The sequence below is a fragment of the Porphyromonas endodontalis ATCC 35406 genome (genome assembly GCF_000174815.1).
Taxonomy (GTDB): Bacteria; Bacteroidota; Bacteroidia; order Bacteroidales; family Porphyromonadaceae; genus Porphyromonas; species Porphyromonas endodontalis.
In genome coordinates, this window is sequence record NZ_ACNN01000005.1 from 1 (window position 1) to 57671 (window position 57671).

Sequence of the window (57671 nt, forward strand, 5' to 3'; positions counted from 1 at the left end):
TACTTTCCTGAGCGAACTCGTTCGGTATTCCCCCCTGCTATTCTTTGGTTTAGCGTGTGGCAATCATTGCTTAGAGCTTGATACCCAATTTTTGGGCAATTGCCTTGGGTAGTGCGTTCTTGTGAACAACGATATTCATCGTGCGACCGGCTGCATAGTTTTCGCTGATGTACCAAATACCCTTGTAGGCACCGGCTTCTCCCCATGAGTTCTTAATCATGAAGAAGGGGCGACCAGCTTGGTTCTTAGCCATACCGTAGATAACCATCCCGTGGTCATCGGTTAGGGTATAGTTATCGAAGCACTTTTGGCGATATTCTTGAGTTGGATTGATCTCGGGGCAGTCGGGAGTGTTGATTTGCTTTAGGATCTCTGCACGGCGAGCAGCGGTGCTTAGACCAATCCAGCGAGCTTGATCCGAACCTGCGGTTTCGATAGCCTCTACGTCGGCAAGTACACCGATTCCGTCGCGATTGAAGCCAACTTCGCTCACGTCGGCACCCCAAGCGATGGGATAACCCGTCTGGATAGCGTTACGCATTACCTGCATAAGTTCGTCGATGGGGAGGTTGTAACTATCGCTCCAGCGCCAGTTGTCTTCAATTTCGAGACCGAACTTTGTGTAGAAGGGGTGGTGCGTATAGCTCGTAAGAGATACGTAGTCATCTGCATTTATACCGAGGCTCTTAGCAAAGGTCATGGGCGTGTAGCTCTTGCCTTTGTAGGTGAAGTTCTGAGGAAGTTCGCCCAAGTAACCATCAATCATGGCATCGAAAGCCTTACGCCATACGGGAGAGAGCTTTTCGTTTGAGTTCTTGACAATGGCATCGAGATAGCCCTTAGCTGCATCTGCCATTTCGTTGTGCGCATTGCGCTTTGTGCCGTAGTTAAGCCCTGTCATTACCTCTTCGGGTACAGCACCATAGTGCTTGAATACGTAGAGTACATCGTAGAATGAACCACCCTGACCGAAGTTGAGTTTGCCGTGGAGACGCACGTACTTATCGGCTTTATCACGGTAGCTGTGGCTTACCACGAACATGTCCGAGAGGTCGTATTCGGGCCTGCCCATACGGAGGAGTTCGGCTTCGAGGAAGCCAATCGTAGAGTAAGACCAGCACGTTCCTGAGTTCCCCTGATCCTTAATAGAGGTGATGGGAAGCTCTTTTACGACCGTGAATTGGTTGGTTTCTACCTTAGCGTCTTGTGCGTTGAGGCATCCCAACGACAAAAGTCCGGCTAAGAGTGCAATCGAAATCTTTCGCATGATTCTTTTTGTTTTGTACTTATATAATTTCTATTGTGAATATCTTTTGGGTCTAGAGAGGGCGCAACTTGAGCGCTTGGATAAACTGATGAAGAGGCGTTTGTGGCTCGGCAGCCAGGGAGCGGAAGAGCTCTAGTGGCGTGATGCTTCGTTGGCTGCGTTCCTCTTCTATAGTCTCGATCTGCCGCACTTGTAGCGTAATGTCGCTATTGTGTAGCGCACTTCGGAGGTAGCTTAGGAGGGAACCCTTTATGCGTTCTACAGCGTTCACTTGCAGCATATTAAACATGATTGCCTCTATCTCTGTGCCGTTGTGGAGCTTGGGTAGTACCTCATTGAAGGCGTTCTTGAGAAAGAGGTTCTTTTGCAAATGTTCCTCTGCATAGGCGTTCCACGCAATCTGCATTTCGGTCTCAGTAAAGGACCGTTTCTCTTGAGTGGGAGCCTTGGGGGCAGCTGCAGAAGTCGCAGTGGGCGAAGGAGCTACCGCGGGACGAGGAGCCGGAGCTACAGGGCGAGGCGCTGCCATGCTAGCCGTTGGGGGTGGCTTGGGTAGGTCAATGGATTGTGGAGCCTCTGTGGAAGCTCCTGTTTGGCGAGGGGTGGGTGGAGCACTAGGGCGTGCCGGAGCCGGAGCCGCGATTGGTTGTGGTCTGGGAGCGGCTACAGGACTTGGCGCAGAGGGCGGTGTCGCTGCCGGTGTTGGGCGTTGATTGGGGGTGTGGCTTGCCGAAACCCTTTCTTGAGCAAGCGAGGTGAGGGAGAGGAGAGTCATTTCTACCAAAAGTCGCTTAGCATTGCTATTGCGATACTCTTTGAGACACTCCATCAGTTTTGCGATCGCTTGGTACAAAAATCCGCGTCCGGAAGCCTGAGCCAATTGATTATATGAGGCCTCTGTCTCTTTGGTTAAGTGCAAAAGAGGCAGCGTCTGTGGGTCGAATGCTAAGAGAAGGTTGCGCAAGAAGTCGGTCAGCCCCAAGACAATCGTCCTAGGGTCGAAGCCTCGCATGATGAGTTCGTCTAGGAGAAGGAGGGTAGAGGCATAGTCGTTGTGTACGAGAAGGTCCACGAAGCGGAAGTAGTAATCGTCGTCTAGGATGTTGAGGCTCTCTAGGGTACGACTATAGGATACTTCGCCATCGGTATAGCTCGCTATTCGGTCGAATACTGAGAGGGCATCGCGCATCCCTCCATCGGCTTTTCGGGCAATGAGCTCTAGAGCCTTCTCCTCTACTTGGATCTCTTCTAGCTGGGCAATATGCCGCAACTGCCCTATGATAACATCGCTAGGGATGGGTTTGAAGTCGAATACTTGGCAGCGAGAGAGGATGGTGGGAAGTATCTTTTGCTTCTCGGTGGTAGCCATGATGAAGACGACATACTCGGGTGGCTCCTCCAGCGTTTTGAGGAAGGCGTTGAACGCCGCCGTCGAGAGCATGTGCACCTCGTCGATGATATAGATTTTGTAACGCCCTACTTGGGGAGGAATGTTTACCTCCTCGATGAGCTGGCGTATGTCGTTGGCAGAGTTGTTGGAGGCCGCGTCCATCTCAAAAACGTTGAAAGAACGCTGCTCGGCAAAGGCTCGGCAACTATCACACTCGCCGCACGCCTCGCCGCTAGCAAGGGGCGACGCGCAATTGATGGCTCTAGCAAAAATACGGGCTGCGGAGGTCTTTCCTACCCCTCTTGGGCCGCAAAAAAGATAGGCGTGCGCCGTCTTCTGCTGTAAAATAGCCCTTCGGAGAGTTTCACTTACAGCCTCTTGACCTAGTAAGCTCTCGAAGGAGTCCGGACGAAATTTCCGGGCTGATACTACAAACTTTTCACTCATAATGATTGCAACGCACTAGGTAGACCTCTAAAGTCTATCTTGCTACAAATGTACGTATTGTTGCGAGAATACCCAACTGACTTATGCCTGGGGAGGGTGGGAAGCGGCAGGGGAAAGCCGAAGTCCCTTGCCGGGCATGGCAGGCCTGTAGCGGTACACCTATTACATATAAGGGGCGTATTGTCTCATACGTTCGTTGGTTTATTGTATGGGGAGAGTTGCTCGTAATCGCTTCTATTCCCGGATTGATCCCCTCGAAGAGCTTGCCCTAGGGATGAAAATTTCTTGGGCGGCGAAATTTTGAGTATAGGGCGGAAAGGAAAAGAATTAGGCTGTATTATATTCCGTTTTTGTGAGTGATTTATTCATTTTCTTATCGTTTTGGTGTCATTTTGCTGCCTGATTGATGTATATTTTGCCTAATTGCACGCGTGGGGAATAAATCGCTTATATTTGCGCCGTGGGTGATTTCGTAGTGGATTTCCCCCGATGTAGCGTGAAGTAATAACCCTTAATTGATAAAGACATATGATTGATTTTAGCAAGTATCCCGCAGAGCCGTTTCGCATCAAGAGCGTAGAACCGGTTGCCATGATCGACCGTGAAGAGAGATTGAGAGTAGTAAAGGAAGCCGGTTACAACACCTTCCTAATCAACTCCAAAGACGTATATATCGACCTTCTTACCGATAGTGGCACGAACGCAATGAGCGATCGCCAGTGGGGTGGTATGATGGTGGGCGATGAGGCGTATGCCGGTAGTCGCAATTTCCATCGCCTGCAAGACACGGTGCGTCGTCTCTTCGGGTTCAAATATATTGTGCCTACCCATCAAGGGCGTGGGGCAGAAAATATCTTGAGTCAGATTGCCATCAAGCCGGGGCAGTACGTACCCGGTAATATGTACTTTACCACCACTCGCTATCACCAAGAGCGCAATGGAGGGATATTTGTGGATATAATCCGCGACGAAGCCCACGATGCCACGCTCGACATCCCCTTCAAAGGGAATATCGACCTCAATAAGTTACAGCGCCTTATTGACGAGAAAGGCGCAGAAAACATTGCCTACGTCTGCCTTGCCGTTACGGTGAACCTAGCCGGTGGGCAGCCTGTCTCCATGGCAAACATGCGGGCTGTACGTGAACTTACCAACAAGTATGGTATTAAGGTCTTCTACGATGCAACTCGCTGTGTAGAGAACGCCTATTTCATCAAAGAACAGGAAGAAGGGTTTGCCGATAAGAGCATTACCGAAATTGTTCTTGAGATGTTTAGCTATGCCGACGGCTGCACGATGAGCGGTAAGAAAGACTGTTTGGTAAACATTGGCGGCTTCCTTTGCATGAACGATGAGCACCTATTCCAAGATGCCAAAGAGATGGTGGTTGTCTATGAAGGTATGCCTTCGTATGGAGGTATGGCAGGCCGCGATATGGAGGCAATGGCCATTGGTTTGGAAGAGTCGATGCAGTACGAGTATATCCGTCACCGAGTATTACAAGTACGCTATTTGGGTGATTTGCTCAAGGAGGCAGGGGTACCCATTATTGAGCCGGTAGGGGGGCATGCCGTCTTCCTCGATGCTCGCCGCTTCTGTCCGCACCTCACACAAGAGCAATTCCCAGCCCAGAGCTTGGCCGCAAACCTCTATGTGGAGAGTGGCGTGCGCAGTATGGAGCGTGGTATTGTATCGGCAGGTCGTGATAATAAGACAGGGGAGAATCATACTCCCAAACTAGAGACGGTACGTCTCACCATCCCTCGCCGTGTCTACACGTATAAGCATATGGACGTTGTGGCAGACGGGGTGATTCGTCTCTTCAAGCACAAAGAAACCATCCGAGGATTGCGCTTTGTGTATGAGCCTAAGCAGCTCCGCTTCTTTACGGCTCGTTTCGAAGAGATCTAATTCTTTGCTTTAAGTTTCTTCTTCAGGATTCGATACGTACCCTCGCCCTTTGTTGTGGAGTAAAATCTCAATAAGGGCGGGGGTGTGTCGTTTATTATTTCGGAAAACCGTAACTTCGCCGAAGAGAAAGGCGAAGTCTTATGTCCTAACTTTCACCTCCGAGAGAGGGGAGTTGGGTTTCCTTTCTCTCTGTACCACTAGAGTGTGTTAGAAGTAATGGTAAAAGCATCTGTAGGAGATCGAGTGCGTTTTTTGAATGCCCAAGGAGGAGGCATCGTGCGCCGTATTGAAGGGAAGGTAGCTTGGGTAGAGGGGGACGATGGCTTTGAGTTGCCCACCCCTTTGCATGAGTGTGTCGTGGTTAATGAGCGTGATACTTTTGTGCCTGCCTATCGTACTCCGCGAGAGATTCAGGAGGAAAAAGAGGCAAAGCGAGAGCGTCGCGCCGGGTCTTCACAGGCATCCCAAAAGGTAGTGCCGACCCCTTCTCATACAGTATCCCAACATAAAAAAGAGGAACTTCCACCTCCTCAGACTTTCCTTCCGGAGCGTCCCGAGGGCGAACAGCTCTCTATTTATATCGCATGGTTGCCGGAGGACTTTGTTACATTCGGCAATTCTCCGCTCGAGTGTTACCTGATCAATGATAGCAATTACCACGGATATTACACGTTGTCTGCCCAGCAGAGCAATGGCTATTACCGCCTTGTCTCTACGGGGATAATAGAGCGCGATACTAAACTGTTGGTCGATACCATCCCCCTTGCAGAGCTGAATGATCGGGAGTGTTTACACCTTTCTTTCCTTCCCTATAAACCCCATAAAGCCTATAAGCATAAGGAGCCGGTCTCAATCGCTTTCAAGCCCGATGGGGTCAAGTTCTTTAAGCGTCATTGTTACGTAGATAACCCGTTTTTTGACGAAGATGCCCTTGTGCTCCCTCTTGTGGAGCAGGACAAATCGCGTCACGCCACAGTAGCTCCTGCAGACCTTGAAGCCTTGGCAGAATCCATTAAGATGCCCAGAGCTCAAAAAGAGCCTGCTCGCCCCCAGCGCGAGGAGAAGCGAAAAGCGCATAAAGAGCCGCTGGTAGTGGATTTGCACGCAGCGGAGTTGCTCACGACGTTGCAGGGTATGTCTCACCATGATATCTTGCAGCATCAGTTGTCGGTTTTTAGGGAAACTATGGATAAGCACCTTAAGAATAAGGGGATGGAAATCATCTTTATTCATGGTAAGGGTGAGGGGATCCTTCGCAAAGCTGTCCTCGATGATTTGCGTAAGCGTTACCCAAAAGCTTCGGCTCAAGATGCCTCATTCCAAGAGTACGGCTTTGGTGCCACTAAGGTGACAATTCACTAGCATTCTATTATAGTGTAGGGTATGGCTCTAGAGATCGAACGCAAGTTTCTCGTCAAGGATAAGGTCTTTTTAGAGGCTGCAGAGAGGCATGTCTCTATATGTCAGTACTATCTACACCAAGACGAATCTGGGGGTGTGCGTCGTGTTCGCTTTCTAGATGATAAAGTATATCTCACGATCAAAGGACTTTCTTCTCCCGATGGTTTAGTGCGAGAGGAGGTGGAGCGTGAGATCTCTCCGGCGGAGGGACAGACTCTCCTCGCGCAGGGGCATGAGGGCAAGGTGTGCAAAACTCGCTATTACATACCCTATGCCTCTTTTTTGTGGGAGGTAGATGTCTTTCATGAGGAGCTTGAGGGGCTTATCATTGCCGAGGTAGAGCTCCCGAGTTTAGAGGCTCAGCCTTCGCTCCCCTCTTGGGTGGGGGAAGAAGTTACCGGAGATGTTCGTTATTACAATAGTGCGCTGGCGCGAGTGGGGCAGTACCCTTTCCCTGCTGCCGACCAGAGCAAACAACCGTCCAATACTTAAGTAGCATAAACTTATGAACAAACGATTTTTTCTTACTCTTTTGTTAGCATTTGTCTGCTCCACACTCGCCTATGCCGATGGGGGAATGTGGTTAATGCAGCAAATCAACGGACAGGTAGCGCGGATGAAATCCCTCGGGATGCAACTAGAAGCTGCCGATATTTATAATCCCAACGGCTCGTCGCTCAAGGATGCGGTGGTGATGTTTGATGGGGGATGTACGGGTGTATTGGTTTCGAATCAAGGCCTGCTTCTTACCAACCATCACTGTGGCTACGACCAGATACAGAAGCACAGTAGTGTACAACACAACTACCTCAAAGATGGTTTCTGGAGCTATTCTTTGGCAGAAGAGCTTGTAAATCCAGGTTTGGAAGTGGAGATTGTAGACGAGATAACAGATGTAACCGCCGCGGTAAAGAAGGAGCTGGAACGCATCAAAAAGCCCTCGGGGCTGGAGTTCCTCTCGCCAAGATACCTCTCCTCTCTTGCCCCCGAGATCGTGGGTAAGAAGGCTGCTTCGCGCCCTGGGTATCGCTACGAGATTAAGGCTTTCTATGGGGGTAATCGCTACTATATGTTTACCAAAAAGGTATTCCGCGATGTCCGTTTAGTAGCTGCTCCTCCCAGCTCTATTGGGAAGTTTGGTAGCGATACCGACAACTGGGCTTGGCCACGCCATACGGGAGACTTCTCTATTTTCCGTCTTTATGCCGATAAGAATGGCAATCCGGCTGAGTACTCAAAAGATAACGTTCCCTACCGCCCCAAGCGTTGGGTCAAGGTTAATGCTCAAGGCGTAAAGGAGGGAGATTTTGCCCTCATCATGGGCTACCCCGGTACGACTTATAAGTTCTTTACGGCTGATGAGGTGACTGAGTGGAGCGAAATTGACAACAACATTCGTATAGAGATGCGAGGGATTCTCCAGGATGTGATGCTGCGTGAGATGCTTGCCGATCCCAAGATCAATATCATGTATGCCGCTAAATATGCCTCTAGTCAGAATGGCTACAAGAGAGCACAAGGGGCCAACTGGGCTATTCGCCGCCGCTCTCTTCGTGAGATCAAGTTGGCTCAGCAACAAGAGGTGCTGGCTTGGGCAAAGCAAAAGGGTATTGCCACAACCGAAGAGGCCGTTCGGGCTATCAGTAAAGCGATAGAGGGACGTCAGGATCTTCGGATGCGTCAGCGTTATCTCCTAGAGGGGATTCTAATGGGTATTGAGATGAGCAATGCTCCTGCTGCCGATAGTGATATCGCAGATCATTGGGACGACCCTGCAAGGCGAGAAGCCGGCTTGCAATCGATTCGCAAGCAGTTCGAAGCCTTCTTTAATAAGGACTATAGCCCCGAAGTGGAAAAGGCCTTGGCCATCGCTCTTCTGACTCGCTATGCCGAGCGAATCCCTGCTGAGAAGCAACCCATTTCTATACGTGAGGGTATTGCCGAGTACGGATCTGCCAAAGCGTATGTAGAGATGATTTTTGATAAATCTATCTATGCCTCCCGTGAGCGTTTCGAGGAGTTTATGAAAAATCCCGATCGAGATCGTCTCTTGCGCGACCCTATGAGCCGTTTTGCAGCATCTGTCGCCTATGAGCACCAAAAGCTGGCAAAAGAGGTGGCTGCTTTTGACGCTCCGCTCGCTGCGGCGCAACGCTCCTATGTTGCCTCCGTGCTTGACATGAAGGGGCAACCCAATCTTGCTCCCGATGCCAACCTAACACTCCGCTTTACCTATGGTGAGATCAAGGGGTATCAACCGCGTGATGTGGTGACCTATGGAGCCAAGAGTACCCTAGAGGGAGTAATGGAAAAAGAGGATCCCAATAACTGGGAGTATGTCGTGGATCCCAAGCTAAAGGCTCTCTACGAAGCCAAGAATTATGGCCGTTATGCCAATTCGGATGGCTCGATGCCGGTCAATTTCTGTGCAACAACCCACACAACGGGTGGTAACTCAGGTAGCCCCGTGATGAATGCCCGTGGCGAGCTTATCGGACTCAATTTCGACCGCAACTGGGAGGGTGTAGGTGGTGACATAGAATATCTCCCCAACTACCAAAGGAGTATCATCTTGGACATCCGTTACCTGCTCTTTATTATAGATAAGTTTGCAGGTTGCCAGCGTCTGATTGATGAGATCCAACCGCAGTTCTAACCCAATATTGTTTTAAATCAAAATAGAAGAGATGGTATTCCCTTTGCTGTAGAGCTTGGACTACCATCTCTTTTTCGTAAGTTATGGAGAATGAATTTCTGAAATTAGAGGAAGACATTGTGCGCATGCTTCGCACGGTCTACGACCCCGAGATCCCCGTAAATGTTTACGACTTGGGGCTTATATATAATGTGGATATAAAGGAGGATGGGCTAGTAACCATTACGATGACCCTCACGGCTCCCAATTGCCCTGCGGCAGATTTCATTTTGGAAGATGTGCGCCTAAAGGCTGAGAGCGTGAAAGGAGTCTCTCGCTGCGATATCGAATTGACTTTCGAGCCTGAGTGGAATCGGGAGATGATGAGCGAAGAGGCAAAATTGGAGCTCGGCTTCCTCTAAGCAAATCCTTGCCCAAAAGTTGTCTCCCTTTTTGCCCAAGAATTTTTTCATTTCTGCCTGATTTTCTCAGAAATCTTGCCCTAGACTTTTTTATTTTCCACCCTGCGTTTTTAGAAGTTCTACCCTTCTCATAAAAATAGATTCGATACTCTGTGATTTACTTTACAAGCGACGCGCACTTAGGTTCGCACTATCACCCTGATGCTTCGGCTGTGGAGCGTAGGTTGGTGGCTTGGCTGGATGCAATTGCACCCGATGCCGAGGCCATCTACTTTTTGGGAGATATGTTCGATTATTGGTTTGAGTATCGTCATGTGGTACCCAAGGGCTATGTGCGTTTCCTGGGTAAGGTGGCCGAGTTGGCAGACAAAGGGGTGGAGATTTATTTCTTCCAAGGAAATCATGATGTGTGGATGCGCGATTACTTCGAAAAGGAGTTGGGCGCACACGTTGTAGATCATGCCATGGAGGTGCAGTTGGGCGGAGCTACTTTTCGTCTTTCACATGGGGATGAGGAGTATCGAAAGGAGCGTTGGGTTAATGATGCGATGTACAGGCTTTTCCGTGCAAGGTGGGCACAACGGCTTTACGCTGCCGTGCATCCGCGTTGGACGGTAGGGCTGGCTCTCGGGCTTAGCGAGCGGAGTAGGCGAAAGGGGCTGCAGAAGCAGTCTGCCACTTATGGGGGCGATAATCCCTATTTTCACCTCGAGGATGAATGGTTGGTGCGTTGGGTTAAAGCTCGCCGTGAGCAATTCTCCCATGTACAATACTTCCTCTTTGGACATCGTCACTTGCTGGTAGATCTGATGCTGGGAGAGGGGCAGCGGCTCCTTATCTTGGGAGATTGGCTTCATTACAATAGCTATGCAGTGTGGAACGGTCGGGAGCTTTCTCTTGAAACGTTTGAGCTATCCGACCTTCCAATGAATGGATGAACCCTTTTGATGTTTTTGGGTGGTGATTTGCTCGGAATCAGTTGCTATATAGTGATAAATTACTATATTTGTCCCCAGTATAAAACGCAAGAGCGTTGTGCATTTCTCGCGGAGAGTGCAGGTGTTTCTTGCCAATATGCCGATTATGAAAAGGTTAGCACCGAGTGCCGTCTTTAGAGAGAGGGGGCTCCCTTTCTCCTCCCCGAGGTGAGTTCTGGTGCCTTAAGTGGATTCCCATACTATGTAGGGATTACGCTCCTAGCCACAGAGAAAGATATGAAATAAGATACTACTTAGGAGAGAGTAGAAGAGAGAAGAAAAGGTAGAGCGTGCTAGAGCGCGACAAAGAAGATAGGACAATCGCCCCACGTTGTGTAGCGGTCGCCCTTTTTCTCGTGAGTGCTACTCGTTCCTTCTTTGGGTTACAGGGCGATAATCATCCTCCAAATCTTCCCTCTCCCTTATGGCTTTAGAGAATAAAAAAAGAACAGATAATCAAATTAGTAACAAGGAAAAAGAAATGTCTATGAAAAGATTGGCACTATTCTTCCTTACCCTGATGATGGGGTTGGGTTGGGCTGTAGCCCAGAATAGAACAGTGACAGGTACCGTTACTTCGGCAGAAGACAACGAACCTATCCCTGGCGCAAACATTGTAGTCGTGGGGCATACCAACATTGGTACTACGACCAACTTAGAAGGGAAGTTCCAGATTTCCGTTCCAAGCAATGCAAAGCAGCTTCAGTTCTCATTTGTGGGGATGAAGACACAAGTTTTGGACGTGAAGAGCGTCATGAACGTGGTGCTTGCTTCGGATACCGAGGTGATGGAAACCGTTGTTGTTGTAGGTTATGGCTCTGGTCAGAAACTTAGCACCGTATCGGGTTCTGTAGCTCGCGTTTCTAGCGAAAAACTGGAGAACAAACCCGTCGCTAACGTAATGGACGGACTCCAAGGTCAGGTTGCTGGTATGCAGGTACAGACCTCTAGTGGGGATCCTAACGCTGCTGCTTCGGTACAAATCCACGGTAATGCTTCTCTTGGAGCAGGGGGGGCACCTCTTTATATCATAGATGGTGTACAGACATCTGCTAGCGTGGTTATGGCCATGAACCCCAATGACTTTGAGTCTATTACTGTACTTAAGGATGCTTCTTCTACCTCAATTTATGGTGCTCGTGCTGCCAATGGGGTTATCGTAATTACTACCAAGCGTGGTAAACTCAACGAGGATGGGCGTATTTCTCTCAATGCCATGTATGGTATCTCTTCTCTCATCAGCGATCGTCCTATGCGTCAGATGATGACAGGGCAGGAGCTTATCGAATATCAACTCCGTCATACCGATGGTAAGGCTGCTCGTAAGAGATTCTTGGATGGATTCCAGGGAACAGCTTTCGATGGAACTGTGACGCAGGATGAAAATGGCGACTATACCGCTACTGTTGGACGCGATTATGACTGGCTCTCTTTCTTCCTCGGAAAGAAGGCTCCTACGTTCCAGGCAGATATGTCTATATCCGGAGGTACTGACAACGTTTCCTACTATGTGTCTGGGGGGTACTTCACTCAGGAAGGGATCTCTAACTCAATCTCAAGGTATAATAAGATTAACCTCCGTAGCAACATTGATGCCCGTGTAAAATCTTGGCTCCGTGTTGGTGTCAATATTTCTGGAGGTCTTGTACAGCAAATCTCTGCAGATGCTTTCAATAGTGCCTATGTTGATGGTGGTACATTTGGTGCACTCACTATCCCACGTTACTATAGCCCATATACTCGTGATGCTAATGGTAATTCTACCAACACTAGGGCAGACTATCTTACTTTCCACCGTCTCTATCCTGCAATCACGGATGCTGTCCTCTACAACCCCGAATACAAAGCTAAGTTTGTAAAGGAGGGGTCTAATAGCTATCGTTTTGGTGGTTCTGCATATGCACAACTTCGCCCCGTTGACGACCTTATTCTCAAGAGCCAAGCCGGTGTAGATATGGTTTTCAGTCGTGATGAAATGCTCCTATATCCCAAGCATCCCGAAGTGAGTGGTTATGGTATCAATAGACAGTCTTATGACGGCTCTTATGCCATTACCTGGACCAATACGGCTGAGTACAAGTGGAAGCAGAGCGATAACAATAACTTCACGTTCCTCCTCGGTCAGGAATTCGTAGATAGCAAGAGCGAAGGCTTCTCAGCACGTGCCAAAGGCCTTACGAACGACAGGTTTATGATGTTGAGCCATGGTATGAAGGGTAATTATCTAACTCTCCCCAGCCAGTACCGTACGGCTTATGCTTACTTCTCTCTCTTCGGTCGTGTAAACTACCTCTTCAAGGATTACATGGCATTCGACTTTACGCTCCGTAACGACCGCTCTTCTCGCTTTGGTGCTAAGCACCAAGCTGCTACCTTCTTCTCTGTTGGTGGTATGTACGACTTCATCCGTTCGGGTGTAGTTTCTGATAAGGGGGTTGTGAGTTCGCTCCGTCTTAAAGCTAACTATGGTACACAGGGTAACTCCTCAATTCCTCTCTACGCATCCTATGCTCGCACAGGTACCATTAACTATACAGACGAACTCGCATTTGGTGTTACCTCTATTGGTAACGACGATCTCGCTTGGGAACGTCAAGGTATGTTGAGCGTTGGTGTTGACTATGGTATGTGGAATGATGCTCTTACTGTAGACCTCGCATTCTATAACAGAAAGACTACCGACATGTTGATGAATGTACCTCTCCCTTACTCTACAGGTTATTCATCTCGTTGGGAAAATGTGGGTGCCATGACCAACCGCGGTATTGACCTCACAGTTAACTACAACTTCCTTCGTACCAAAGATTGGGATGCTTACGTTTCGGCAACCCTGAACTACAACAAAGAGCGCATTGATAACCTCTTTAGTGAAAAGACCAATAAAGATGGTTACCGCGTAGGCGAAATTCACTATGCCGTAGGCAAGTCTATGGTATTCTACCAAGCTTCGTATGCAGGTGTTGATCCCAAAACCGGTAAGCAAATGTGGTACAAGCTTGATGCAAATGGAAATGTAACCAAAGAAACAACAACTGAGTATAGTGATGCCTTGAAGCACCGTATTGAGCATGCTTTGCTCAATGCTCCTTTCTCAGGAGGTCTTCAGATGGGTGTAACTTGGAAGAAGCAGCTCTCTCTTACGATGGACTGGACTTTCCTCGCAGGTGTTTATTCTCTCAATAATGACCGTTACTTCCTCGAAAACAACGTAAGTGGAGGATTTATGATGCTTAACCGTTCTAAGAAACTTAATAACGAGTGGAGAGATGATCTAACTGACGAGGAAAAGGCAAAGGTGACAGCTCCTAAATTTGACGAACAAACGGTAGTTGATGATCGTTTCTTGGAAAACTCTTCTTTCCTCCGTCTTAAAAATATTCAATTGGCTTATACTTTCCCGAAGAGCGTATTTGGCACACAAAAGGTGATCACCGGAGCTAAGGTTTATGTTTCGGCTCGTAACCTCTTGACCGTTACGTCTAAGGAATATAACGGCTTCGACCCTGAAACAAGTGCCGGTGGCCTTACGCTGAACAAATTCCCCAATACGCGCCAATTCGTTGGTGGCATCCAACTAATGTTCTAATAAAAGACCTATAATTCGTAATTAGACAGATGAAAAAAATAGCATTTTTCCTCAGCGCTATCCTCGTGTTTGCTACGATCTTTACATCGTGCGACATAACGCGCTTGCCCGAAGGGACTCCTCTGCAGGAGCCTTTCCAGGATATCAAGATGGCAAAGCAGAACCGAGATGCCGTCTATGCGTTACTTATTGGGGTGGAGTCTCCCAATAATCTGAATTCTGCAGATATACAGACAGACCTTTTCCACCTTACGCAACTTGATAACAACTCTCTCAAAGGGCTTTATACCTGGCAGGAGCAGTCTGTTCTTGATCATGATAATATTAATTCTTACTACGCTGCCTACTATAGAACGTTGATGCAGGCTAATTACTTCATTATGCGTGCGGAAGAGCTTATTGCTAGCGCTGAGTATAAGACTACAGACGAAGAGAAGACTCTCCTCAAGCAGTACATCGGAGAAATTAAGATCATGCGTGCTCTTGCACACTGGCGTTTGATCCAACGTTTCTCTAAACCTTGGGATGGCACAACAGATAATGACGAGCAATCGGGTATTATCTTGATGAAGCAGTATGATCCTCTCAAAGGGGCTAAATCTAAGAAGGCAACACGTGCAGAAGTTTACAAGGCTATGATTGAAGACCTTGATTTTGCTATCGCTAATATTTCCGATGAAGCTAATAAGGATGTAAAACCAGCTATCTACCTCACTCGCGACTATGCTTACGCTATAAAGGCTCGTGTATGTCTTACAATGCACGATTGGCAGGGTGCTGTAGATGCTTGCAATGCTTTCATGGATAAGTATCCTATCAATGTTGATGGAGATGCTGCTGCTAAGACGAAAGCTCTTTCTTCGATTTGGCATACTGAGGACAGCCCTGAAATTCTAGTTCGTCTCCGTGCCACGGCCCAAGATGGAGCTGTTCGCAGTTCTCTCCTTGCTGGTAGTCATCAAGAGGGTTATAGCAATCCTAGGGACTATAAGGATAAGAGCAGGGCTTGGTTTATCTACTATACTCCTTATCTCGTGTTGGAGAAGTGGGTTGTAGACCTCTATTCTGCAAATGATATTCGTAAGGAAGTGTACATCGGTACGAAGGGATTTTATCGTGATGATTGGCCTTTTAAATTCAATACTCTCACAAAGTATTCAGGTAATAAGGCTCTTGATACAGACAAGAAAGTCCTCGAATTCAAGTTTGGTGTTCACCTTTTCAATGTAGCTGAGGCATACCTTATCAAGGCAGAAGCTCTTGCTGAACTTGGAAAGACTTCAGATGCTGCCGAAACCATTGTTAAGCTTGAGAAGTCTCGTCTCTCCTCGGGATATCCTGATCCCCTAGACTTTGGTACGAAGGATGAGGTGCTGAAAGAAATCCGCAATGAGCGTGTACGTGAGCTTGTGGGTGAAGGTTTCCGTACCAACGACCTTGTACGTTGGGGGATGGGCTTCAAGCGTAGTGAACCTCAAACTGGTGGTCTTGCTAGTGCTGGGGAGCAGATCTTTGGTACACCTCATGCTGTACAAGAAGTTGGCAAGGATCTCGAAAAGCAAGCTAGTGATAAGATGTTCATTTGGGAATTCCCTCTCCGCGACCGCGAGAACAATGAGAATCTCCAGAACTTCCGTAACTGGCGTTAAGATTCTTTTTGAGGGGCTAACGCATATCCCGCTTCCCTGCTAGGGGAAGGGATTTGCCTCCTCTCCGATACTTACTAAAAAACTCTCCCTCTCTCTTGTAGAGTGGGGGAGTTTTTTTTTATTTTACAGGTCTAAGGAGGTGGAGATTTCCTTCCCGAGAAGCCTATTGGGCTAGAGGAGAAAAGAAGAGAAAATAAGGGGATAGAGCAGAGTAACACAGGAGGGGAGGGGATGTTTTTTTTGTTGTATCTTTGCCCAAGTTATGCAGAAGAGAAACTTCGTTCACCCTTTGTTTGTGGGCTTATTCACCTTTCTTTGGATAGCTCTACCCCATTCGTCCCTCCGGGCGCAGTCTTTGGAGGAGCTTATCGTAGCTTTACCTGAGGGTACAATCCCCTTTTTGGATGTTGAGGCTCGCGAGTCTCTGCTAAAAGCCGAGCCTACGCAGGAGGTGGAGGTACAGGCCTTGGGGGCTCTTCTCGTACTCAAGGTGGAGGATCGAACCAAGCGTTTCCTTTCTTTCGGAACGGGAGTACTTTCTTTTGAGATGGTTGCTTTACCTCATAGTGGAGGGGATATCCTTTGTTGTATTGCCACGATAAAGGAGCCGTTTGTCTACTCAAGCATTTCCTTTTTCAATAAACGCGGCGAGACGCTTCCGCCCGAGAGCTTTCTGCCGAGCTGCCCTATAACCGATTTGCTTTTACCTGAAGCATCCGATCAAGATAGAGCAAAAGTTTTTGGGCTTTCGCGCTATATTTTTTTCTCTTCTAGCGAAGAAATTTTGAATGTCTCGCTCGTGCCGGAGAGTGCTCCTACGGAGGAAAAAAAAGAGCATTGGCGCACCCTACTACGTCCGGAACCCCTTCGTCTAAAGTGGAGGCGTAAAGCTTTTCAACTTAAGTAACCCCCGAATCCGTTTGGAGAGATAGCTCTTTAGTTTTATATGCAAGCCCTTACTTCTAAGCAAAAAAAACTCCTTATTGTAGCAGCTTTTGTCGTTGTTATTTTTCTCTTGGGGTTGTTATTCTTTTCTCTTCTCTCTAGGGAGCGTCGCCATTTGGATAAGGAGAAAAAAGAACTTGTGGAGATGGAGCGCGCCAAAATGCAGGAGGAGCTTTCCATACTTGAGGAGGAGTTTGGCATTCAAGCACAGAAGATCCGTGGAGCTTCCGGCTATGGAGAGCCCCGTTTGCACATAGTTTCCGATTCTCTTCTCGATCAATTGGGGGAGGCTCAAGCTAAGATAAATAGGCTTACGGAGGAGCTACGCGCAGTAAAAGATACCGATGCTAAGCGCATTAATGAGCTGTCTCAGGAGATTACGTCGCTTCGCAAAGTTTTACGATCCTACGTGGAGCAGATTGATTCGCTTCAGAGAATCAATACGGAGTTGCGGGAGGAAAACCAGAAAATGAGCGACCACATAGAGGCGACCGAGGCAGAGTCTCGTAGACTGGCCGGGGAGAAAAATTCCCTTACCGCCCAAGTAGCTCGTGCTGCACGTCTCGAAGCTCAAGGTCTACGGACTGCAACTCTCGACAAACGAGGGCGTACCACTCAGCGGATTGAGAAGATACAATCAATAAAGATAGAGGGGGCTATTGCGCGTAACGTTACGGCACAACCCGGGCGACGTATCCTCTATTTACGCATCCTTAATCCTAACGACCAGCCCCTCGCCGGGGATGGAGCCGCCTTCAGTTATGAAGGGAGCACGTTACATTCTTCGGCTTCTAAAGAGATAGAATATGGCGGGGAAGACCTACCCTTCGTGCTCTATTGGAATGTGGCGGAGACCCTGCTTGTGGGTACTTATCGTGTGGAGTTGTTTGCCGATGGATCGCTGGTCGGGCGCACCTCTTTTACCCTTCGCGATTAGTCTCTAGGCGTGAGGCGAGAGAGCCTGTCTACCGAACGCTCTCTTTGGAGCAACCCATACATCTTGATTTATCCTATACCCTCTCAGCAAAAAAAGAGGTACTTTTGTGCGTTAAGACAGCAGTGCACGTCAACGCAGTATGAGTACAGAGCACTTTGTGTGGAGTAATAGGATAACTGCCTTTTTGCTACTCTTCTTCCTAATCTTGGGAGGAGGGTGTACGATGCGTCGCCCTTCGGTTTCTTCTTCGCCTGCTGTTTTACCCCATGAAACCCCGAGAGACACTCTTACTTTAGCTTCTGATTCTTCTTTGTCTTCTGCCCCTATCTTACCGGAGATTACTACCGAAGTAGGCAAAGAAGCCCCCCTCGGACTAGATTCTCTTCCTCCTGATTCTTTGGGGAGACCGGCTGCATTGCCCGATTCTTTACCCGCTACGATACTTCCGGGTAGCTTGTCAGAAAAAAAGGAAGAACCGGATTCTCTCTCCACTCCTCCCGAGGGGCAAGAAAAACCTGTTGTACTGGAGAGTGTGATCGAATTTGCCGCAGAGGATTCTATTGTGATGCTGGGGCAAAATCGTGTTTACTTCTTTGGTAGGGGCAAGGTGGACTATCAGTCGATGAACATACAGTCCAACTTCATGCATATCAATACGGATAGCTCAGAGGTGCATGCTCAGTATGTGTTAGATAGTGTAGGACATCCTATAGCTTACCCCACCTTTACGGACGGCAAACAGAAGTTTGAGAGTGAGACGATGCGCTACAACTTCCGGACGGAAAAGGGCTATATAACGGGCATTCTCACCCAGCAGGGTGAGGGCTTTTTGATGAGTGATGAGGCAAAACGCATGCCCGACAATACCATGTATATACAGGGAGGACGCTATACCACGTGCGACAATCATCTCAATCCACACTTCTATCTCCAGCTCACAAGAGCCAAAGTTGTCCCCGACAAAAACATAGTGGCAGGTCCCGCTTACATGGTAATGGGGGGAGTTCCTCTCTATCTTATTGGGTTGCCTTTTGGCTTTTTCCCTTTCAATGAGCAACGCACCTCCGGGCTTATCATGCCCTCCTATGGAGAGGAAGCAGATCGAGGTTTCTATTTGCGAGGCTTGGGGTTGTACTACGCTATCAACGACTATGTGGATCTGACGGCTCGTGCCGATCTTTATACCAAAGGCTCTTGGGGACTTTCGCTTGAGTCTAATTACCGACGGCGTTATATGTATTCGGGGCATTTTAGTGCAGGCTACGTCTCCACGTCTCGGGGGGATAAACAGATCCCGGGAGACTACTCCAAGAGCAAGGATTTTACCGTCAATTGGTCGCATACGCAGGATCCAAAGGTAGATCCCTTGCGCACGTTCTCGGCAAGTGTCAACTTTTCTACGAGTAGTTACAATCACAATTCGATAGATAGGATGTACGATCCCGACCGTCGTGCCGAGAATACAAAAGGATCTAGCGTGAGCTATTCTCGTCGCTTTACCAGCATCCCTCTCTCTCTTACGGCTGCGCTCAATATCGACCAGCGGTCGCGAGACTCTACCCTGTCGGTATCGCTACCTAACCTTTCTGTTTCGCTCAGTACGATTTACCCGTTTAAGAGAAAAAAACGTGTGGGCAAGGAACGTTGGTATGAGAAAATCTCGATGAGTTATTCGGGCTCTTTCCGTAATAGCATTACGACCAAAGAGAATCTTATATTGCAGAGTAGCCTAGTGCGGGACTGGCGTAATGGGATGCAGCATAGTATCCCCATATCTGCCTCCTTCGACCTCTTCGACTACATTCGTATTACCCCTTCGGTGAACTACAACGCCAAGTGGTACACGAGCCGCAGTACTATGCGCTACGACGACGAAAAGAAACGCTTGGTGGATGCTGATACCACTTTTGGTTTCTATCATATCAATGACTTCAGTGTCTCCCTCTCTGCCTCCACTACGCTGTACGGATTCTATAAGCCGTGGAAAATCTTTGGAGATAAAGTGCAGATGATACGGCACCGCATTACGCCCTCTGTCTCGTTGGGGTATACCCCCGATTTTAGCGATCCTTTCTGGGGATATTACCGCACGGTGCAGTATACAACGCCCGAGGGAGAGTGGCGCGAGGAACCCTACAATCTCTATCGTAACGGTATCTTCGGGGCTCCCGGTCGAGGCAAGTCCGGCGCACTTTCGTTCAGTTTCTCCAACAACTTGGAGATGAAAATCCGTACCCTCAAAAGTGACTCTACGGACAGCGAAGAGGCCTTTAAGAAGATTAGTTTGATCGATCAACTTGATTGGCGAGCAAGCTATAACATGATGGCGGACTCATTGCGTTGGAGCAATATTTCCGCTTCCATTTCTTTTCGCTTTTCGTCCCGTTTTTCATTGCGCTTGAGTGGGGAGTTTGATACTTATCTCTACGATTACCGCCTCGATTCAAATGGGAAACCGATTCCCTTCCGCGTTGATAAACTTCGTTTGCTCAATGGTAAAGGCTTTGGCCGATTGATTGGTACCGGCACCGGCTTTAGCTATCAATTTAACAATCAGAGCTGGGGTAAACTAGTGGCATTCTACCATAAAGTATTTAAGAAGAAAGGTAGTGATGCTCCTGAGGAGCCACCTTTGGGCGATACTTCGGCACCTAGGAACGACGCTTCTCCTTCGCAGACCGGCCCCATCAATCTAGCCGGGGAGGGAGTTGTGTCTCGCCAAAGAACGTCGGAAGAGATCCTGGGAGAGCATGACGCAGATGGGTATGTGTTGTGGAATTTCCCTTGGAATTTCTCTTTCAATTACAGTATGAACCTAGGCTATGACCGTGCGAATTTTGATATGGAGCGCAAAGAGTTTCGTTATAAGTTGACTCATAACCTAAGTTTCCGTGGGGATTTTAAGCCCACAAAGAACTGGTCGTTTATGTTTGATGCCAACTATAACTTCGATCTCAAACGTATTACCAATATGACCCTTTCTATCTCGCGCGATTTGCACTGCTGGCAGCTCTCGGCGAGTGTTATCCCCATTGGTCCCTATAAGAGCTATACGATTACTATCGGTGTTAAGTCGCAGCTCCTCAAAGATCTAAAGTATCAGCAGAGCAATCTCACAACGAGCAATAATGTCTCTTGGTATTGATTCCCCTTTTATTTTATCCGCTACACTATGAACGTTTACGAGCATCTCAAGCAGAGAATCCCCCCTGTAACTCTCAATCTTATCCTTATCAATTTACTGATTTGGTTGGCACAGATTGTTTTTCTTCGCCTTGGTTTCGACCTCTCGCAGGTGCTGGGGCTCAAGTACTACGCGGCGGATTCGTTCTACCCCTTTCAGCTTTTTACTTATGCTTTTTTGCACGATACGAGTAGTTTGGCTCATATCATCTTCAATATGTTTTCGCTCTTCATGTTTGGAGGGGCGGTGGAGCAGCGGATGGGGTCGTGGCGATACCTATTCTTCTATGTAACCTGTTTGGTTGTTGCAGGAGTCTGCCAAGAGATCTTTTGGTTTACGGAGTTGCACGATGTTGTTTCCTCAGGAGCTGAGATGATTAACCTTAACGGAGTACAGACGCTCTCCCTACGTAGTTTCTTAAACCTCTTTGTAACCATCGGAGCTTCGGGTGCTGTGTTTGGCTTGCTCCTTGCTTTTGGGATGCTTTTCCCGAATGTCCCTATGTACCTTTTCTTTATTCCTATTCCCATCAAGGCGAAGTATATGGTGATTGGTTATGGGCTTCTGGAGCTTTTCTTGGGTATCTCTAGTTACGGCGATGGCGTTGCGCATTATGCCCATCTAGGTGGGATGTTAGGCGGCTTGGTGCTCTTGCTCATTTGGAGAAAGAAAGGAGTTGTACGATGAACCGCCCGAGGTATATCACATCTTTGCGTGCATTTTGGCAGCAATCATCTCCGGCATCCCGCCTGATTAGCATAACGGTAGGATGGACGCTCCTCCTTTGGATTCTCAAAATTGTACTTCAACTATTGTCCGCTCCCTCTTCGTGGATCGACGTCCAGCTCGCTCTTCCTGGGAGCCTTTACACCCTAGGGCACAGACCTTGGACGCTCTTTACCTATATGTGGTACCACAACGACCTCGGTCATCTCGTGGTAAATATGTTGCTTCTGTACATCTTTGGACGCCTTTTTCTGGTCCATCTCACCTCCCGACAATTCTATATTGTCTACATCTTGGGAGGGGTTTTAGGAGGCTTCCTTTATCCCTTGCTTTTTTCGATTCTCGATGCCGTGGGGCTCTTTTATATCCATCTGCCCCTTTACGGCTCCTCGGCAGCCATTCTTTCGTTGATTGTAGCAATTGGAGGTTACTGCCCAAAAGAAAAAATCAGATTCCTTTGGGTTGGATCCCTCTCCTTGTACGTTGTAGCTCTTATTTTTGTTGTAACGTCGTTGTTATTCAATCTGAATAGGAATGTTGGGGGCTCTATTGCTCATATTGGGGGAGCTGTGTGGGGATTGATTTTTGCTCGTTCCCTAAGGGGTGGAGTAGATGTTACGCGCCCGATAGCCCTCTTGTGTGATCGGGTAGCTTCGCTTCTAAAGGGACGAAAAACGACCTCTCGGGGAGGAAGCTCTCGGCAACAACGTCGAGAAAAAGCATCTTCGACTCAATCCTCTTTTGACGCGGAAGATAGCACTTCCGCTCACTCTTCGTCGGTCGATTCTTCCCCCAAGGCTTCGGACGGTCCCACCCTAGAGGAGGTGCTTGACAAAGTGAAACGCTCGGGCTACAGTGCTCTCTCCGATGAAGAGAGAAGCCTGCTTTTCGATAGACCTTCTTGGCAAGACGCCCCAAAAGTCTAATTATTTTGCTAGCTTTGTACTACCTTCGGATAAACTCCGGAGGAGGGCTTTACTAAGTTGTAAAGCACAAGGCTACATGACGCAAAGATCCGATATTACACCCCAAGAGCAGACGGCTCGCCACACCCTTAAACGGCTTTCGAGACCTAGGAATACAACTCAAAAAGCATCTTCGTCTCGAGCTTCTCGCTGTCGCAGTTTTTGCTACAATCTCTTTCATTCGGTCTCGTGGCTCATCAATCTCTTTTTGGTGGCATTGCCCTACCTCTTGGCTCTTTTGGGGCAGTACCTCTCGCCCCGATTTTTCCTCTTTCCGGCCTATTTGGGATTGGCTTTCCCTTTTTTACTTTCGATGGTTGTGCTCTTCTTGCTTTTTCGCCTTGTGCGGAGGCAGTGGCGCGGCTTCATCTTTAATTTCCTTCTACTGGCTCTCTCGTGGTGGAGCATCCGGTCGTATATCCCTTTACATCCTACGCCCTCAGTAATTCCACCTCATGCCGTTAAGGTTTTGTCTCTTAACTGTCAGGCTTTTGCTTACGAGAAGCATACTGCGGATAAACCCAACCCCACTCTCCGGTACATTAAGGATAGTCATGCCGATATTGTTTGCCTGCAGGAGGCGGCCATAATGCGCGATGATTCTCCCTACGTCTCTGCTAAAAAGATTACGGAGTACCTACCCGAGTACCCCTATGTAGTTACGCGCTATGCCCAGGGAGACCGAGGTACTAGTTTGATGCTTCTCTCTAAATTCCCCGTGCGCAATACGCGTATGTTGCCCCTAGAGTCTACCTTTAATGGCGGCATTGCCTATACGTTGGACGTAGCAGGTCGGGAGCTAACAGTATTCAATTTACACTTGGAGTCTTTCCGTCTCACTACAGAAGATGGAACACGCTACGCTCGTCTTGCTCGAGAGATAGAGGCTGTTGCCCTCAAAGAGCAGATGGAGCAAAAGTTGGGCCCTGCCTTTCTTAAGCGCGCTAAGCAAGCTGACCGCGTGCATGTAGAGATTATTCACGAGAAGACGCCTTACATACTGGTCTGTGGCGATTTCAATGATACTCCTATTTCGTATGCCCACCAGCGTATCGCTTCCGGCCTTATAGATGCTTATGCTTCCACGGGTTGTGGGACGGGGTATAGCTTTACCTTTAAACGCTTGGGCTTCCGTATCGATCATATCTTGCATAGTCGCAGGGTTAAGTCCTACAATTGTAAGGTGGATAAATCTGCAACGATAAGCGACCATAAACCCTTATCTTGTTTTATCTCCCTCGAGTAATTTTAATTCCCTTTCCCCCTTGCTATGGAGCCTACACCCCAACATAAGTTACGTGGTTTGCTGATTGCCGGTACCTCTTCGGTGGCTTTCGGCTTTATCCCCCTTTTTACGTTGCCTTTGATGGCGATAGGGTTGCGTACCCCCTCCATCCTTACCTATCGCTTTTTGTTTGCAGCCCTTGCCATGTTTCCTCTTTTGCTGTACAAAAAGATTGATCTTAGGCTCACAGCGCGAGAAATCGGGGTTTTGCTCTCTTTGGGACTTGTCTATATTGCCTCAGCTATGGGGTTGCAGTTGGGGTATCATTATATGCCGAGTGGGGTGGCCACAGTAGTCCATTTTACCTATCCAGTCTACGTTATTTTACTCATGTTGCTCTTCTATAGGCAAAGACCTACGAGGATTATGATTCTAGCCATTCTCCTTGCTTTTTTGGGGGTGCTGTGCCTCTCGGGCTTGGGATTGGAGAAGGTGGATCGGCGATTTTTGATAGGGATGCTCATTGTCGCTCCTACGGGGTTGGCGTATGCCTCTTATATGGTTATTGTCAATAAGAGTGTGGTGCGTACGATGAATAATATCAAGCTTAGCTTTTATGCCCTGTTGGCTTGTGGGAGTGGATTCCTAGTGATTGCCCTCTTTTGGGGAGGCCTGCAAGGGATTCCTTCGCTTGAGGCCTGGGGTTTGACTATCGCCCTTGCGATTATCCCTACAGTGGTTGCCAATATTACACTGGTGGAGGGGGTAAAGCTGATTGGCTCTACTATGAGTGCCATATTGGGAGCCTTGGAGCCTCTAACCGCTGTAGTGATTGGTTTTTTGGTTTTCGACGAGGTGCTAACCCCTTTGCGTCTTGTGGGTATTCTTCTTATCATCCTTTCGGTACTCCTTATTGCCCTCTCGGGGCGTATTGCCTACTTTCTCAAGGTTTCGCACCTGCGCAAGAGGCATCGTTAGTTCCTCTGCTTTTTGGGAGACGATAGAGCCCGAAGAGAATAATAAAGAGACTTGCCTCGCTTTTGTAAAAGAGTGGGGCGAGTCTTTTTTTGCCTGTCGGCGTAATCTTTTCAGGCTAGAATGTAGTCGCCTTTCTGCCCAAAACTTTTTTATTTCTTAGGTGAAAGTGGAATGACATTCTGGGCAGGAGCGGAAAATATTTCAGCCCGCTCCCTTTTCTCTCTTCCGCTAGAGGGGGGGCTTCCTCCAGATAAGAGATCGCTTCTTATAGATCAAAACCTCAGGCATAGACCTTTCTAATGCGTTAGCCCTGACATATGTCCTGTGGGGCAATTTTCATAACAAAAATGTACCTTCGCAGAAGATCAATGAGTTTCGTTTTTAATAATGTGTAAAAGAGCTATTATGATGATTAATGAACAACTTTTTTCGCTTTACCGCTCTCACTCTGCTGGTATCAATGTTTTATATGATGAGCTTGATGCACAAGATGTAACAGCCTATGAGGGACCACTATTGGCATACTGTTGGGAAGATCAGTATTTGAAGTCTAAGTACAAATTGGTAGTGATTGGACAGGAGACACATGGGTGGTACGATGATTACATGAGGTCGGATGAGAATATTCGTGAGGCAATGGAGTATACCAAAGGCTTTGATATGGGAAGAGGGTACAGATCTTTTTTTTTGGGGACTATGCCCACCAGTTCAATTATGACTTGAACGGCTTTGATGACCTGAACTTTATCTGGATGATCATCAATAAGTTTGGCAGAGTGTCAGAAGCTGGTAGGCCAGATCAGAGAGTTCTAGATAAGGAAGTGGAGCACTACAATATACTCGCTGAAGAGTTGGCAATATTGAAGCCTGATGTATGTCTTTTCTTTACGGGGCCTTACTATGATAACGATATTCAGCGGAAGTTGCCCGACGTTAGTTTCCAAAAGTTCGGGGATTATGAGTTGAACCAAGTCGCTCAACTCTCCTCGGCACATTTGCCCAAGCACTCCTATCGGACCTATCACCCAGGTTATGGTAATCGGCATTCCAATGAATATAAAGACATGCTTGGGGCTATACTTGAAGAGTGTAAGAGGTGAGATAGACAGCTTTCTTATGTATAGTGTTGAGGTCTATACTCCAATGGAGAGATAGCCCAAGTTTCACGGCGGGAGACGGGTGATGGTTGCTGGAGGCGGGGTATGGGCGTTGGGTTATGGACCTTGTATCCTATAGATTTTAATTCCCCTAAATGGGGCTTCTCGTAACCCTAGTTTGTGTAAATCTCGGAGGCTTGCTGCGAGGGCTTGCTATATTGTCGTATTTGTGCCCTTTTGCTAAGAGGGTTGACGCTCTCTGCGCTCCTCTCCCTCAGCTTCTTGCTCTTTATCCATTCTGCCTAGTCAAGACGATTTTGCACGCTGTTAGACAGTGTTAGTTGCAAGTCAAGCAACTCTTGCTCTTTGAAGATTTCTTGCAGGCGGTGGAGGATTAGGGATTTTTCTGTGGAAAAATAGCTGAGACTATTGCAGAATCAAAAAGTATTTGTACCTTTGTCACCGCAATTTGGGATAGGGGTATAGGTCCTTGAGAAAGACGCCCCATTAGATTGCTTAGGGTTATGGCCCTTTCGTCTATCGGTTAGGACGCAAGGTTTTCATCCTTGAAAGAGGGGTTCGATTCCCCTAGGGGCTACCAAATAATTAAATAGCAAAGTAAGAAGAATAAAGAGAAATGGCAAACCATAAGTCATCACTGAAGAGAATCCGTCAAACTAGCTCTCGTCGTCTGCACAATCGTTACTATGGTCGTACGACCCGTAATCAGATTAAGCGTTTCCGCATGCTTACAGACAAGGATGAAGCTAAGGCGTTGCTTCCTAAGGTGAGCTCTATGATTGACAAGCTCGCTCGTGAGCGCATTATTCATAAGAATAAGGCGGCTAACCTCAAGAGCAAGCTCGCTCGTCAGGTTAATCGCATGATGGCTGCTTAATAGCCTTTAAGGAGTATAGCATCCGCCCGAAAGGGAGAGAATAGAGCTCTCGATCGGGAGGAAGTTACCAGAAGAGGGGAGAGAGGGAGTAGATTGCTCGGCAGTTCTCCTCCTCTTTATAATAGCAGTCGTGGCTTTGATGGCCCTTTCGTCTATCGGTTAGGACGCAAGGTTTTCATCCTTGAAAGAGGGGTTCGATTCCCCTAGGGGCTACAAAAGAAGGTAGAGAAGCCTCTCAACGTTGGGTTGAGGGGCTTCTTTTTTTGTTTTCTCTTGTGTTTTTTTGTACATTTGCGAGGTAGACTTATAAGTTTGTAGTTCTTTCTTTTCCTTTATGTGTAGAAGGAGGTGCCTTTTGTTTTTATCCTAAGGTATTATTCTTCTCTTTCTGTGTTTTAGGGGGATGAAGGTATGTAGGGTTCACTTAAACATGTGAGTTGTATGAATACAAATGGAGTAGCTTTATCCGTATTTTCTCAGTCAAGTAATCGCTCTTTTTTCCTACTTCTATTGAGTTTGTTGGGGATGATTGTCTCCAGTTGTAGTCCCTCGGGGGGTGGCTCCGAGCCTTTACCTCTTTTTACTCTCTCCGATACTCTTGTGCAGTTGGAGGTGGGAATGGAATTTACCCTCAAAGTAAATGTCCCTACTCAGGAGATTGAAAGTGAAGTAAAAGACCCCAATATAGTTTCGATTGATCAGAGGTTGTGCATTAAGGCTCTAGCAGAGGGGAGTACAGAGATCCTTCTCAAATACAAGGGTTCTCGCCAAGTAGTACATGTGTCGGTGGTTGCTCCTGCGTTTGATCAAGAGCGTTTTCCAATGCTGCCTTGGCTCAAAATGAGGGTAACAGAGGAGGCCGTGAAAGCTTGGGAAGGGAAGCATGGAGGCGAAGTTTTCCTTAGTGGGAAGGTGCCCGATAGCGAGGATGAAACTTATATAACCTTCCGGATTAACGAAAAAAGCTATCCCTTTAGGGAGTATTTCTTCGAGAGAGGAGTATTGGTTGAGAGCCGTGTATATGCAGATGATTATGAGGAGTATTGGACCCTTGACGAAGGGGGTAAGCCTACCCCTAATGCCCAAGATCTTATTTCTCAATGGGGCTTTCGCTTTTATGGCTACAACAACGAGAATGTATATCCTACCGCCGTGGGGTGGAGTGCTGCTCTCCGCTTGATGTGCTATTATGGTCCTAGAATCAAGGCAGGGAAGACCTTTATGATGTTCGATTTTTTCGAAAGTGACGAGCCTTCCGTAGTGCCTGATGAACCGAAGGAGGCGACTTTTCTTTTGACTCCAACCCCAGGAGGGCCATCATCTCTCTCCATTATGATTGAATCTCTAGATGCTTTTACGATAGATTGGGGAGATGGGAAAAAGAAAGAGTACCCTGCAGGGAATTACGAACTTGAGAAGACGATTAAAGGAACGATCCTTGGTACGACTTTGCGTGTAGTGGCCCCTAATGCAACCTCTTTTGGAGTCTTTGGCGCGAAATTAGATGACATAATTATAGGAGAGGCCTCCAAACTCGAAGAGCTTCGTCTTATTGGAAGCAATCTACAGCAGTTAGACTTGAGCAAGTGTCCTGCCCTGCGTTTTCTCTCTATCGGGAATAATAAATTGAAGTCTCTGGACCTCAGTCATAATCCAGATTTAGAGGAATTGCACTGTTATAAAAACGAGATTTCCCATCTAAACTTATCATCGTGTCCCAAGCTCAACCTTCTCTATGCTCAAAAAAATCAATTGCAAGAGGTGGATTTATCAGCGAACCTCGCCCTGCGTAACTTGGCTTTGTCCACAAATCCATTGCGCAGTATAGACGTGAGTAGACACACTTTGTTAGAGGAATTAACGCTCTCTAATACACAATTAAAGACCTTGGGAGCATTGCCTCCTCTCTCCCATCTTCTTACCCTACAGCTCGCTCGGGTAGGGCTGACAACCGAAGAGTTGAACGCCATATATACTGCATTGCCCGATGCAAGGGGTATCCCCATCGCAGATGATGAGAAGCCTTGGAAGTGTGTACTTAATCTGCGAGAGATCCCCAATGCTGCCAAGAGTTCTCTCCAGATTGCTAGAGACAAGGGTTGGAATATCCAGCAATAGACACAAATAGTCATACTTTATAAAACATTTTTCATGATGAAAAAGCAAGTACTCTTATCACTTATCTTCGGGCTATTTGCCCTTGGATGTATCTCAAAAAGTTGGGCACAACACCCCAAGGCCCCTTTGGCTATCGGTCTCTCCACAGAGAATAAAACAGACGAGCTAACCTTGACGATACAAACGATAAAGCCCATTAAGATCAAATGGGGCGAAGTAGAAAAAGACTACACCCCAGAGCAAGTGGCCGAAGCCGGAGGCGAGCTATCGGGTACCACCTCCACGGGGCGCATCGTGATTTATTATTTCGACAAAGACGCCATAACTTCGCTTTCGGTTGCAGGTATGTCACTTACATGCGTAGACTTCTCTGGTATAAGTGCGATTTCTGAATTCTCTGCTCCCGACAACAAGCTCACGTGGATTGCGCTTGAGCAATGTCCCAATTTGACCTACCTAAATCTCTCTCGTAATAAGTTTGAAGAGATGTTTGGAACGTACTTCAAGAATTTGGAAGATCTTCGTCTGGATGGCTGTGGACTGAAATCCTTTAATCTACGACACTGTCCTAATCTCCGCAATTTTAGTATTAGAGACAACGAATTTACGGAGCTGGATCTCTCCATACTCGAAGATTTGGAAAGCATAGAATGCAGCAAAAACAGCCTTGCGGGGAGCATTGACTTCTCTGTTTGTCCCAAACTCAAGACTATAAAGGCAAAGGGAAACCAGCTGACCAACATTAATATTTCGGGTCTTTCTTCCCTCGTTAAACTAGAGGTTGATGGGAATGAATTGCTCGAAGTAAAAGCAAAGGACAACTTGTCGTTGGCCATTGTAGACCTTACAAACAATAAGATGGATGCGTGTGCTCTTGACGATCTCTACCGAGCCCTCCCCAAAAAGGCGCAGAAAATCACCGTTGGAAAAGACCTGCTCGTAAAGAACAACCCCGGTGCCAAGACTGCCAAAAGTAGCCTCGCAGAAGAAAACAATTGGGTGATAGACCAGAAGGGGGATGGTACCGGATGTGAGAAGGCTTTGGGAGAGCTCCCGACGTCTAGCGCTCCATATGCTTTTGCCTATGAGGGGAAAATCTGGGTTGTTACCCCCGCTAGTGGTCATGCTGCAACTCTGTATACTCTTGATGGGAAGCACTTAGCTACTCAATCTGTGCCCTGTGGTACGGCTTCTCTCTCGGCTACACTTGCCTTGGGTAATTACCTCGTGGTTGTAGGGACTGAGGGCAAAGAGCCTGTGACCATAAAGGTGATTTTGTAATATCTTTGGACTTAGGATTTATAGCATAGGTGGCCCGTGCATCCCAAGAGGAGCAGAGCGGCCTATGCTTTTGTGTTCCTTGATGGAGCGTATGGCCGGGTGGATTAAAAGATTGTTGTATCCCTCATGGGGGCTGTCCACTTCCTTGTTGCAAAGGAGGTTTGCTCAGCGCATTGTAGTGGTAACGGGGGCTTCGAGAGGGATCGGAGCAGCCCTAGTTCGTCTTCTGCAATCCTATCGGGTTCATTTCGTTTTAGTGGCTCGCTCGGAGACCGAATTGCAGCAACTTGCCCAAGAGGTTGAGGCTTTGGGAGCATCAGCGGAGTGCTACGCGGTGGATCTTCGAGAGCGAGAGGCACTTCGTGATCTTTGCCGGATTCTTGCGGAGCGTTACCCTCGAGTGGATTATTTCTTCGCCAATGCCGGAAAGTCGATTTGCCGCTCTTTGGAAGACTCTCAGGAGCGTTTGCACGACTTTGATCGCACAATTGATCTAAACTATCGTGCTGTGGTTTACTTGGCACAAGCGCTCTATCCGTCCCTTGCAGCTACTAGGGGAGTACTTGTTTATACCTCTTCGGTAAGTCTATTATACCCACCGGCTCCCCATTGGGCCGCCTACCATGCGTCAAAAGGGGCTGCAGATATTTGGCTGCGTACAGCTCGTGAGGAGTGGGCTTTGCGTGGAGTGCGCGTACGCATTGCCTACATGCCCCTTGTACATACCTCCATGGCCGACGTTAACCCTCGCTACGTTCATCTCCCCGGCTACACCGCGGAGGAAGCGGCTACTCGGCTTATCCACTTGGCTGTTGGGCGGAGATCTTCCTATGCTCCTTGGTGGGCTCGTCTCTCTTCTCCCTTGTCTTTTCTCTTTCGTAGGGTCGTAACCTATGCCTACCGACGTGTGTCTCACTGATATCCCTTTTAGCCCGATATGCACCAACCAACCTATTCCCTCTCTGCGGCTCTCCGTCAATTGCATTTTATTACCCCTCGGGGGATTGTTGCATGGGTGAGGGCTTTTTTGCGAGATGGAGTCTCTCTTATGACGCTCTTAGGCTACGCTGCCACCATTTATCCTCAGCGAGAAGCTCTCCTCTACGAGGGGCAATCTCTGACGTATCGGCAACTTTATCAAGAGGTTCTGCGTCTCGCGTTTTGTTTTCGGGAGAAGGCTTATTGCAAGCGAGGCGGGCGAGTCGCTCTTCTCTGTCGCAATCACCTAGAGTTGGCTCTCCTCTTGCCAGCCCTCTCTCGCTTGGGGATAGGAGTCTATTTGCTCAATACCGATATGAGTGAAGAGCAGTTGGTGCGTTTTCTCGTGGAGCGGAAGTACGATCTTTTGATCCTAGATGAGGAGTTTCGTCAGCGTTATTTCTCCGACAAAGAACCGCCCACTACCCTCCTTACCACGGAAGAGCTGAGTAGAATGCACTCGGAAGACGACGGAAAGTCTCACCGCTCTTTGCCCCGGATTGGCCGAGGGACCGAACTCTCCGTGCTTACGGGTGGGTCAAGTGGAAGCTATAAATCGGCAGGTCGTCGCCCCTCTGCGATCAACTTTTTACCCCCTTTGCTTGCCCTCATTCGCTCAATTGGCATTCATCGGGGGAGTACAACCTACCTCGCATTGCCCCTATTTCACGGCTTTGGTTTGGCAACGTTGTTCGTGGCTTGGGTGATGGGAAAACGAGTTTGGCTTACCCGCCGTTTTCGTGCCGAGGAGGTTTTGGAGGGGATTGAGCGCTACGGCGTGGATGTTTTGCCCATAGTACCCGTAATGCTTGCTCGTATGATGCTTTTGCCTCAGGCTGCGAGTAAAATGAAGAGTTTGCGCTGCATTATTTCCGGAGGAGACCGCCTCGATCGCAAACTTGTAGCACAAGTGCATCGGGAGGTCGCCCCCATCATTTATAATCTCTATGGCACGTCAGAAGCCGGATTCTTTCTTCTCGCAACCCCTCAGACTCTCGATGCCTATTCTGAAGAAACGACCTTGGGATATCCTATTCGCGGGGTGCGATGTAGGGTACGCAACTTGGATTCGGAAAGGGTAGGGGAGCTATGGGTCTCTTCGCACTGGGCCATGCAGGCAAGGCGCAATAGCTGGCAGGCAACCGGAGATCGGGTGTGGTGCAGTAAGGAGGGGGCTTATTTCCATCGGGGGCGGGTCGATAGGATGGCGGTCTGTGGCGGAGAAAATATTTATCCAGAGGTAGTGGAGCGTGTGATTGAGAGTCATCCCGAGGTAATTGCAGCCCAGGTGTATACGATCCCTCATCCCGAATTCGGTAGCGTGCTAGCCGCCCGTGTCGAGCTTTCTACGGATTCTGTGCTTACGGCAGAGGTGCTTTCCTCTTGGATCAAACCCAGGCTCTCTCGGGCGGAGTATCCCCACAAAATTGAGTTCGCCCCTCTAAGCATGCTCTCTACGGGTAAGAGGTCTTCTCTTTAGAGGTGAGTTTTGCCACGTCTATCCTCCTCTTTTGTTGAGCAGATGGGCTTTGTTTAGCGTGAGTTGCTTACCTTTGTAGAGCATAGCGGAGGGCTTGTAAAGACAGAGTTCTCCCTCGGAGAAAAAGATAATGTGGATAATAACGACGATAGCACTAGGTTTCTTGATTGGGGTTTTGGTCTCTGCTCCTATGGGGCCCGTGGGGGTACTCTGTGTGCGTCGTACATTACATCGTGGGCGTAGAGAGGGTTTGATCACGGGCGTAGGAGCCATGATTAGCGATTTGCTCTACGCTGCCGCCTCCTACAAAGGGATTACAATGGTACTCGATTTTATCTACCGATACGAGTTCTTTTTGCAGATTCTCGGAAGCCTTGTGGTGCTCGCTTTTGGTATTCATATGTATTTCTCTCTCCCGAGTTACGATGTAGTAGATGATGGAAAGAGTAAAAGTGCCTGGAAGCTGATGACCTCGGCCTTCTTCTTTGCCTTGGGCAATCCGCTTATTGCCTTCGTGTATATGGCCTTTTATAGCCGCTACAATTTTGTGCCCGATACCCCCACTCTAGGCTGGCACTTTGTGATAGCAATGCTCTCAATAGCCCTAGGGGCGATCTCTTGGTGGTTTGTAATTACCTACCTTGTACTGCGCCTCAAAGAGAATGTGTCGGTGGGGGGCTTGAGGATTTTCAATAAGATATTGGCCCTTGTCTTTATTGGAATCTCTCTTGTTGGGCTAGCTATGTGCTTGATTAAGTTCACTTAATTCCTCTCTGACGATGCAACGTAATTGGCATTATTATCTTGGGGTTTTGCTGACGATTGCATTAGCTGCAATTGCCGTCTGCCTTGCTAAGATTCCATTTATCACAACTCTACATCTATCTCCTTTGATTATCGGTATCGTACTCGGGCTTATCCTTGCCAATACGATACGGAGCCGTTTACCCGAGGGGATGACTCCCGGATTGAAATTTGTGGGGAAGCGCATTTTGCGTCTTGCAATAGTCTTTTATGGTTTCCGTCTTACGCTCTCGGATGTATGGGCCGCAGGCTGGGCTACCCTCTTAGTCGATGCCATTGTAGTCTCTTCTACCCTATTGCTAGGAGCAATGGTGGGGCGTTGGCTCCGTCTAGACAGAGAGACCTCTATGCTAACCTCTGCGGGAAGTGCCGTTTGTGGGGCTGCAGCCGTATTGGCTAGCGAACCGGTTGTGGGCGCTAATTCTGCCAAAACGGTGGTAGCAGTTTCTACGGTGGTTTTGTTTGGAACGCTCTCAATGTTCCTATATCCCGTCCTCTATCAATTGGGAGTGTACCATATGAGCGATGCCCAAGTTGCGGTATATACAGGGTCTACTCTGCACGAAGTAGCCCATGTGGCGGGTGCGGGTGCTGCTATGCAGGCATCCAGTGTGGCAAGTACTTTTGACATTGCCGGCACGGCCACCATTACCAAAATGATACGAGTAATACTCCTCGCCCCTGTACTTATTGTGCTGGGGCTGTTCTTCCAAAAGGGGAACAAGGGAGAGACTCGGGCTACAAAACGTATTACTATCCCTTGGTTTGCCGTTTGGTTCCTTATCATTATCGGGCTCAATACACTCCTGCTCTCCTTAGCTTCTACTTATGGTTTAGAAGATACCTATGCTTCTGTGCGAGGTATTATTCGCTGGGTAGACGACTTTATGCTCACCATGGCTATGGCGGCTATTGGTACAGATGCCGTATTTGCTCGCTTCCGAGAGGCAGGATTTAAGCCCTTCGCTCTCGCTGCCGTGCTCTATATTTGGCTTACGGTAGGGGGCTATTTTTTGGTAAAACTTATTGTCTAGTAATCCTAAGAGGTATATGGAAAACAGGCCTCACGAAGGCTTCAAGGGACTTAGCCCTTCTGCCAATCAATCCGTTTTTATGTGGGCAATCTTGTTGCCTATTCTGTTGCTTACGCTTATTTTCGGGCGAGAGGCCTTGCCCTACTTGAGTGGGTTTTTAGGTGCTATTACCCTGTTCTCTATCTTGAGAGGGCAGATGAGATTTCTTACTAAGAAGTGGCACTTCCCTCGCTGGCTGGCCGCCTTCCTCCTCATCCTTGAGACCCTTTTTCTCTTCCTCCTCCCGCTCGCCGGTATTGCTTCTATGCTGATAGATTTGTTTACACACAATCATATCGACCTTAATGAATGGTACCACCAAGCTGTGCAGTGGGTAGATGAGGCCAAGGAATGGATTGGAGTAGATTTTGTGAAACGAGATGGATTCTTTGTTGAGCAGGTACTACCCGCCCTTACTAAGATGGGGCAAACCTTTACGACAAAGATCGTTGTCGGGGTTTATTCTCTTGTGGTCAATAGCGTTGTGCTGCTCTTTGTTCTCTACTATATGCTCTACGAACGAGAGTATTTCGAGACTGCTATCCGAGAATTACTCCCCTTTACAGAGGAAAATAAACGTATACTGGTATCCGAGACGCAGCGTATCATTGCGGCTAACGCTGTGGGGATACCGCTGATCGCCATTGTTCAAGGAGGATTCGCCTATCTCGGCTACATCTTTTTTGGTGTAGAGGGAGCACTTTTTTATGCTGTACTTACCGCCTTTGCTACCATCATTCCGATGGTGGGTACTATGGTCGTTTATGTCCCTCTCGCTCTGGCTTTTGGTTTTGCAGGAAACTGGGGTTCCTGTATAGGCCTTTTGATCTATGGATTTTTGGTTATAGGGGGGATAGACAATGTAATTCGCTTCCTGCTCCAAAAGTCTCTTGCCGATATTCACCCTCTTGTTACCGTCTTTGGCGTTATTTTTGGGGTAAGTATTTTGGTTTTTGGGGTGTAATTTTTGGTCCTCTTCTCCTCTCTCTTCTAATACTTCTTCTGAATATATTCCGTCACGACTACGTCCCCGGCTCTGTTGCTCAGCCTTGTGCTGCCCGAGAGAAGAGGGGAGGGTTGATGCCTAAGTGGGCAAAGAAGAAAAAAAAGTAGCCTCTTTGGCTGCTCCTTTCTGGCTGATTTTATTTTTCTTTTAGGCTGATTCTTTTGGAGAAATCAGCCTGTGCGGATTTTCTTTTAAGGCAGGAGTAAATCTCGTGTCAATCCCCGCTGTACTAAAGAAATGTTACACCTTGTGCTAGCTCCTGGTTTATTTCTTTGTTATATCCCTTCATTAAAATAGTAGAAACGCTTCTTTCTCTAAGAAAAAGGCTACCTTTGCAGATGAAAAGGTGTGCTGGGTTCCTATTTTTTTGTGACTCGGTCTGTTTTGATGGATATGAAGGAATGAAGAGATTAGATATATTATCAGTTGTACTAGTTTTGCTCTTGACGGCCTCTTGTCGCTCGGCAAAGAATGTTCTCTATCTGCAAGATCTTGATAGCGTTGAGAGTGCCGGTTATACTCGGCTAGAACCTACAATACAACCTGGAGACCTGCTTTCTATTACCGTTAATTCAAAGAATCCGGAGTTATCTGCCCCTTTTAACTTGCCGATGGTGAGCTATACATCTTCTGTTGGCCGCGGTATAGGTGTTCAGTATTTACAAGGGCATTTGGTGGGAACTGATGGTACTATTACATTCCCTCTTCTCGGGAAGATAAATGCTGCTGGGCTTACAAAACAACAGCTTATCAATAAAATCTCACAAGAGCTTATTGCTGGTAATTATATCAAAGAGCCTATTGTAACCATCAATTTCCAGAACTTTAAGATAACCGTTCTTGGGGAAGTGGCTCGTCCTGGTAGCTTTACGATAGACAATGAGCGAGTTACTATCTTTGATGCGATTGGCATGGCTGGAGATATGACAATCTATGGGCGGCGAGACAACGTGATAGTGGTCCGTGAAGCCAATGGAAAGCGAGAGATCTATACGCACGACTTGCGGTCTAAAGATGTATTCCGCTCCCCTTGTTTTTATCTAGCGCAAAATGATGTGGTATTTGTTAATCCCAACAATACCAAGATACAGATGAGTGAGATAAACCAAAATAATAATGTTGGGGTATGGCTTAGCCTTGTGGGGAGTGTGACTTCCGTCTCAACCCTTGTTATGACAGTGGTGCGCAACTCAAAATCTTCTAACTAATATCTCTACCATATATACTTGCTTGACGAACAATGGAGTATAGAGAATCCGAAACAAAATCTATAGAACAAGAGCTCAAACGCCCTTCTCTCGTGGAGGCTGCATCGTTTATCACCCTCTCGGATATAGGGCTTATCTTACGTTCCAATTGGTATTGGTTTGCCATAACTTTATGTGTTGCTATTGGAGGAGCTTCTGCTTACCTCTTGCATACTCCCAATGTGTATAAGCGAGAGGCTAGCATACTGGTCAAGGATAAGATGGATGCATCGAATGTGCTTAGCGAGCTATTCGAGTCTTCTGCCTTAACTTCTCTAGGAGGAAGGAGTGCCGTGGAAAACGAACTCTTTATCCTAAAAACAGACTTTCTTATCGACCAAGTAATAGAGAGGCTTAACCTAGATGTTTCCTATTCTCAGAGCAGGGGGATAAGGACTGAGATGCTTTATAAAGACACTCCTCTTGAGGTACGTTTTGTAGGAAATAGTTCTGATGTCTATTGTAAATTGGAGGTCTCTTCTGTAGATGCTAGCCATGTATCTCTTCTTTGTGAGGAGTCTTCTATAGAAGCAGCTAGGGGTACAACTTCTCAAGTACAGATCGGAGTCCCTCAAGATACTCCTATGGGGCGAGTGTTGGTTACTGCTACAGAGCATTTCCCTTCATCAGAAGCCTCCTTCTCTTTAGAGGTAGAAAAGAACACTCGTGAGAGAAGCATTCGTTCTTTTTCTCATATTTTCAATGTTTCGTCCGCAAGTAAACAAGGGTCTATTATCACCTTGACAATGCAACATCAAAACCCTGAAGTTGCAGAAGATTTTCTCAATACCCTCGTGCAGATCTATAATGAGAACTCGCGTATGGAAAAGGTGCGAGTAGCTCAAAAGACCGAGCATTTTATTGATGGGCGTCTTGCTATCATTGGAGGAGAATTAGGTAGTGTTGATACCGAAATAGAGCAATTCAAACAGAATAATCGTATTGCCGATATCCAGCAGGAGGCTCGAAGCTATATTACGGGTACTGCTGAATTTGCACGGCAGATGACCGAAGTGAATAATAAACTTGCGGTGGCTAATTATCTAAAGGATTATCTAAAGTCTCCTAGTTCGAAGGACGAACTTATTCCCGCTAATGTGGGGCTTAATGAAGCCTCTGCGGATAATTTAATCCGAGAATACAACTCCCTTCTTTTGCGTCGTGACCAATTAATTGCCAATGCCGAAACGCAAAACCCTGTGGTAGAGACATTGGAGAAGCAACTTGCCTCCATGCATGTGGCTGTGGTCAAGTCGGTGGATAATTTGATCAAATCCTTGTCAGTCCAAGCTGCCAGCATCAATAGGCAAGCAGGGCTTAATGAGGGGCGTATCTCCTCCGTGCCGATGCAAGAGAAGACGGTAGGATCAATCTACCGAAACCAAAAAATCAAGGAGGAGCTTTATTTGTTCCTTCTTAATGCGAGAGAAAAGAACTCCCTCGCCATGGAAGCTGCAGACTCCGAGATTCGTTTGATACAGCCTGCAATGGGTTCTTCCATCCCTGTTGCACCTCGCAAGGGCATGATTCTTTTGGTCGCTTTTATACTAGGGTTGATTCTCCCGGCTGGGGTCCTTTATCTTCGTTTCATCATCAATAATAAGGTGAGAGGATGCAAAGACATCAAGTCGTACACCTCATTGCCATTCTTGGGAGAGATCCCTCGTTACGAAACGCAGTCTCTGCACCATAGGATTATTCCTAAAGTTTTTCGTTCAAAGGAGAGTAAAAGACATTTGCGTCAGAAAGAGAGATACAAAAATATCCTTCTTTTCAATGCCAAGGAGCGCGTGGTTATTAGTGAGGCCTTCACAGTGGTTCGTACGAATCTTGCCTATATGCTTCACGGGATAGAGAGCAAGGGTAAGGTGCTTATGACTACAAGTGCTATCCCCGAGTCCGGGAAGACATTTATTTCGGCCAACTTCTCTTCTTGCCTTGCTTCCCTAGAGGGGAATAGAGTGCTCCTTATTGATGCGGATATTCGTAAGGCGAGCCTTAGCGATGCTTTGGCAAGCTATATGACCCAACGTAGCAAGGGTGGGCTTTCTTCTTATTTACTTGGAAGCAGTACGGATCTGTCGGATCTGATTGTTCGGATTGATGCAAGTTCGCCATTTGACTTCCTTCCTGCAGGTGTAGTTCCTCCTAATCCCACAGAATTGCTCCTAGGAGATCGTTTCTCTCAGCTTATTGAGAAGGTGCGTGAAATGTACGATTATATCCTTATTGATAGTATCCCCTTTGTTAATGTAGCCGATGCGCTTATTACCAATCGAGTAGCGGATATGACCATGGTAATAGTACGCGAAGGGCACTTGCCACGACCCTTATTGTTGGAAATCGAGGCTTTATATAGGTCTAAGAAACTGATCAATCCTGCAATTGTACTCAATGATGCAGGGGCCATGAGTGGTACTACAGGTAGCAGCTATGGTAGCTACGGAGCATATGGATCTTATGGTGGGTATGGATCGTACGGCTCCTATGGTAGCTAGGATGTTGTGCTTTGTAGCAGGGCGACACGATGTTTTTCCTGAAGAGACGAGAGTTAAATATTGTACGAGAGGGCTGGCTCAAGGGCATGGTTGATGTGCATTGTCATCTCTTGCCCGGGGGGGATGATGGAGCTCGCTCTATGGAAGAGTCTCGTGCTCTATTGCAAATGATGGGAGCTGTTGGGATTGAGAGTTTCATATTGACTCCGCACATTTATAGCCGCTATCCCCAGAATAACGCCATCACTTTACGGGAGCATTTCGATGCTTTTTTAGCAGATCTTGCCATGCCTCAGGTGCCGATTAGCTTGGCGGCAGAGTATATGGTAGACAATCAGTTTGAGGCACATCTCGATGAGCCTTTGCTCACATTAGGAGACTCTCGTTACCTCCTTTTTGAGTTTTCCTTTGCCGGAGCTCCGATGGATTATCCCAATTCCATTCGTTCCATCCGCTCTTCAGGGGCAAAGCCTCTCCTTGCACATCCGGAGCGTTATCTCTATTTTACTACTGAGGAGTACGAAGCTCTCAAAGATTTGGGTGTCTCATTCCAGCTCAATCTATTCTCCCTTACGGGCATGTATGGGGAGGCAGTGCAGAAGCGTGCTCGGCAGATGTTGCTCTCCGGTTTTTATGATTTTGTGGGGACGGATACGCATCGAAAGGAGAAGTTCAATAAGGTAATTGAGCAGTCCATGTTGCCTCGGCGGTTTGAATCCCACCTTGCTACCTTAATGGAAAATAATAGGTCGCTCCTTGCTTCTAAGGCATAGTTTACACCCTTTCTCACTAGTAGCATATTGTCTCCATCCGATAACTTCCAAGAATGAACTGCCGAGTAATCTCAAAATTGCTCGGTATTTTTTTGTTTACTTGGGGAGTCTCTTCCCGAAAGTCTTGATGTTTGTCTCCAGAAGTATCGCTGGTTTTCTTTTGATTGTAGGGCAGAATTCGATTACTTTTTGCCTAAAGAAAGAATTTCTCTAGGGCAGGATTTTTCTTGAAACAGGGCAGAGGAAAAATATGAAGTCGCTGAGAGTTGTTCGTCCTTCTTATCCTTACAATTATCTATCTTTGTGGGCAATGAAAGAGCTAATGTACCGTATTTGGATAGGTCTACTTCTCCTTTGTCTTACGGTGGGAGGGGCATGGTCGCAGCAACGCATCAAGGTATATGGATACGTAATAGACCGTGAGGATAAACCCATAGAGTTAGCTTCTGTAAAGGTTGCAGGCAAAGCAATAGGGACTGCGACCAATCTCAAAGGGGCTTATTCGCTTGCACTCACGCCTACAACGGACTCTATAGCTCTAGAGTTTAGCTGTATAGGTTATCGCTCTGTAACCAAGAGTTTCCCAAAAGGTATTACTCAAGACCTTCGGCTCAATGTGACATTGCCCGATGCTTCTACTGAACTATCTACAGTAGTTGTGGCTGCTCCCTCCAAAAAACAGCAGAATATGAGCACCATAGCCGCGGAAAATATCCGTGTAGCGGTAGGTCCCTCCACCGGAGTAGAATCCCTTGTTGGGACTTATGCCGGAGTGACGCAAAACAACGAACTGAGTGCGCAATACTCGGTACGAGGGGGGAATTACGACGAAAACATGGTCTATGTAAATGGCATAGAGATCCCGCGTCCCCTACTTGTCCGCACGGCTCAGCAAGAGGGTTTGAGCTTTGTTCACCCTGAGATGACTCAGGCGGTTAACTTTTCTGCAGGAGGCTACACGGCGGAGTATGGGGATAAAATGTCTTCCGTGCTTGATATCCGTTACAAAACGCCTAAGGAGTTCGAAGGTTCGGTAGAGGTCGGCTTGCAGGGCGATCAGGTATATATCGGTTCGCGGGGGAAGAAGTTGAGTCAGATTACAGGCTTAAGATTCAAGGATGGACGCACTCTGCTGGGTTCTCTTGATACGAAGGGAGAATACGAACCTCTCTACTTCGATGCCCAAAGCTATATCGTAGGGCGGTTGAATGACCGCTGGTCGCTCAGCTTCTTGGGGAATGTTTCTCTCACACATTATCAATTTAAGCCTCAGACCAGAGAGACGAGTTTTGGTACCTTATCCGACATAAAAAAACTAAAGGTATACTTTGAGGGGCAGGAGCGCGACCGCTTTGTTTCTCTTTTTGGGGCCTTCAGTGCCACTTATACTCCCTCATCGGAGCAACGTCATGTAGTGAGTGTGCATTTTTACAACAGTCGAGAAATGGAGACCTACGACATAGATGGCTCCTATTTCCTAGATAATGCTAAGGAGGGGGATAGTAAGCAACCCAACGTAAGTGACAACTTGAGTGCCCTGGCAACAGGGACCAATATGGAGCATGCTCGCAATCGCTTGCGCTACACGCTGGCTACACTCTCTTATAGTAACCTGCTACAACTGAAACAGGGGCACCTACTCAAAGGAGGTCTGAGTGCCCGACTTGAGGATGTAAACGACTTTATCAGCGAGTGGACGAGACGCGACTCCGCCGGATATAACGTACCCCACCATAGCGACCGGATAGAGATGTTGCACAACCTCTACTCCCAAAATCACCTCCGTAGCTACCGGCTATCTGCTTATCTTGTAGATCAATTTTCACTCGAACTGCCTCAGGGCGAGCTGTCTCTCTACCCTGGGATTCGTGCCTCTTATTGGGGATTTAACAAGGAGTTTATCGCGAGTCCGCGTTTTGTTGCTGCCTTTACCCCGACTCGTCAGAAGGCTCTTACCCTGCGATTTGCTACTGGTTTGTACTATCAAGCCCCCTTCTATAAAGAGATTCGCACCTCACAGCGAGACCAAGAGAATAATAATATTGTCGTACTGAATAAGCAGATTCGATCACAAGGCTCCCTGCATGTGCTCTTGGGAGGAGACTACAACTTCCAATTAGATGGGCGCAACTTCCGTTTTACTACCGAGCTATATTATAAGTATCTGTACCACCTTAATCCCTATCGAGTGGACAATGTGAAGGTACGCTACTTGGGTACTAACACGGGATCGGGGTATGTGGCTGGGATTGATCTGAAGCTCTTTGGACAATTTGTTCCCGATGTAGACTCGTGGCTCACAGCCTCTCTACTGACGAGTAAGCAGCGTATACCCGGTATCGGCGAGATGCCTCTACCCAATGCGCCTAGCTACAACGTATCCCTGTTTTTCCAAGATTATTTCCCGGGCTACAAGCGCATCCGTTTGAGTTTGCGTGGGGTGCTCTCAGGCGGATTACCTCAGTTCCGCCCCACGGAGGAGTTCCTACCCCCGGCTTTTATCGGTTCCTCCTACAAACGTGTAGACCTCGGGCTTATATATAGGTTCTTTGATCGCTCAACAGATACAGTGCGAGCCAAAAGTTCTTTTTGGAAGCTTTTCTCGGCAGTAGACCTCAGTCTTGAGTGCTTCAACCTCCTCGATAATACCAACGTAAGTGGGTTCTATTGGGTTACGGATGCCTTTCATCAACAATTTGCCGTACCCAATTACCTTACACGTAGGCAGCTCAATGCTCGCCTCCGTATCGACTTCTGAACTTCTGTTTAATGAAAGAATTTATACTTACCGAGACCTCTTCTGAGCGTGCTGTACTCGTGGGGCTTATTACACCGAAAGTAACCGAGCGTCAGGTGCAAGACTACCTAGATGAGCTTGCATTCCTCTCCACTACGGCAGGTATCTCTCCGGTCAAGAGTTTTGTACAACGTCTTGATATGCCCAACTCTGCCACCTTTGTGGGAAAAGGGAAACTCGAAGAAATTGCCTCCTACATACAAGAGAATGAAATAGGACTGGCCATCTTCGACGACGAACTGAGCCCTAAGCAACTTCGCTGTATAGAAGAGGTGTTACGAGTACGCATCCTCGATCGTACCAGCCTTATCCTCGATATTTTTGCCACAAGGGTACAAACGGCACATGCCAAAACGCAGGTGGAACTCGCTCAATACCGCTATATGCTCCCTCGTCTTACGCGTCTTTGGACGCACCTTGAGCGGCAGCGCGGGGGCGTTGGGATGCGCGGCCCCGGGGAGACACAGCTAGAGACCGATAAGCGGATCATCTTAGACAAGATAAGCCGTCTCAAAGAAGAGCTTGTACGTATAGACAAACAGAAAAGTGTACAGAGGAAGAATCGAGGGAAGATGGTGCGAGTAGCTCTGGTGGGCTATACTAATGTGGGGAAGTCGACCCTGATGAACATGCTCTCCAAAAGCGAAGTATTTGCCGAGAATAAACTCTTTGCCACATTAGATACCACGGTACGAAAAGTAATCCTGCACAACCTCCCCTTTTTAATGAGTGATACGGTGGGGTTTATCCGAAAGCTCCCCACGGAGCTAATTGAGAGCTTCAAAAGTACGTTGGACGAGGTGCGAGAGGCCGACCTATTGCTCCATGTCGTGGATTTGTCGCATCCTGACTTTGAGTCTCAAATAGCTGTGGTAGAGGCTACTTTGCGAGAGATTTTGGGTAATGAGAATAAGCCAACTCTTCTGATCTTCAACAAGATTGATGCCTTTACGTTCACTCCGAAAGAAGAGGACGACCTTACCCCAAAAAGCCGAGAAAACTACAGTCGAGAGGAGTTAGAACGCTCTTGGATGGCAAAGATGGGACAAAATTGTTTGTTCGTCTCTGCCCATACGGGAGATGGAATTGAGGGGTTGCGAGCTCTCCTTTATGATAAGGTGCGAGAGATCCATATCAAGCGTTATCCCTACAACGACTTCCTATTTCAAGATTATAACGAAGCCTTCTCGGAGGAGGGGCTTGTGGATAATTGATTCTATAATCTCCTAGAATTCAGTCTTATATATGTACGTGTGGACAGGATGGAGACGGGGGAGAAGAAGATTTTGTATAAGTTTTTTGCCTAGGGTGTTGTTTATTTCAAAACTATTCGTACCTTTGTGACCGGTTTTAAGGAGGGTATGTCCTTTGAGAGAAAGGGTTCTTCTTAAAAGACTGATGGTGCCATAGCTCAGTTGGTAGAGCAAAGGACTGAAAATCCTTGTGTCCCCGGTTCGATTCCTGGTGGCACCACTCGTGTTAGTTTCATTTCCCCTATACTTTCGTAGAAGGTGTAGGGGTTTTCTTTTTATACACACTCTCTTCTGTCCTACTATGCATGGTACTTCCTATCTTATCTTGGGCGTTTGCTCAAGGGGCTTGGGGGAGAACTGCTAGCGAGATGTCTTGGGGAGGGATACGCCTTTGAGCCCCCTTTTGTTTGTACCTTTGCCCTCGGTATGCAGGGAATGCTTTTTTGGTCCGGGCAGATTGTGGGCGATATCGCCTTTTCTGTACTCACTTTAGGTCTCCTTCTTATGGGGATAGTTGCCTATAGAGTACCCGGATTGGTGCGTTTGGTGATGGAGGCAATTATTTACCAACGCGAGCAGCTTTTCTTCGTTCAGGTGCATCGTAATATCCCTTGTTGGTTTTTTCGTGTGGTAGGGCGTGTGCTCTCTGCTATGCTTTTGGCTCTTACTTCCTTTATTTATCTTGATAGAGAGGGCTTTTGGCTTGAGAAAGGCCCCTTTTATATGGTGGTGGGGTATTTAGGGATTTTGGGGGCTCTCCTTCTTTTCTTTTGGGGGCGGCGCATTCTCTATCGCTTCCTAGGTTGGGTCTATCTTCAGCCACGAGTTTACGAAGAGTGGGCTAGTGGTTATGCCCTTTTGGAGTGGATTTGGTCTTTGCCTCTCTACATTGCCATTATATTGGAGCTCCGTGAAGATACTTTTATGGTCGGAGCATGGCTTTCTCTAGGAGCTTTTTTGCTTTGGAGATTGCTGTTATTACGTCGTACTTTGCCGCTTCTACGTGCGCAAGGTGTTTCTTATATGCTACTTTCTTTGTACCTTTGTGCCCACGAAATAGTGCCCTTCGTACTATTGTTTTGGGCGCTGTTGCGAGGATAGTATTCACTATACGAATAGACACAAGCGAGATGGCTGCACCAACAAAAAAGATCTTGATTTCGCAACCTATGCCCGTCTCTGGGCACTCTCCTTATTTTTCAATCGCAGAGAAGTACGGCTACGAAGTAGAGTTTCGTCAGCTCATCAAGGTAGTACCCGTGGAGGCGGCAGAGTTTCGTCGTCAGCGCGTGGATATTTTGGGGCATAGTGCGATTATCTTTACTTCGAAGAGCGCAATAGATAATTTTTTTGCACTGACTAAGGAACTTCGGCTCACCATACCCGAGGGAATGAAATACTTTTGCCAGAGTGAGGCTGTAGCCCTCTACCTCCAAAAGTATATTGTGTATCGTAAACGCAAAGTATTCTATGCTCCCAATAGCTTCTCCCTAGCCGATATGCTCACGGTGATAGGGAAGCATGCCAAAGAGACATACTTTGTGCCGGTGGCAGAGGATCATGGTCAGGAGCTTTTTGATAAGCTTACCGAGAAGAAAATAACCTTCCATAGTGCAGTAATGTATCGTACGGTCACTCGAGACTTCGAGGAACCTCTCCCCATAGATCACGATATTATTCTCTTTTTCAGCCCTTACGGGATTCGCTCTGTGAAGGAGCTTTATCCCGATTTTGAGCAGGGAGACAGGGTGGTTGGCTCTTTTGGGAGTCTCACTACAGAGTCTCTAAAGGAGCGTGGAATACGCGTTGATTTTACCGCTCCCACCCCCGAATGCCCCAGTATGGTCGTTGCTCTAGAGAAGTATCTCAGCGAGCATGCCGAGTAAGGCGTCGGGCTTGACCAAACCCGAACGGCTCTATCTTCGCGACGATATTCGTTGTCTTTTTGAGAAAAGTTCGGGATCCTTTATCGCTTATCCGCTACGCGTTGTATATCGTATTGCGCCCAAGAGCGAGGGGAAGGAGCCGGCTCTTTCTGTCTTGATAAGTGTTGCCAAGAAGCGTTTTAAGCATGCCGTCGATCGTAATAGGGTAAAGCGGCTTATCCGAGAGGCTTATCGCGTACAGAAATCTCCACTCTATAATGAGGTCGAAGCCAAGGGGCTTACCATACATTTTGCTTTGCTAATGCTGGATAAAGAACTCCCTTCGTTCTCCCAAGTGACGGCTGCTGTGCAGAAGACATTGCGTCGCTTAGAGAGAGAGGTGGCACGTTATGAGCAGTAAAAACAGATTCCGAAAAGGGGTGCGTCGTTGGCTCGTAGTCCTTCTTTCTGCACCCATTCACTTCTATAGAGGGGCTATCTCTCCCTTGTTCCCTCCCTCCTGCCGATTTACTCCCACTTGCTCGCAGTATGCCCTGGAGGCACTTCGTAAGCATGGCCCTATTAAGGGCGCGTGGTTGGCAATTTGGCGTATCTTGAGGTGCAATCCGTGGGGCGGAAGTGGGTATGATCCGGTACCTTAAAGGGGATTCTCTACTACTATGGAACATTCTTCAGGCTTAATACAATCAACTCCTCCGATGGATTTCTGGGATTTTCACTCCCACCAAAGGGGGAGTTTTTCGCTTTGTAGCTGTGATCTTTTGCGAGAAGAAGTGCCTCCTATTGCCGATTGTCCCTACCTCTCTGTGGGACTACACCCTTGGTCCTTGCCTAAGGAAGTTTCTTCTCCCCCTGTGGAAGTGGCGCTGGGGCAGTTGAATAAGTTAGCCCAAGAGGGCAGAATTGTAGCCGTGGGAGAGGCTGGATGGGATGCCCTCTCGTCAGCCGCGATGGATTACCAGCAGCAGCTCGTAGAGGCTCAGTGGCAGATTGCCGAAGAGAATAGGCTACCCATGATTTTGCACGTGGTTAAGCGGTGGCAAGAACTCGAGTATTTTATCCACCGATCGCGCCCTACAGTTCCTCTAATTGTACATGGATTCCGAGGAAAAGCTCCCCTAGCGCAAAGATTACTTCACCTAGGTGTCTGGCTCTCTTTGGGCCGCTACTACAATAGAGAATCCCTATGCGAGGCCTGGAAGGCGGGGCGATTGCTTCTCGAGACCGACGATTCTTCTCTCCCCATTGCATCTATTTATCAAGCTGTTGCAGAGGATTTGGAGATCGACCTCAGTTTGCTACGCGATAGACTTACGGGTATTGCCCATCAGCTTTTTAGAGTCGAAAAACTTTCCTAAATACGTGTCTTCGGGGCAGATTTAGAGTGCCTTGCAGAGTTTTGGTGGAGAATGTCCTAATAAATCTTCGTGCAAGCGGACTTGAGTTGTGCAATAAGGGTTATCTTTGTGCTACATAAATAGACGAAGTAAGTTGCGATGAACAGCAAATTCTATTGCGTTATTATGGGTGGCGGTGTAGGGAGCCGCTTTTGGCCCGTTAGCCGTGAAAACAAACCAAAGCAATTCCTTGATTTTTTTGGGACAGGCGAGTCTCTTTTGCAGCAGACCTTCCGACGAATGAGTCAATTCGTCCCAAAAGAGAATATCCTAATAGTCACAAACGAAGTATATGTAGAGGAGACGCTTAGGCAGTTGCCGGAGCTTCTCCCCGATCAGATCTTGGCAGAACCCATACGGCGTAATACGGCACCTTGTATTGCCTACGCCGCCTATCACATCCGCTCGAAATGCCCGGATGCTTCTATTTTTGTCACCCCCTCTGACCATATAATACTCCAAGAAGCTCAATTTGCGGAGTTCGCAACAAAGGCCTTAGAGTACGTAGCCGACCATGATAGTTTGGTGACGTTGGGCATTATGGCGTCCCGTCCCGAAACCGGATATGGCTACATCCAGATGGATCCAGAGAAGAGCCACGACTTAAGTGGAGGCTTCTTGCGTGTGAAGGTCTTTACCGAAAAGCCCGATCGTGAGATGGCAGAACTCTTTGTCAAGAGTGGAGATTTCTTGTGGAATAGTGGTATGTTCGCTTGGAATGTATCGGCTATCCTCGCGGCAATTGAGGAGCACGCCGGCGAAGTGGCAGAGGTGCTAGGTGCCGGGGCAGAGGTCTATGGTACGAGTGGAGAGTCCGCTTTTATCCGAGAGGCATTCCCTTGTTGCCCTAGTATCTCAATAGACTATGCCGTAATGGAAAAGGCGCAAAATGTACTCGTTTTGCCTAGTGACTTTGGATGGGCCGACTTAGGGACTTGGGGTGCCGTTTATGAGCATGCCGAGAAGGATGAAGCCGGCAATGCCGCCTTGGGTACTCGCTGCATATTCCAAGAGGCTTCGGGTAATGTGGTTAGCCTCTCCGACCCTTCTCGCATCGTGGTGATGCGGAGTGTCTCAGATTGCATTGTGGCAGAGCATGACAATGTCCTCCTCATATGCAAGCGAAGCGAAGAGCAACGTGTAAAGGGCATGATGGCTGAGGCCGAATTGCAATTTGGCAAAGAATACATCTAAATCTTTCCCTCTTTTTCTTACCGAATATGGCGGGTGGTAAAGGCGATGGTGGCGAAGTTGTACTACAAACTGCTTGGCTAAGGCGTTTTTACCACTCGTTGCATTTTTATCATATAGAGCCGAGCGAGGCTGATTCTTCTAGTGCCATAGAGGTACTTTACCCCGGGGAGATCAATTTAGATGGTGGCCCCGATTTTTTCAATGCTAGGTTGCGTATAGGCTCCATTGTATGGGCGGGCAATGTAGAAGTGCACCGAAAGGCTTCGGAATGGCTCAAGCATAAACATCATTTAGACCCTGCTTACGATAGTACCATCCTGCACGTTGTTGTGGAGAATGACCTGCCTATTTACAGCCGATTGACGGGGGCTCCCCTATTTACGTGCGTGATGGATCTCCGCCCGATAGACCTGCAGCGTGCAGAGGACTATCTGCAACACCAAGGGGCTATACCCTGCAGTGAGCGAGAGTTAGACCCTCTCCCCATCTCGTGGCACTCTTGGAGCCAATCTCTTTTTGCCAAGAGGATTATTGCAAAAGCCCAGCGATTTATTTCCCTCTACGAAACGTCTGGTAGCGATTTAGGCTCTGTGTTGCATCTTCTCTTGCTGCGTTACTTAGGGAGCCGCGTTAATAATGAGGCCTTTGAGCAGGTGGCTCGTTCTCTCCCTTTGAGGGTTATTCGAAAGCATACAGATCGGCTACCCATGTTGGAGGCTCTCTATTTGGGGCAGGCTGCCTTGCTAGAGGGGGCTCCCATGGATAGTTATCAGGAGGATCTCGCTGAGCGTTATCGCTTCCTTCACACTAAGTACCAATTAACCCCCATCCCCCGAGGGGAGGTGCGTTTGCTCCGTCTTCGTCCCTCCGCTTTCCCCCATAGGCGATTGGCTTATATGGCAGCACTTCGTCACCGCTACCCCCTATTAGAGAGCGAATTGATGAGGATTACTAATACCCACGAGTTGCAGCAACTTTTGGATGTTCCCCCATCGGATTACTGGCAACTCCACTATACTTTTGGAGCCGAAGCGGAGAAAGCCCTCGCGTCTCTATCTACAAGTACGATAGACTCTCTCTTTCTCAATGTACTTATTCCCTTTCCTCTTCTTGATGCGTATGCCCATGGGGTAGAGCCCTCTGCCGAAGCCCTCGAAGAGGCTTGGGCGAGAGCTTCAAAACTAAAGCCCGAGAAAAATAGTATTACTAATAGATTTGCCGCTATCAAGTTGCCGCAGGAGCACGCTGCCCATAGCCAAGCTGCTTTGGAGTTGTGGGAGAGCCTCTGTTCGCATCGCTCCTGTTACCTCTGCCCCCTAGGGCGAAAGTTGTTCTCTCACTCCGCTACATTATGACCGCAAACGATACTCTTTATATGCAACGCTGCCTCGATTTGGCAGCTCTAGCTACGGGTTACACCTCTCCCAATCCGCTTGTGGGGGCTATTCTTGTGCATCAAGATAGGATTGTAGGGGAGGGCTATCACCACAGAGCCGGAGAGCCTCATGCTGAGGTAAATTGCTTTGCATCGGTACGCCCCGAAGATGAGAAGTGGATTGCCCAAAGCACCCTGTATGTTAGTCTTGAGCCCTGCTCGCACTATGGGAAAACACCCCCTTGTGCCGAACTCGTCTTGCAGAAGAGGGTACCTCGCGTAGTGGTGGCTATGCAAGATCCCTTCCCAGAGGTGGCAGGTCGGGGTATTGCGCTCCTTCGCAGCAAAGGTGTGGAGGTAGAAGTGGGTGTGCTGGAAGAGGAGGCTCGATGGCTCAATCGCTTTTTCCTCACAGCTGTAGAAAAAAATAGACCTTGGGTCACGCTCAAATGGGCGCAGAGCCGTGATGGCTTTATCGATAGGGTACGAGAGGATGCTTCCCAACGTCCCGAGGTTTTTAGTTCCCCCATCAGGCAGCGTTATGTCCACTATTTGCGCCATTGCCACGATGCTATTTTGGTGGGTCGGCGTACTATACAGCTAGACAATCCCTCCCTGACCAATCGTTTTTGGTGGGGTACCTCTCCCCAGCCCGTTGTACTAGATAGTGAGGGCGTGCTGTGCCATCAAGCCTATAAAGTCAATCAAAATAGTACCTCTAAACCCTGGTTTATTGTCTCTCCCTCAGCATTTCGCTCTCAGCCTCTGCCCGAGAATTGCATCGCCATAGAGCGCAGCGAGCATTTTATTGCAAGTCTGCTGGAGACACTCGCCTCTCGCAAGATCCAATCCCTTCTTGTGGAGGGGGGAGCTCAAACGCTACAAGCTTTCCTCGATAGTGGTCTCTACGATGCGGTGGATCGGGAGGTCAGCCCTCGTTTGCTGTATGAGGGCGTTGCGGCTCCCATTTTCTCGGGAGATACACGATGCTCTCTACTAGACTAAACCTCAATTTACCCTCTGAATAGAGCGCAATAGGCGAGCAAATACTCTTGATGCCGGTAAAAGTGAAGGGGTATTTGGAGCGGCTCCTTGCCCGAGGGATGGTAAGAAATAACGGGGCGATGAGGATAATGAGAGAGGGTGTAGTGCCGGCGAAAGTCCGCAGAGGCGTTGGGGATGGCTTTGTAGACCGCCTCGCGAGCGCACCAAGCCGCTAGCGCATAGCGCGATTGCTCATTAGGGGGGAGTGTGGAGAGCAGAGAGAGTTCTTCTTGGGATAAGAAGCGAGCCGCAAGACGAAGAGGACGCGAAAAATCGGTTTCTAGGTCAATGCCCACACGCCATTGGGGGGGAGCTGTAAGGAGAGCTAGGTAATCTCCCGAGTGACTAAGAGAGAGTTGAATACTATGCCCTTGGAGCAGTGGGGCACCGTCTGCCGAATGTGCGAGGCTGTTATGGGGGTAGAGTAGCTGGAGAAGACGTTGAGATGCTTGGCGTTGTTGCTCACGACTAAAGCGTGATGGCACGGAGGATAGCCCTAGAAGCCTACTAATATGTACAACGAGAGGTTGTATCATGAGGCGGAGGCGGTAGCGGGCGGAATCACACGCATTTGCATGATTCGATGCTTTTCTACTTTGGTGATTTCAAAGCGATAGCCCCGATAGGTAACAAAGGCTCCCACACGGGGCAACTCCTGTTTCAGCTCCAAAAAGACACCGCCTAGGGTATCAATCTCTTGGGTTAAGGGCTCGAAAAGAGAGTCTTCTAGGGATAGGTAGCGACAGAAGTCGTTAATCTGAGTTTTCCCTTCAAATAAAAAGGAGCCATCGGCTAGGCGAGTGTAGGGTAGCTCGTCTTCGTCGTACTCGTCGGTGATTTCGCCTACAATTTCTTCCAAAATATCCTCAAGAGTAATTAATCCTGAGGTGCCTCCATATTCGTCTACGACAATGGAGATATGCCGATGCTCGGAGCGGAACTCCTCAAGCAGATCGTCTATCTTTTTATTTTCGGGTACAAAGTTGGCAGGGCGTATCAGGGTATGCCAATCGAAGTCGGATCCGGCGGTGGTGTAGGGTAGGCAGTCTTTGATGTAAAGGATCCCTTTGATCACATCTTGCGTTCCCAAGAAAACGGGGATTCGAGAGTAGCCGGCATCCAGTACAAAGCGTAGTGTGGTCGCAAAATCCCATTGGTAGTCAATCATTACCATGTCTACACGCGGCACCATAATCTCGTCCGCCGTCTTGTCGTGGAACTTAATAATCTCACCAATGAGTTTGCTTTGCGTCTCGTTTTTCCCCTCGGTAAGTTCTACGGCTCGTGAGAGATCGTCTACGGATAGCTCGTAGTGTTTTTTCCCTCTCCGCTCGAGTATAGAAGAGGTCTTCACAAGAGGTATGGTAAATGGGGAGAGAACCTTCACCAGGGGTTGCATGATGTGCGCCGAAAAACGGCTGAACGTGAGCGGATGCTGCTGGGCATATACCTTGGGAATAATCTCGCAGAAGAGCAGGAGTACAAAGGTGAGTACGATGGTCTGAAGTACAAAGCTAAGTACGCTGTTGATGCCAAAATCGAAGAGAAGGTGTACGAGGTAGTTCGACGAAAGCACAATGCCGATGTTGACAATATTATTGCCAATTAGGATGGTGGCAAGGAGTTTTTCGGAGTTCTCAAGTAGGGCGAGAAGTTTTTGGTCGTGGGGTGCTTTCGATTCGCGGATGAGGTGAATATCCTGTGGCGATAGCGAGAAAAACGAAACTTCGGAAGAAGACATGTACCCCGATAGGACGATGAGGAGTAGGATAATCCCCAAGGTGATGGCGGCCTGCCAGCCAAAGGGATAAACGATAATACCGGAGAAAAGGCTATCCATCTTGAGCTAGAGAATAAAGGGGCTACTTGGGGGCTTGCGAATATTCGCGCGGAGGATTCCCCACAAAGTGGAGACGCTCCGCTACAATCTCTGTGATGGAGTGCATAGTACCCTGCTTATCGGTATAGTTGCGGTAACTGATCCTACCCTCCACGGCAAGGAGAGAGCCTTTGCGTACCCATTGCTCTGCAAAGGCGGCTTGCTCCCCAAAGGCTACAATGCGATGCCACTCGGTTTGCTCCTCGCGTGCGCCTCCGGTGGCTGTTTTTCCTACGGTGTGTGTGGTGGCTAAGGAGAAGTTGGCTACGGAGAAACGCTCTTTGAGGTAGCGAATCTCGGGGTCTTTACCTACATAACCAACGAGTATTACTTTGTTTATCGACATTGTCTATATCGGAGTTTCTAGGTAACAAAGGTAGCAGTTTATCCTGACCTTTGCCCTCTTTTTGTGGCTTTTCTCTCCCTTTTGTATTGCATTTGCCCTTTCTAGAGGGTGGGGGAGAAGGCAAAAATAGAGGGAATCGCCCCCCACAAAATAGCAATCCCCTTGAGAGCCCGTCTGCCGAACTCTCAAGGGGATTACGTGTATGTTTTTCTATTTCAGTCTCAGAGTCAGAACCAGTAAGCAGCTCCGATCTTAAAGAAATTGAGCTTGATGGGAGGTTGAGAGTCATTAACAATACCATGAACCCACGTAGGATTTAGATCTCTCATGTAGGAGGCCGATAGCTCTAATTGCTTCCAAACTCGATAATCTACAGCAGCAATAATCCCAACACGAGATCTGTTTTCTGCAATTGTGAGTCTATTGCTTTTCCCAGGAACCGGTATAACTACTGTTCTGTAAGCATCAAAAGCCTCAAATACCATATTTTCAATAGGAGTTTCTATGTAGTGTATGCTCCCATTCAATCCATGTGTCCAATACCCTCCAGCACGTACCGAAAGATTACCATCGAGGAACGAGTTGAAGCGAACCCCGAGGGTAAGAGGTACATTAAGTACATGGTCTTGCCATCTGAATCGGAATGGGCTTTTGCCAGCTAAATCCGGGTTTTGAAAAAGATTTCGTTCAATTGAAGAGGCATAGTAGTTGCTGTACTGAGCATCGAGACGGACTTGTAGACTTACACTAGGAGAATCTTGGAAAAAAGTGTACCGCACAGAGGCTCCGATGCCAAAGGTTCGCCCCATTTTAGAGAAACCGGGACCCGAAACCCCTCCAAAGTCTACAATGGGGGCTACTTCAATTTGAGCAAGCATTTTTGTTGGTGCCACTGCAAGCAAAAGCAACCCTACAATAGAAATAATTTTCTTCTTCATCACTATAATATCTTTGTTTACTTGTTGTGATTTACGACATCGTTTTATGGAGAACCAATAATTCGTATCGTAAATTCTAAGTGCAAATATAGTGGTATTTTTTTTTAGTTGCAATTCTTTATGGATTCGTGGTGTAGTCGTGTAGAATAGCACCCTGGGTGGGGCGGTTAGGATGCCGGAAAGGGAGGGATTTTGATCGCGTTTGAGGTGGAGAGGCTCTTCCCTTCTTTGAATTTGACCCTTACCGAGAAGGTAACCTCTTGCCCTATCAATGATTGAAAAGGCATATCCGTGGTATAAAAATCCCAATCGGGATAGGAGGCTAAAGCCCTTGCTATCTCTTCGGGGATATGGGCACGAGCGAGGGAGTATTTCTGGTAAAAATCCCAGTTGTAGCCACTTTTGATAAACGAGAGATTATCGAGGAATTGGAAAATAAAGATCCTATTCAACTCGTCTCCTGCCTTAAAATGCTCATTAAAATCGTGATCACATGTAATCGAGATCTCCTCTGGAGTATTGATTTGCCCCACTACATTTCTAGGGGTTGTACGTCCTCGCGATATGGGACACTTCACGTCTCCTATTTTTGCTAAGAAGATGCGGTTTTTCTCTATTCCATCGTCGAAGTCCGTAAAGCGCGTTGTGCTATCTCGCAAGATGAGAGCAAAAATTCCGGGACTTCCCATCTTCAATCCAAGCGAAGAAGCCTCCTGAGACTGCAAATCAGAGTGAGTAGTAGTCAATATGCATGTATCTGCATCTACGAAGTCGGAGATGTAATGATTGTACTTAAGCCGATAGTCACAGCTGCTAAAAGTAACTATGCACCCTAGACACAAGGCGTAACAGCTCAATAAAAAATGTCCTTTTCTCATGTTGGTTACGAACTGAATAGGTGTGTTGTTTTATTTCTAATTCTTTTACGAAGATAGGGATGCTGGCTGACTTTGCAACCTGTTTTTGTGGTTGCTCCCATGGGGATAGGCTTGCTACTATGGTGTAGTTGCGAGATAGGGACAGAGGAGAGGGCGTTGTACTAGGTGTGAAATGCGGAGAAAACGCTGCCTAGAAAAATTTCCGCCGTAGGCTGAAAATAAAAAGTTTCTCGGGCAGGAACGAAAAGTTTTTAGGCTGGTTTTGTAGGGGAAAACCAGCTGCAAAAGAAAAGAGAATTACCCGGAGCTCCCAAGAGGCTCTAGCCCATTGCTTACGCCTGATGCTCCTTGTGGATTTTGTTGCGCGGGAGAATTAGAAAAAGAAATATGTACCTTTGCTCCAGGAAATAGTACGGAAAGAGCGTATTGTGCTATCCCCCTTTAGCCCTATGGATCGCCCAAACAACCCCTATCAACCGCTAGCAGAGCGCATGAGACCTACTACTCTAGAGGAGTATGTAGGGCAGCGTCATATTGTGGCAGAGACTGCGCCTCTGGGGCGCATGATCCGATCGGGTAAGGTGCCTTCTCTTATTTTGTGGGGACCTCCGGGGGTGGGAAAAACAACCCTTGCGGAGCTGATAGCCCAGAGTGTGGAGGCGCCTTTTTACAAATTGAGTGCGGTAGGATCGGGCGTGGGTGACGTACGCCGCGTCTTGGAGGAGGCAGAGCGTAGTACCCAGGGCTTTTTTGCGGCCAAGAGTCGCCCTCTGCTCTTTATAGACGAGATCCACCGATTCTCCAAAAGTCAGCAAGACTCTTTGCTGGCTGCCGTAGAGCGCGGTATTGTCACACTCATTGGAGCTACGACAGAAAACCCTTCGTTTGAGGTGATTCGTCCGCTTCTCTCGCGTTGTCAAGTCTTTGTATTGCAGAGCCTAGAGCCGGAAGATTTGCGACAATTGCTCGAGAGGGCCATCTCTACAGATATTTATTTGGTGCCCCGTAAGGTGAAGATAGAGAGCGACAAGCAGCTCCTTGCCTATGCCGGGGGCGACGCCCGTAAGCTCCTCAATCTGCTAGAGATTTTGGCAGGGGCAACCTCGGCTACCCCTCTCGTTATTACGGATGAATTGGTGCGCGGGAGTATGATGCGCCAGCCCATGGCTTTTGACAAAGGGGGCGAGATGCACTACGACATTGCTTCGGCCTTTATCAAAAGTATCCGAGGCAGTGACCCCGATGCGGCGCTCTACTGGATGGCTCGCCTTATTGAGGGCGGAGAAAACCCCCGTTTCGTGGCTCGTCGGATTGTGATTTCCGCTGCCGAAGATATCGGGCTAGCCAACCCTAATGCTCTCATGATAGCCAACGCTGCGGCTCAAGCTGTCGAGTTAATCGGTTGGCCGGAGGGGCGTATTCCACTCGCCGAGGCGGTGGTTTATTTGGCTGCATCGCCCAAGAGCAACTCCGCCTACCTTGCCATAGATGCCGCTCTTGCCTACGTGCGCAACTCGGGCAACCTGCCCGTACCGCTTCATCTCCGCAATGCGCCCACTCAACTGATGGGGGACTTGGGGTATGGAGTCGGTTATAAATATCCTCATGATTACGACAAGCACTATGTGCCACAAGAGTACCTCCCCTCGGAGGCGTATGGGCAGCACTTCTATACTCCCCAGGTTACCGGGGCGGCGGAGAGAAGGCTCGTGGAGTATCTGGAGTTTATCCATGAGGAGAAAAAAGAATCAGACAAAAACATTCAAAAATAATAGACAACACTATGAACTTACATCAGCGCGCTTTTTCGCTTCGACTTCTCTTATCCCTAGCGTTTCCCCTGCTTTGGGTGGCTTGTGGTACAGTACCTATCTCGGGGAGGAAGTCGCTTAATCTTGTCCCGGAATCCCAAATCATAGCACAGAGTGCCGCCCAATACACCGAGTATGTGCGGCAGATGCCCCACAGCGACGACCCTAAACAGGTGGAGCGAGTGAGGGTGGTGTGCCAGCGCGTTGCCGATGCTGCCACCAGCTACCTCCGCAAGAATAACCTTAACGACCTTGCCCAGCAGATGAAGTGGGAGTTTACGGTAATTGCAGACAGGCGCGTCAACGCTTTCTGTATGCCGGGTGGGAAGATTGTTATCTATACCGGTATTTTGCCCCTATGTGCTACCGACGACGAACTGGCTACGGTCGTATCGCACGAGGTAAGTCACGCTATTGCTCGCCATAGCAACGAGCGACTCAGTACCGAGATCCTGCGCCAGATGGGAGGGCGTGTGCTTGTCTCTGCCGTTGGTTCTACCTCCGCTATCACCAATACCGTGATACAGCAGGCTTACGGCTTGGGTTCGCAAGTACTTGTTTCGCTACCCTATAGTCGTAAGCAGGAGCACGAGGCCGACCAAATAGGTCTTGTATTTATGGCCATGGCGGGCTATAACCCCGAACAGGCAATTAGCTTTTGGAAGAAAATGGCGCAGCAGGGAGGAGGCTCTACTTCGGAGCTATTGAGTACCCACCCCAGCGATGCTAATCGTATCAAAGCTATTGGGGAGTACCTACCCAAGGCTCTGCCTTACTATCAAGAGTATCTAGCCAAACAAAAGATAGAGCAGCCCAAAACGCCTTCTACTCCTGCTAAGGACAAGAAGGATACGAACCGCAAACCCACCAACAAGAAGAAGTCGAAAAAGAAATCCACTAAAAAGTAATTCTCCTCTTTTTATCCCAATATCCCATGAACTCATACCAGTTGATAGCGCAACTTTTACCCGAACT

At 48.0% G+C, this 57671-nt stretch carries 48 protein-coding genes and 3 tRNA genes (1 of these 51 running past the window's edge); 44 read left to right on the plus strand and 7 right to left on the minus strand.

The features are described from left to right. Positions 1-70: 70 nt before the first annotated feature. A complete protein-coding gene (locus tag POREN0001_RS00110; RefSeq protein ID WP_004332304.1) occupies positions 71-1267 on the minus strand; it encodes a C1 family peptidase in 1197 nt (398 codons plus the stop codon). Between the two features lie 52 nt (positions 1268-1319). Further along, positions 1320-3104, minus strand: coding sequence for a DNA polymerase III subunit gamma/tau (gene dnaX, locus POREN0001_RS00115; RefSeq protein ID WP_004332233.1), 1785 nt, complete (start codon positions 3102-3104; stop codon positions 1320-1322). Positions 3105-3632: 528 nt separating this feature from the next. On the opposite strand from dnaX, the gene POREN0001_RS00125 reads away from it, so the two are divergent. From POREN0001_RS00125 to ribD, 41 genes are all read left to right on the plus strand, one after another. Continuing rightward, complete coding sequence (locus tag POREN0001_RS00125) at positions 3633-5015, plus strand: tyrosine phenol-lyase (RefSeq protein WP_004332005.1); 1383 nt, start codon at positions 3633-3635, stop codon at positions 5013-5015. 204 nt (positions 5016-5219) lie between these two features. Beyond that, positions 5220-6377, plus strand: a complete 1158-nt coding sequence (locus POREN0001_RS00130; RefSeq protein ID WP_147286669.1) for a DUF2027 domain-containing protein — start codon at positions 5220-5222, stop codon at positions 6375-6377. 21 nt (positions 6378-6398) lie between these two features. Beyond that, complete coding sequence (locus POREN0001_RS00135) at positions 6399-6908, plus strand: CYTH domain-containing protein (protein ID WP_004332176.1); 510 nt, start codon at positions 6399-6401, stop codon at positions 6906-6908. A gap of 13 nt (positions 6909-6921) precedes the next feature. Continuing rightward, complete coding sequence (locus POREN0001_RS00140) at positions 6922-9072, plus strand: S46 family peptidase (RefSeq protein ID WP_004332217.1); 2151 nt, start codon at positions 6922-6924, stop codon at positions 9070-9072. A gap of 83 nt (positions 9073-9155) precedes the next feature. Next, complete coding sequence (locus POREN0001_RS00145; protein ID WP_004332156.1) at positions 9156-9473, plus strand: metal-sulfur cluster assembly factor; 318 nt, start codon at positions 9156-9158, stop codon at positions 9471-9473. A gap of 152 nt (positions 9474-9625) precedes the next feature. Next, positions 9626-10411 carry a UDP-2,3-diacylglucosamine diphosphatase gene (locus tag POREN0001_RS00150; RefSeq protein ID WP_004332209.1) on the plus strand — a complete coding sequence of 262 codons (786 nt, stop codon included), beginning with the start codon at positions 9626-9628 and terminating at the stop codon, positions 10409-10411. Between the two features lie 526 nt (positions 10412-10937). Next, complete coding sequence (locus POREN0001_RS00155) at positions 10938-14036, plus strand: SusC/RagA family TonB-linked outer membrane protein (RefSeq protein WP_040579847.1); 3099 nt, start codon at positions 10938-10940, stop codon at positions 14034-14036. A gap of 29 nt (positions 14037-14065) precedes the next feature. Further along, a complete protein-coding gene (locus POREN0001_RS00160) occupies positions 14066-15685 on the plus strand; it encodes a RagB/SusD family nutrient uptake outer membrane protein (RefSeq protein ID WP_004332068.1) in 1620 nt (539 codons plus the stop codon). A gap of 262 nt (positions 15686-15947) precedes the next feature. Further along, positions 15948-16592, plus strand: a complete 645-nt coding sequence (locus POREN0001_RS00165) for a DUF3256 family protein (protein ID WP_004332111.1) — start codon at positions 15948-15950, stop codon at positions 16590-16592. Between the two features lie 39 nt (positions 16593-16631). Next, entirely contained in the window at positions 16632-17567 is a 936-nt protein-coding gene (locus POREN0001_RS00170) for a hypothetical protein (protein ID WP_004332148.1), read from the plus strand. A gap of 139 nt (positions 17568-17706) precedes the next feature. Continuing rightward, positions 17707-20712 carry a putative LPS assembly protein LptD gene (locus tag POREN0001_RS00175; protein ID WP_224208865.1) on the plus strand — a complete coding sequence of 1002 codons (3006 nt, stop codon included), beginning with the start codon at positions 17707-17709 and terminating at the stop codon, positions 20710-20712. Positions 20713-20739: 27 nt separating this feature from the next. Beyond that, positions 20740-21438 (plus strand): rhomboid family intramembrane serine protease, encoded by a 699-nt coding sequence (locus POREN0001_RS00180; protein ID WP_004331986.1) that lies wholly within the window; start codon positions 20740-20742, stop codon positions 21436-21438. Next, positions 21435-22403, plus strand: a complete 969-nt coding sequence (locus POREN0001_RS00185; RefSeq protein ID WP_004332083.1) for a rhomboid family intramembrane serine protease — start codon at positions 21435-21437, stop codon at positions 22401-22403. Before POREN0001_RS00180 ends, POREN0001_RS00185 begins: the two co-directional genes overlap by 4 nt. A gap of 76 nt (positions 22404-22479) precedes the next feature. Next, entirely contained in the window at positions 22480-23688 is a 1209-nt protein-coding gene (locus POREN0001_RS00190) for an endonuclease/exonuclease/phosphatase family protein (protein ID WP_004332136.1), read from the plus strand. Between the two features lie 24 nt (positions 23689-23712). Next, positions 23713-24645, plus strand: coding sequence for a DMT family transporter (locus tag POREN0001_RS00195; protein WP_004332296.1), 933 nt, complete (start codon positions 23713-23715; stop codon positions 24643-24645). Between the two features lie 405 nt (positions 24646-25050). After that, positions 25051-25368: a hypothetical protein gene (locus tag POREN0001_RS00200; RefSeq protein ID WP_004332046.1), complete on the plus strand. Its 318-nt coding sequence runs from the start codon at positions 25051-25053 to the stop codon at positions 25366-25368. Positions 25369-25466: 98 nt separating this feature from the next. Then, the gene (locus tag POREN0001_RS00205) at positions 25467-25745 is read left to right on the plus strand and encodes a hypothetical protein (protein WP_147286668.1); all 279 of its coding nucleotides are present in this window, start codon (positions 25467-25469) and stop codon (positions 25743-25745) included. Positions 25746-26268: 523 nt separating this feature from the next. Next, positions 26269-26343, plus strand: a tRNA-Glu gene (locus POREN0001_RS00210). Positions 26344-26379: 36 nt separating this feature from the next. Then, the gene (gene rpsT, locus POREN0001_RS00215) at positions 26380-26640 is read left to right on the plus strand and encodes a 30S ribosomal protein S20 (RefSeq protein WP_040579855.1); all 261 of its coding nucleotides are present in this window, start codon (positions 26380-26382) and stop codon (positions 26638-26640) included. Positions 26641-26781: 141 nt separating this feature from the next. Then, positions 26782-26853: transfer RNA gene (locus tag POREN0001_RS00220), tRNA-Glu, on the plus strand. Positions 26854-27081: 228 nt separating this feature from the next. Continuing rightward, the gene (locus POREN0001_RS00225; protein ID WP_004332168.1) at positions 27082-28758 is read left to right on the plus strand and encodes a leucine-rich repeat domain-containing protein; all 1677 of its coding nucleotides are present in this window, start codon (positions 27082-27084) and stop codon (positions 28756-28758) included. 33 nt (positions 28759-28791) lie between these two features. Beyond that, entirely contained in the window at positions 28792-30039 is a 1248-nt protein-coding gene (locus POREN0001_RS00230; protein WP_004332285.1) for a leucine-rich repeat domain-containing protein, read from the plus strand. A 64-nt stretch (positions 30040-30103) separates the two neighbouring features. Continuing rightward, positions 30104-30958, plus strand: a complete 855-nt coding sequence (locus POREN0001_RS00235; RefSeq protein WP_004332159.1) for an SDR family NAD(P)-dependent oxidoreductase — start codon at positions 30104-30106, stop codon at positions 30956-30958. An 18-nt stretch (positions 30959-30976) separates the two neighbouring features. Further along, positions 30977-32497, plus strand: coding sequence for an AMP-binding protein (locus POREN0001_RS00240; protein WP_004332146.1), 1521 nt, complete (start codon positions 30977-30979; stop codon positions 32495-32497). Between the two features lie 130 nt (positions 32498-32627). Then, on the plus strand, positions 32628-33263 hold the full coding sequence (locus POREN0001_RS00245; protein WP_004332099.1) for a LysE family translocator: 636 nt from the start codon (positions 32628-32630) through the stop codon (positions 33261-33263). 13 nt (positions 33264-33276) lie between these two features. Continuing rightward, positions 33277-34335: a YeiH family protein gene (locus tag POREN0001_RS00250; protein WP_004332117.1), complete on the plus strand. Its 1059-nt coding sequence runs from the start codon at positions 33277-33279 to the stop codon at positions 34333-34335. A gap of 16 nt (positions 34336-34351) precedes the next feature. Beyond that, positions 34352-35338 carry an AI-2E family transporter gene (locus POREN0001_RS00255; RefSeq protein WP_004332138.1) on the plus strand — a complete coding sequence of 329 codons (987 nt, stop codon included), beginning with the start codon at positions 34352-34354 and terminating at the stop codon, positions 35336-35338. 443 nt (positions 35339-35781) lie between these two features. Beyond that, a complete protein-coding gene (locus POREN0001_RS00260; protein WP_040579859.1) occupies positions 35782-36588 on the plus strand; it encodes a polysaccharide biosynthesis/export family protein in 807 nt (268 codons plus the stop codon). Positions 36589-36620: 32 nt separating this feature from the next. Further along, the gene (locus tag POREN0001_RS00265) at positions 36621-39125 is read left to right on the plus strand and encodes a GumC family protein (protein WP_004332033.1); all 2505 of its coding nucleotides are present in this window, start codon (positions 36621-36623) and stop codon (positions 39123-39125) included. Between the two features lie 29 nt (positions 39126-39154). Next, positions 39155-39898, plus strand: coding sequence for a tyrosine-protein phosphatase (locus POREN0001_RS00270; RefSeq protein WP_004331989.1), 744 nt, complete (start codon positions 39155-39157; stop codon positions 39896-39898). A gap of 250 nt (positions 39899-40148) precedes the next feature. Continuing rightward, entirely contained in the window at positions 40149-42656 is a 2508-nt protein-coding gene (locus POREN0001_RS00275) for a TonB-dependent receptor (protein ID WP_004332145.1), read from the plus strand. 11 nt (positions 42657-42667) lie between these two features. Next, positions 42668-43909, plus strand: a complete 1242-nt coding sequence (gene hflX / locus POREN0001_RS00280) for a GTPase HflX (protein WP_004332088.1) — start codon at positions 42668-42670, stop codon at positions 43907-43909. Positions 43910-44095: 186 nt separating this feature from the next. Continuing rightward, positions 44096-44168, plus strand: a tRNA-Phe gene (locus tag POREN0001_RS00285). 215 nt (positions 44169-44383) lie between these two features. Next, positions 44384-45049, plus strand: coding sequence for a DUF4271 domain-containing protein (locus tag POREN0001_RS08900; RefSeq protein WP_169307824.1), 666 nt, complete (start codon positions 44384-44386; stop codon positions 45047-45049). Positions 45050-45078: 29 nt separating this feature from the next. After that, positions 45079-45834: a uroporphyrinogen-III synthase gene (locus tag POREN0001_RS00295; RefSeq protein ID WP_004332184.1), complete on the plus strand. Its 756-nt coding sequence runs from the start codon at positions 45079-45081 to the stop codon at positions 45832-45834. Then, a complete protein-coding gene (locus POREN0001_RS00300; protein ID WP_040579866.1) occupies positions 45824-46234 on the plus strand; it encodes a ribonuclease P protein component in 411 nt (136 codons plus the stop codon). Before POREN0001_RS00295 ends, POREN0001_RS00300 begins: the two co-directional genes overlap by 11 nt. Then, positions 46224-46475 (plus strand): membrane protein insertion efficiency factor YidD, encoded by a 252-nt coding sequence (gene yidD / locus POREN0001_RS09195; RefSeq protein ID WP_004332049.1) that lies wholly within the window; start codon positions 46224-46226, stop codon positions 46473-46475. Before POREN0001_RS00300 ends, yidD begins: the two co-directional genes overlap by 11 nt. Positions 46476-46493: 18 nt before the next feature. Next, entirely contained in the window at positions 46494-47192 is a 699-nt protein-coding gene (locus tag POREN0001_RS08905; protein ID WP_083797809.1) for a TatD family hydrolase, read from the plus strand. Between the two features lie 138 nt (positions 47193-47330). Then, positions 47331-48425, plus strand: coding sequence for a mannose-1-phosphate guanylyltransferase (locus POREN0001_RS00310; RefSeq protein WP_004332140.1), 1095 nt, complete (start codon positions 47331-47333; stop codon positions 48423-48425). Between the two features lie 26 nt (positions 48426-48451). Further along, entirely contained in the window at positions 48452-49780 is a 1329-nt protein-coding gene (locus tag POREN0001_RS00315; protein ID WP_004332121.1) for a DUF2851 family protein, read from the plus strand. Further along, entirely contained in the window at positions 49777-50805 is a 1029-nt protein-coding gene (gene ribD, locus POREN0001_RS00320; protein WP_004331997.1) for a bifunctional diaminohydroxyphosphoribosylaminopyrimidine deaminase/5-amino-6-(5-phosphoribosylamino)uracil reductase RibD, read from the plus strand. The genes POREN0001_RS00315 and ribD overlap by 4 nt, the downstream gene beginning before the upstream one ends. An 8-nt stretch (positions 50806-50813) precedes the next feature. On the opposite strand, the gene POREN0001_RS08910 is transcribed toward ribD, so the two are convergent. From POREN0001_RS08910 to POREN0001_RS00345, 5 genes are all read right to left on the minus strand, one after another. Further along, positions 50814-51380: a 4'-phosphopantetheinyl transferase family protein gene (locus tag POREN0001_RS08910; RefSeq protein WP_004332190.1), complete on the minus strand. Its 567-nt coding sequence runs from the start codon at positions 51378-51380 to the stop codon at positions 50814-50816. Next, positions 51377-52684 (minus strand): gliding motility-associated protein GldE, encoded by a 1308-nt coding sequence (gene gldE, locus POREN0001_RS00330; RefSeq protein WP_004332260.1) that lies wholly within the window; start codon positions 52682-52684, stop codon positions 51377-51379. The genes POREN0001_RS08910 and gldE overlap by 4 nt, the downstream gene beginning before the upstream one ends. 22 nt (positions 52685-52706) lie before the next feature. Next, positions 52707-53069, minus strand: a complete 363-nt coding sequence (locus tag POREN0001_RS00335) for a single-stranded DNA-binding protein (protein WP_004332039.1) — start codon at positions 53067-53069, stop codon at positions 52707-52709. A 227-nt stretch (positions 53070-53296) separates the two neighbouring features. Continuing rightward, on the minus strand, positions 53297-54007 hold the full coding sequence (locus tag POREN0001_RS00340; protein ID WP_004332085.1) for an outer membrane beta-barrel protein: 711 nt from the start codon (positions 54005-54007) through the stop codon (positions 53297-53299). 167 nt (positions 54008-54174) lie between these two features. Next, positions 54175-54696: a hypothetical protein gene (locus POREN0001_RS00345; protein ID WP_147286666.1), complete on the minus strand. Its 522-nt coding sequence runs from the start codon at positions 54694-54696 to the stop codon at positions 54175-54177. A 638-nt stretch (positions 54697-55334) separates the two neighbouring features. Here POREN0001_RS00345 and POREN0001_RS00350 point away from each other — a divergent pair. The 3 genes in view from POREN0001_RS00350 to POREN0001_RS00360 are tightly spaced (at most 26 nt apart) and all read left to right on the plus strand, a layout consistent with a single transcriptional unit that may run on beyond the window. Further along, positions 55335-56657 carry a replication-associated recombination protein A gene (locus POREN0001_RS00350; RefSeq protein WP_040579970.1) on the plus strand — a complete coding sequence of 441 codons (1323 nt, stop codon included), beginning with the start codon at positions 55335-55337 and terminating at the stop codon, positions 56655-56657. 11 nt (positions 56658-56668) lie between these two features. Beyond that, entirely contained in the window at positions 56669-57604 is a 936-nt protein-coding gene (locus POREN0001_RS00355; RefSeq protein WP_004332011.1) for a M48 family metallopeptidase, read from the plus strand. Between the two features lie 26 nt (positions 57605-57630). Continuing rightward, positions 57631-57671: the beginning of a MarR family winged helix-turn-helix transcriptional regulator gene (locus POREN0001_RS00360; RefSeq protein WP_004332125.1), read on the plus strand. It continues 676 nt past the right edge of the window; only the first 41 of its 717 coding nucleotides appear in the window; its start codon is at positions 57631-57633; its stop codon lies beyond the right edge, outside the window.

Bases quoted from the DNA above. Each gene is read 5' to 3' on its own strand.
- POREN0001_RS00110 (WP_004332304.1), bottom strand. From the start codon at position 1,267: ATGCGAAAGATTTCGATTGCACTCTTAGCCGGACTTTTGTCGTTGGGA.
- dnaX (WP_004332233.1), bottom strand. From the start codon at position 3,104: ATGAGTGAAAAGTTTGTAGTATCAGCCCGGAAATTTCGTCCGGACTCC.
- POREN0001_RS00125 (WP_004332005.1), top strand. From the start codon at position 3,633: ATGATTGATTTTAGCAAGTATCCCGCAGAGCCGTTTCGCATCAAGAGC.
- POREN0001_RS00135 (WP_004332176.1), top strand. From the start codon at position 6,399: ATGGCTCTAGAGATCGAACGCAAGTTTCTCGTCAAGGATAAGGTCTTT.
- POREN0001_RS00140 (WP_004332217.1), top strand. From the start codon at position 6,922: ATGAACAAACGATTTTTTCTTACTCTTTTGTTAGCATTTGTCTGCTCC.
- POREN0001_RS00145 (WP_004332156.1), top strand. From the start codon at position 9,156: ATGGAGAATGAATTTCTGAAATTAGAGGAAGACATTGTGCGCATGCTT.
- POREN0001_RS00155 (WP_040579847.1), top strand. From the start codon at position 10,938: ATGAAAAGATTGGCACTATTCTTCCTTACCCTGATGATGGGGTTGGGT.
- POREN0001_RS00160 (WP_004332068.1), top strand. From the start codon at position 14,066: ATGAAAAAAATAGCATTTTTCCTCAGCGCTATCCTCGTGTTTGCTACG.
- POREN0001_RS00165 (WP_004332111.1), top strand. From the start codon at position 15,948: ATGCAGAAGAGAAACTTCGTTCACCCTTTGTTTGTGGGCTTATTCACC.
- POREN0001_RS00170 (WP_004332148.1), top strand. From the start codon at position 16,632: ATGCAAGCCCTTACTTCTAAGCAAAAAAAACTCCTTATTGTAGCAGCT.
- POREN0001_RS00175 (WP_224208865.1), top strand. From the start codon at position 17,707: ATGAGTACAGAGCACTTTGTGTGGAGTAATAGGATAACTGCCTTTTTG.
- POREN0001_RS00180 (WP_004331986.1), top strand. From the start codon at position 20,740: ATGAACGTTTACGAGCATCTCAAGCAGAGAATCCCCCCTGTAACTCTC.
- POREN0001_RS00185 (WP_004332083.1), top strand. From the start codon at position 21,435: ATGAACCGCCCGAGGTATATCACATCTTTGCGTGCATTTTGGCAGCAA.
- POREN0001_RS00190 (WP_004332136.1), top strand. From the start codon at position 22,480: ATGACGCAAAGATCCGATATTACACCCCAAGAGCAGACGGCTCGCCAC.
- POREN0001_RS00195 (WP_004332296.1), top strand. From the start codon at position 23,713: ATGGAGCCTACACCCCAACATAAGTTACGTGGTTTGCTGATTGCCGGT.
- POREN0001_RS00200 (WP_004332046.1), top strand. From the start codon at position 25,051: ATGATGATTAATGAACAACTTTTTTCGCTTTACCGCTCTCACTCTGCT.
- rpsT (WP_040579855.1), top strand. From the start codon at position 26,380: ATGGCAAACCATAAGTCATCACTGAAGAGAATCCGTCAAACTAGCTCT.
- POREN0001_RS00225 (WP_004332168.1), top strand. From the start codon at position 27,082: ATGAATACAAATGGAGTAGCTTTATCCGTATTTTCTCAGTCAAGTAAT.
- POREN0001_RS00230 (WP_004332285.1), top strand. From the start codon at position 28,792: ATGATGAAAAAGCAAGTACTCTTATCACTTATCTTCGGGCTATTTGCC.
- POREN0001_RS00235 (WP_004332159.1), top strand. From the start codon at position 30,104: ATGCTTTTGTGTTCCTTGATGGAGCGTATGGCCGGGTGGATTAAAAGA.
- POREN0001_RS00240 (WP_004332146.1), top strand. From the start codon at position 30,977: ATGCACCAACCAACCTATTCCCTCTCTGCGGCTCTCCGTCAATTGCAT.
- POREN0001_RS00245 (WP_004332099.1), top strand. From the start codon at position 32,628: ATGTGGATAATAACGACGATAGCACTAGGTTTCTTGATTGGGGTTTTG.
- POREN0001_RS00250 (WP_004332117.1), top strand. From the start codon at position 33,277: ATGCAACGTAATTGGCATTATTATCTTGGGGTTTTGCTGACGATTGCA.
- POREN0001_RS00255 (WP_004332138.1), top strand. From the start codon at position 34,352: ATGGAAAACAGGCCTCACGAAGGCTTCAAGGGACTTAGCCCTTCTGCC.
- POREN0001_RS00260 (WP_040579859.1), top strand. From the start codon at position 35,782: ATGAAGAGATTAGATATATTATCAGTTGTACTAGTTTTGCTCTTGACG.
- POREN0001_RS00265 (WP_004332033.1), top strand. From the start codon at position 36,621: ATGGAGTATAGAGAATCCGAAACAAAATCTATAGAACAAGAGCTCAAA.
- POREN0001_RS00270 (WP_004331989.1), top strand. From the start codon at position 39,155: ATGTTTTTCCTGAAGAGACGAGAGTTAAATATTGTACGAGAGGGCTGG.
- POREN0001_RS00275 (WP_004332145.1), top strand. From the start codon at position 40,149: ATGAAGTCGCTGAGAGTTGTTCGTCCTTCTTATCCTTACAATTATCTA.
- hflX (WP_004332088.1), top strand. From the start codon at position 42,668: ATGAAAGAATTTATACTTACCGAGACCTCTTCTGAGCGTGCTGTACTC.
- POREN0001_RS08900 (WP_169307824.1), top strand. From the start codon at position 44,384: ATGCTTTTTTGGTCCGGGCAGATTGTGGGCGATATCGCCTTTTCTGTA.
- POREN0001_RS00295 (WP_004332184.1), top strand. From the start codon at position 45,079: ATGGCTGCACCAACAAAAAAGATCTTGATTTCGCAACCTATGCCCGTC.
- POREN0001_RS00300 (WP_040579866.1), top strand. From the start codon at position 45,824: ATGCCGAGTAAGGCGTCGGGCTTGACCAAACCCGAACGGCTCTATCTT.
- yidD (WP_004332049.1), top strand. From the start codon at position 46,224: ATGAGCAGTAAAAACAGATTCCGAAAAGGGGTGCGTCGTTGGCTCGTA.
- POREN0001_RS08905 (WP_083797809.1), top strand. From the start codon at position 46,494: ATGGAACATTCTTCAGGCTTAATACAATCAACTCCTCCGATGGATTTC.
- POREN0001_RS00310 (WP_004332140.1), top strand. From the start codon at position 47,331: ATGAACAGCAAATTCTATTGCGTTATTATGGGTGGCGGTGTAGGGAGC.
- POREN0001_RS00315 (WP_004332121.1), top strand. From the start codon at position 48,452: ATGGCGGGTGGTAAAGGCGATGGTGGCGAAGTTGTACTACAAACTGCT.
- ribD (WP_004331997.1), top strand. From the start codon at position 49,777: ATGACCGCAAACGATACTCTTTATATGCAACGCTGCCTCGATTTGGCA.
- POREN0001_RS08910 (WP_004332190.1), bottom strand. From the start codon at position 51,380: ATGATACAACCTCTCGTTGTACATATTAGTAGGCTTCTAGGGCTATCC.
- gldE (WP_004332260.1), bottom strand. From the start codon at position 52,684: ATGGATAGCCTTTTCTCCGGTATTATCGTTTATCCCTTTGGCTGGCAG.
- POREN0001_RS00335 (WP_004332039.1), bottom strand. From the start codon at position 53,069: ATGTCGATAAACAAAGTAATACTCGTTGGTTATGTAGGTAAAGACCCC.
- POREN0001_RS00340 (WP_004332085.1), bottom strand. From the start codon at position 54,007: ATGAAGAAGAAAATTATTTCTATTGTAGGGTTGCTTTTGCTTGCAGTG.
- POREN0001_RS00345 (WP_147286666.1), bottom strand. From the start codon at position 54,696: ATGGGAAGTCCCGGAATTTTTGCTCTCATCTTGCGAGATAGCACAACG.
- POREN0001_RS00350 (WP_040579970.1), top strand. From the start codon at position 55,335: ATGGATCGCCCAAACAACCCCTATCAACCGCTAGCAGAGCGCATGAGA.
- POREN0001_RS00355 (WP_004332011.1), top strand. From the start codon at position 56,669: ATGAACTTACATCAGCGCGCTTTTTCGCTTCGACTTCTCTTATCCCTA.